At 28.8% G+C, this 55206-nt stretch carries 46 protein-coding genes, 3 pseudogenes and 1 riboswitch; of the genes and pseudogenes, 31 read left to right on the forward strand and 18 right to left on the reverse strand.

Annotated elements, in window-relative coordinates; translation table 11 throughout:
- Positions 1–276 precede the first annotated feature (276 nt).
- Genes B3W71_RS14370 through B3W71_RS14380 form a run of 3 tightly spaced genes read right to left on the reverse strand, consistent with a single transcriptional unit; the run spans position 277 to position 3487 of the window.
- On the reverse strand, positions 277–1437 hold the full coding sequence (locus tag B3W71_RS14370; RefSeq protein ID WP_346889624.1) for an ABC transporter permease: 1161 nt from the start codon (positions 1435–1437) through the stop codon (positions 277–279).
- On the reverse strand, positions 1424–2539 hold the full coding sequence (locus B3W71_RS14375) for an ABC transporter permease (RefSeq protein WP_346889625.1): 1116 nt from the start codon (positions 2537–2539) through the stop codon (positions 1424–1426). Before B3W71_RS14375 ends, B3W71_RS14370 begins: the two co-directional genes overlap by 14 nt.
- Positions 2540–2554: 15 nt before the next feature.
- The gene (locus B3W71_RS14380; protein ID WP_346889626.1) at positions 2555–3487 is read right to left on the reverse strand and encodes an ABC transporter ATP-binding protein; all 933 of its coding nucleotides are present in this window, start codon (positions 3485–3487) and stop codon (positions 2555–2557) included.
- 229 nt (positions 3488–3716) lie between these two features.
- Between B3W71_RS14380 and B3W71_RS14385 the strand changes: the two genes are divergently transcribed.
- Entirely contained in the window at positions 3717–4787 is a 1071-nt protein-coding gene (locus B3W71_RS14385) for a sensor histidine kinase (RefSeq protein WP_346889627.1), read from the forward strand.
- Positions 4784–5410 carry a response regulator transcription factor gene (locus B3W71_RS14390; RefSeq protein ID WP_346889628.1) on the forward strand — a complete coding sequence of 209 codons (627 nt, stop codon included), beginning with the start codon at positions 4784–4786 and terminating at the stop codon, positions 5408–5410. Before B3W71_RS14385 ends, B3W71_RS14390 begins: the two co-directional genes overlap by 4 nt.
- Positions 5411–5521: 111 nt before the next feature.
- On the opposite strand, the gene B3W71_RS14395 is transcribed toward B3W71_RS14390, so the two are convergent.
- Together B3W71_RS14395 and B3W71_RS14400 are read right to left on the reverse strand one after the other, a co-directional pair.
- Positions 5522–6895 carry an MATE family efflux transporter gene (locus B3W71_RS14395; protein ID WP_346889629.1) on the reverse strand — a complete coding sequence of 458 codons (1374 nt, stop codon included), beginning with the start codon at positions 6893–6895 and terminating at the stop codon, positions 5522–5524.
- A gap of 587 nt (positions 6896–7482) precedes the next feature.
- The gene (locus tag B3W71_RS14400; RefSeq protein ID WP_346889630.1) at positions 7483–9645 is read right to left on the reverse strand and encodes a helix-turn-helix domain-containing protein; all 2163 of its coding nucleotides are present in this window, start codon (positions 9643–9645) and stop codon (positions 7483–7485) included.
- A 322-nt stretch (positions 9646–9967) separates the two neighbouring features.
- Here B3W71_RS14400 and B3W71_RS14405 point away from each other — a divergent pair, with 322 nt between their 5' ends.
- The 6 genes from B3W71_RS14405 to B3W71_RS14430 all read left to right on the forward strand — a co-directional run bounded on the left by B3W71_RS14405 (position 9968) and on the right by B3W71_RS14430 (position 17091).
- Positions 9968–11296: a polysaccharide biosynthesis tyrosine autokinase gene (locus B3W71_RS14405; protein ID WP_346889631.1), complete on the forward strand. Its 1329-nt coding sequence runs from the start codon at positions 9968–9970 to the stop codon at positions 11294–11296.
- A gap of 46 nt (positions 11297–11342) precedes the next feature.
- A complete protein-coding gene (locus B3W71_RS14410) occupies positions 11343–13052 on the forward strand; it encodes an asparagine synthase-related protein (RefSeq protein WP_346889632.1) in 1710 nt (569 codons plus the stop codon).
- Positions 13045–14313: an oligosaccharide flippase family protein gene (locus B3W71_RS14415; RefSeq protein ID WP_346889633.1), complete on the forward strand. Its 1269-nt coding sequence runs from the start codon at positions 13045–13047 to the stop codon at positions 14311–14313. Before B3W71_RS14410 ends, B3W71_RS14415 begins: the two co-directional genes overlap by 8 nt.
- 35 nt (positions 14314–14348) lie before the next feature.
- Positions 14349–15518 (forward strand): glycosyltransferase, encoded by a 1170-nt coding sequence (locus tag B3W71_RS14420; RefSeq protein WP_346889634.1) that lies wholly within the window; start codon positions 14349–14351, stop codon positions 15516–15518.
- On the forward strand, positions 15496–16704 hold the full coding sequence (locus B3W71_RS14425) for an O-antigen ligase family protein (protein WP_346889635.1): 1209 nt from the start codon (positions 15496–15498) through the stop codon (positions 16702–16704). Before B3W71_RS14420 ends, B3W71_RS14425 begins: the two co-directional genes overlap by 23 nt.
- A 177-nt stretch (positions 16705–16881) precedes the next feature.
- Positions 16882–17091 (forward strand): UDP-N-acetylglucosamine 2-epimerase, encoded by a 210-nt coding sequence (locus B3W71_RS14430; RefSeq protein ID WP_414632038.1) that lies wholly within the window; start codon positions 16882–16884, stop codon positions 17089–17091.
- 268 nt (positions 17092–17359) lie between these two features.
- Here B3W71_RS14430 and B3W71_RS14435 read toward each other — a convergent pair whose 3' ends face one another.
- Positions 17360–18511: a double-cubane-cluster-containing anaerobic reductase gene (locus B3W71_RS14435; RefSeq protein ID WP_346889637.1), complete on the reverse strand. Its 1152-nt coding sequence runs from the start codon at positions 18509–18511 to the stop codon at positions 17360–17362.
- 240 nt (positions 18512–18751) lie between these two features.
- On the opposite strand from B3W71_RS14435, the gene B3W71_RS14440 reads away from it, so the two are divergent.
- Positions 18752–19927, forward strand: a complete 1176-nt coding sequence (locus B3W71_RS14440; protein WP_346889638.1) for a MalY/PatB family protein — start codon at positions 18752–18754, stop codon at positions 19925–19927.
- 293 nt (positions 19928–20220) lie between these two features.
- Here the strand turns inward: B3W71_RS14440 and B3W71_RS14445 are convergent, their stop codons facing one another.
- A complete protein-coding gene (locus tag B3W71_RS14445) occupies positions 20221–21699 on the reverse strand; it encodes a S41 family peptidase (RefSeq protein ID WP_346889639.1) in 1479 nt (492 codons plus the stop codon).
- Between the two features lie 329 nt (positions 21700–22028).
- Here B3W71_RS14445 and B3W71_RS14450 point away from each other — a divergent pair, with 329 nt between their 5' ends.
- From B3W71_RS14450 to B3W71_RS14465, 4 genes are all read left to right on the forward strand, one after another.
- Positions 22029–22703 carry a response regulator transcription factor gene (locus B3W71_RS14450; protein ID WP_346889640.1) on the forward strand — a complete coding sequence of 225 codons (675 nt, stop codon included), beginning with the start codon at positions 22029–22031 and terminating at the stop codon, positions 22701–22703.
- A gap of 387 nt (positions 22704–23090) precedes the next feature.
- On the forward strand, positions 23091–24101 hold the full coding sequence (locus B3W71_RS14455; protein WP_346889641.1) for a sensor histidine kinase: 1011 nt from the start codon (positions 23091–23093) through the stop codon (positions 24099–24101).
- Positions 24102–24396: 295 nt separating this feature from the next.
- Positions 24397–25164: an ABC transporter ATP-binding protein gene (locus tag B3W71_RS14460; RefSeq protein ID WP_346889642.1), complete on the forward strand. Its 768-nt coding sequence runs from the start codon at positions 24397–24399 to the stop codon at positions 25162–25164.
- Positions 25154–27169, forward strand: coding sequence for an ABC transporter permease (locus tag B3W71_RS14465; protein WP_346889738.1), 2016 nt, complete (start codon positions 25154–25156; stop codon positions 27167–27169). Before B3W71_RS14460 ends, B3W71_RS14465 begins: the two co-directional genes overlap by 11 nt.
- 493 nt (positions 27170–27662) lie before the next feature.
- On the opposite strand, the gene B3W71_RS14470 is transcribed toward B3W71_RS14465, so the two are convergent.
- A complete protein-coding gene (locus B3W71_RS14470) occupies positions 27663–27866 on the reverse strand; it encodes a nucleic acid-binding protein (protein ID WP_346889643.1) in 204 nt (67 codons plus the stop codon).
- A gap of 182 nt (positions 27867–28048) precedes the next feature.
- On the opposite strand from B3W71_RS14470, the gene B3W71_RS14475 reads away from it, so the two are divergent.
- From B3W71_RS14475 to B3W71_RS14505, 7 genes are all read left to right on the forward strand, one after another.
- The gene (locus B3W71_RS14475; RefSeq protein WP_346889644.1) at positions 28049–28675 is read left to right on the forward strand and encodes a non-canonical purine NTP pyrophosphatase; all 627 of its coding nucleotides are present in this window, start codon (positions 28049–28051) and stop codon (positions 28673–28675) included.
- Position 28676: 1 nt separating this feature from the next.
- Positions 28677–29645: an NAD-dependent epimerase/dehydratase family protein gene (locus B3W71_RS14480; RefSeq protein WP_346889645.1), complete on the forward strand. Its 969-nt coding sequence runs from the start codon at positions 28677–28679 to the stop codon at positions 29643–29645.
- Between the two features lie 177 nt (positions 29646–29822).
- Positions 29823–30512 (forward strand): HAD family hydrolase, encoded by a 690-nt coding sequence (locus B3W71_RS14485; RefSeq protein ID WP_346889646.1) that lies wholly within the window; start codon positions 29823–29825, stop codon positions 30510–30512.
- A gap of 223 nt (positions 30513–30735) precedes the next feature.
- Complete coding sequence (locus B3W71_RS14490; RefSeq protein ID WP_346889647.1) at positions 30736–31182, forward strand: HIT family protein; 447 nt, start codon at positions 30736–30738, stop codon at positions 31180–31182.
- Between the two features lie 158 nt (positions 31183–31340).
- Positions 31341–32135 carry a hypothetical protein gene (locus B3W71_RS14495; protein WP_346889648.1) on the forward strand — a complete coding sequence of 265 codons (795 nt, stop codon included), beginning with the start codon at positions 31341–31343 and terminating at the stop codon, positions 32133–32135.
- Between the two features lie 409 nt (positions 32136–32544).
- Complete coding sequence (locus tag B3W71_RS14500) at positions 32545–33786, forward strand: hypothetical protein (RefSeq protein ID WP_346889649.1); 1242 nt, start codon at positions 32545–32547, stop codon at positions 33784–33786.
- A gap of 810 nt (positions 33787–34596) precedes the next feature.
- The gene (locus tag B3W71_RS14505) at positions 34597–35895 is read left to right on the forward strand and encodes a hypothetical protein (protein ID WP_346889650.1); all 1299 of its coding nucleotides are present in this window, start codon (positions 34597–34599) and stop codon (positions 35893–35895) included.
- 162 nt (positions 35896–36057) lie between these two features.
- Here B3W71_RS14505 and B3W71_RS19320 read toward each other — a convergent pair.
- Positions 36058–36156, reverse strand: a pseudogene (locus B3W71_RS19320) (IS3 family transposase); the annotation flags it as partial.
- Positions 36157–36249: 93 nt separating this feature from the next.
- The gene (locus B3W71_RS14510) at positions 36250–36693 is read right to left on the reverse strand and encodes a MarR family transcriptional regulator (protein ID WP_346889651.1); all 444 of its coding nucleotides are present in this window, start codon (positions 36691–36693) and stop codon (positions 36250–36252) included.
- Between the two features lie 648 nt (positions 36694–37341).
- Here B3W71_RS14510 and B3W71_RS14515 point away from each other — a divergent pair.
- The 6 genes and pseudogenes from B3W71_RS14515 (at position 37342) to B3W71_RS14540 (ending at position 44441) form a co-directional block, all read left to right on the forward strand.
- Positions 37342–39603: an ABC transporter ATP-binding protein gene (locus B3W71_RS14515; protein ID WP_346889652.1), complete on the forward strand. Its 2262-nt coding sequence runs from the start codon at positions 37342–37344 to the stop codon at positions 39601–39603.
- A complete protein-coding gene (locus B3W71_RS14520; RefSeq protein ID WP_346889653.1) occupies positions 39596–41497 on the forward strand; it encodes an ABC transporter ATP-binding protein in 1902 nt (633 codons plus the stop codon). Before B3W71_RS14515 ends, B3W71_RS14520 begins: the two co-directional genes overlap by 8 nt.
- Positions 41498–41856: 359 nt before the next feature.
- Positions 41857–42136 (forward strand): annotated as a pseudogene (locus B3W71_RS14525) (HTH domain-containing protein); the annotation flags it as partial.
- 127 nt (positions 42137–42263) lie between these two features.
- Positions 42264–42759 (forward strand): annotated as a pseudogene (locus tag B3W71_RS14530) (hypothetical protein).
- A 428-nt stretch (positions 42760–43187) separates the two neighbouring features.
- Positions 43188–43949: a threonine/serine exporter family protein gene (locus B3W71_RS14535; protein ID WP_346889654.1), complete on the forward strand. Its 762-nt coding sequence runs from the start codon at positions 43188–43190 to the stop codon at positions 43947–43949.
- A gap of 36 nt (positions 43950–43985) precedes the next feature.
- Positions 43986–44441: a threonine/serine exporter family protein gene (locus B3W71_RS14540; RefSeq protein WP_346889655.1), complete on the forward strand. Its 456-nt coding sequence runs from the start codon at positions 43986–43988 to the stop codon at positions 44439–44441.
- A gap of 115 nt (positions 44442–44556) precedes the next feature.
- On the opposite strand, the gene B3W71_RS14545 is transcribed toward B3W71_RS14540, so the two are convergent.
- Positions 44557–45045 (reverse strand): hypothetical protein, encoded by a 489-nt coding sequence (locus tag B3W71_RS14545; RefSeq protein WP_346889656.1) that lies wholly within the window; start codon positions 45043–45045, stop codon positions 44557–44559.
- Between the two features lie 375 nt (positions 45046–45420).
- Positions 45421–45523: riboswitch (TPP riboswitch) on the forward strand.
- A gap of 197 nt (positions 45524–45720) precedes the next feature.
- Here B3W71_RS14545 and thiC point away from each other — a divergent pair.
- On the forward strand, positions 45721–47034 hold the full coding sequence (thiC, locus tag B3W71_RS14550; RefSeq protein ID WP_346889657.1) for a phosphomethylpyrimidine synthase ThiC: 1314 nt from the start codon (positions 45721–45723) through the stop codon (positions 47032–47034).
- 238 nt (positions 47035–47272) lie between these two features.
- Here the strand turns inward: thiC and B3W71_RS14555 are convergent, their stop codons facing one another.
- From B3W71_RS14555 to B3W71_RS14580, 6 genes are all read right to left on the reverse strand, one after another.
- Positions 47273–47947, reverse strand: coding sequence for a Crp/Fnr family transcriptional regulator (locus B3W71_RS14555; RefSeq protein ID WP_346889658.1), 675 nt, complete (start codon positions 47945–47947; stop codon positions 47273–47275).
- A gap of 133 nt (positions 47948–48080) precedes the next feature.
- Positions 48081–48314, reverse strand: coding sequence for a hypothetical protein (locus B3W71_RS14560; protein WP_346889659.1), 234 nt, complete (start codon positions 48312–48314; stop codon positions 48081–48083).
- A gap of 140 nt (positions 48315–48454) precedes the next feature.
- A complete protein-coding gene (locus tag B3W71_RS14565; RefSeq protein WP_346889660.1) occupies positions 48455–48892 on the reverse strand; it encodes a gamma-glutamylcyclotransferase family protein in 438 nt (145 codons plus the stop codon).
- Positions 48892–49536: a pyroglutamyl-peptidase I gene (gene pcp / locus B3W71_RS14570; RefSeq protein WP_346889661.1), complete on the reverse strand. Its 645-nt coding sequence runs from the start codon at positions 49534–49536 to the stop codon at positions 48892–48894. Before pcp ends, B3W71_RS14565 begins: the two co-directional genes overlap by 1 nt.
- A gap of 68 nt (positions 49537–49604) precedes the next feature.
- Positions 49605–50534, reverse strand: coding sequence for a DUF979 domain-containing protein (locus tag B3W71_RS14575; protein ID WP_346889662.1), 930 nt, complete (start codon positions 50532–50534; stop codon positions 49605–49607).
- A 14-nt stretch (positions 50535–50548) separates the two neighbouring features.
- The gene (locus B3W71_RS14580) at positions 50549–51220 is read right to left on the reverse strand and encodes a DUF969 domain-containing protein (RefSeq protein ID WP_346889739.1); all 672 of its coding nucleotides are present in this window, start codon (positions 51218–51220) and stop codon (positions 50549–50551) included.
- A 401-nt stretch (positions 51221–51621) separates the two neighbouring features.
- Here B3W71_RS14580 and B3W71_RS14585 point away from each other — a divergent pair, with 401 nt between their 5' ends.
- The 3 genes from B3W71_RS14585 (at position 51622) to B3W71_RS14595 (ending at position 53440) form a co-directional block, all read left to right on the forward strand.
- Positions 51622–51846, forward strand: coding sequence for a hypothetical protein (locus B3W71_RS14585; protein ID WP_346889663.1), 225 nt, complete (start codon positions 51622–51624; stop codon positions 51844–51846).
- The gene (locus tag B3W71_RS14590) at positions 51827–52141 is read left to right on the forward strand and encodes a YbjQ family protein (protein ID WP_346889664.1); all 315 of its coding nucleotides are present in this window, start codon (positions 51827–51829) and stop codon (positions 52139–52141) included. Before B3W71_RS14585 ends, B3W71_RS14590 begins: the two co-directional genes overlap by 20 nt.
- A gap of 144 nt (positions 52142–52285) precedes the next feature.
- Entirely contained in the window at positions 52286–53440 is a 1155-nt protein-coding gene (locus tag B3W71_RS14595) for a ribose-phosphate pyrophosphokinase (protein WP_346889665.1), read from the forward strand.
- 73 nt (positions 53441–53513) lie between these two features.
- Here the strand turns inward: B3W71_RS14595 and B3W71_RS14600 are convergent, their stop codons facing one another.
- Positions 53514–53978: a DUF2975 domain-containing protein gene (locus tag B3W71_RS14600; RefSeq protein WP_346889666.1), complete on the reverse strand. Its 465-nt coding sequence runs from the start codon at positions 53976–53978 to the stop codon at positions 53514–53516.
- A 390-nt stretch (positions 53979–54368) separates the two neighbouring features.
- On the opposite strand from B3W71_RS14600, the gene B3W71_RS14605 reads away from it, so the two are divergent.
- Positions 54369–55004 carry a hypothetical protein gene (locus B3W71_RS14605; RefSeq protein WP_346889667.1) on the forward strand — a complete coding sequence of 212 codons (636 nt, stop codon included), beginning with the start codon at positions 54369–54371 and terminating at the stop codon, positions 55002–55004.
- The last annotated feature ends 202 nt before the right edge of the window (positions 55005–55206 follow it).

Here is a 55206-nt window from a genome sequence, read left to right on the forward strand (position 1 = left end):
CCAGGGACGTAGCAGCTCTTTATTCCAACCTTGAAGAATGTGGAGTATTAGAGCTGGTAGTCATCGGATAAACAGAGTTCTTAGTTTCTTCGAAGCTTTAGAAATCGTTATCCAGGGACGTAGCAGCTCTTTACTCCAACCTTGAAGAAGATAGGAGTATTAGAGCTGGTAGTCATCGGATAAATAGATGGGTGCAAGGATTACGTATTTGATAAAATTTAATTTATATAAACAAATACCCAGTACTATAATGAAAGTGCTAGGTATTTGTTTGTATTAATATTTAGTTCTTTTTTGCTTCATGATAACTAAACCTATTCCTAAGAAAGCTATTGCAAAAGCTATCATTATCAACATTTCAAATAGTATTGGAGTAAGAGTATCATTATTAAATGTTGATAGGGAGTTAAGTTTATCATTTACATTAATAAACCAATATACTGGGTTAAATATAGCAGTACTTTTTACTGTTTCGCTGAGAAGTTGTTGAGGAACAAAGGCTCCCCCTAAGAAACAACAACCTAAAGATACAAGGTTTGAAATTGGACCTATGGAGTTTTTAGTGGATATATTGCTAATTAAGAAGCTAAGGCATAAACAAGTTATTGTAAATATTAGAGAATTTATACCATGTAACACTCCACTAAAAGAAAACATATCTTGAGGATACATTACTATGGCTAGTGCCATGAATATAGTCCAAATAGATAATGCTAAGACCATATCCCCTAAAAATATTTGCATGTTGAAGTTATAGGAATTAATAGGTGAGCATAAATTTCTTCTTTTTAAATCTGGTGAATTGAAAATATTTGATACTATAGATATTCCAAGTATTAACATACATAGCATAGGATAAGCTAAATAGTTAAAGTAATAGGTAACGCTACTTTTAGTATCTTCTTTATTATCCATTGCTAAAGTAACTTCTGTATCTATAGATAAATCTTTATTTACTAGCTCATTAATTTTTTCAAAGTTCAAATTACTAGTATTATCAATGTAAACTTTGGTTGTGCTAAGGTAGTTATTTATCATTGATTTTATAAAAATACTACTGGAAGAGTTAGGAATACTTTGAGTTTCTAAATTGAGTGGAATCTCTTGAAGAAAGCTATCTTCAAACCCATTTGGAATGGTGATGACAATTTCTGCTTCTCTAAAAAATAATGCATCCCTTATTCCTTCATCGGTAGTTTTAATTTTCACTAATTTAGAATTATCTTTAATATAAGTCTCTAAATTATTTGATAGAGGAGAATTGTCATTATCTATAATTGCAACTTTACATTTTTCAGTTTTAAAGGAGGCTGAATCTGTAGAACTCCCAACATTACTAAAAATAATTGTCATAAATACAAATATAGAAGCATAAAGCAGTAAGGAGGAAAGAGCACTTTTTCTAACTATTCTAAAATATTGTTTAAATACTTGCATATTTTTGCCTCCTTAAAATTAAAAAAGTAATTATTGAGAATATAATTCCATACAATATTAGAAGACCTAAATTAAGAAAATACCTATCATAGGTACTATAATAGTATAATGAGTAAAATCCATCAGTAATTAAGTTAACAGGATTTATATAGGACAAAAGGGGAAGTTTATCTTGAATGGAGTATTTAATCTGAACTGTCATCATTCCAGATAAAAAAGAACAGACCATTGTAAATGCGAGTAAAATTCCTTCCTTTATACTAGCTTTTTTATTAATCAAAGCACTTACCATGGCACCTAAAGTTATCCCATTAAAACAACCTACAAAGCAAAGTAAAATTACATAACCTATGGAGTTACCAAAATCTATTTTTAGAACTCGGGAAATATATAGTATAACTATCAGCACTGTTGAAAAATAAAATAGTAAAGTAGCACTTATAGTAGCTAAAAAGGTTTTTATTTTGTTTACAGGAGTTATATTAATTCTTGCTGCTCTTTGAGATTGGTTTCCTTGGATGTTTATAACATCAGCACAACCAGAGGTTGAAGCTAGAATACAAGTCATAGCTAAAAGGGTATAAAAATAAATTACAACTACGTTGGTAGAACTATTCAATTCTTTATCTTTTGTGTAATTATTATAAAGAGCAAGATTACTCATAAAATCATCATTCATAATACTTGGGTTTAGGGATACCACATTTGATATGGTGGAATACTTTTGACTATAACTATCTACAAAGGCTTTTATTATGGATTCGTTAATACCAGACTTTGCAACAGTTATTTCAATATTATCTTCAAAGGTTATATACCCTGAAATTTCACCTTTAGAAAGCATTTCTTCTGCTCTATTCTTATCTGTATTCTCTATAACAAATAAATCACTGTCTTCTATAGCTGTAGAAAAGCTTTCAGATATTTTGCTACTATTTACAAGAGCAATATTAACTTTCTCAAACTCTTCACCAGTGAGTATATTTGAAAAGGCTAAATTAAAAATTGTAGCTAATACAATTGGAAATAATAAAGTCCAAAAGATACTTAATTTATCTCTAAAACGACATTTAAGTTGATACTTAAAAATATGCCAAAACATTCTATATACCCCCTTTTAATCTCTAAGCTCTTTACCTGTAATTTCCAGAAATACATCATTTAAGGTAGGTTGCTCTGAGTAAATTTTTCCATAACTTATTTTATTGTCTCCAATATAGCTAACAATGTCCCCAAGACAACTATGTCCACTTTTTGTTCTAATATTTAATAAATTACTCTTATAGTCTACTGATATAATATTAGGGAGAGCATTTATATTTTTAATATGATCTTCATTTAAATTAAAGGCTTCAATAATTATTTTTTCACCTAAATCAATAATGGACTTTAGTTCTTCCTTTGTACCTTTTGCAATGACTTTACCCTTGTCCATAATGGCAATAGAAGTACAAAGCTGTTCAATTTCTTCCATGTAGTGTGAGGTATATATAATTGTGACTCCTTCGGCATTTAATTTTTTTATTCCCTCTAAAATATGATTTCTACTTTGAGGGTCAACAGCTACCGTTGGCTCATCTAAAATGATTAGTTTTGGATTATGAGCTATACCGCAAGCAATGTTTAATCTTCTAAGAAGTCCTCCACTTAACTTTTTAGGAATAAATTTTCTGTAATCAGAAAGTCCAACAAAATCAATGGCCTTTTCCACAAGTACTTTTCGTTCCTTCTTATTTGTTACATATAGTCCACAGAAATAATCAATGTTTTCATATACTGTCAATTCATCAAAGACGGCTACATTTTGCATAACAATACCAATGTCTTTTTTTACTTTATAATTTGTTGGAGTCATTTCTTCTCCTAAGATTTCAATAGTTCCTTTATCATATTTAAGTAGAGATAACATACAGTTTATAGTAGTAGTTTTACCAGAACCATTTGGACCTAAAAGACCAAATATTTCTCCTTTTTTTATATCTAAATTTAAGTGATCTAAAGCAATTAAATCTCCATATCTTTTTACTAGGTTTTCTATTTTTACAATCATAGTTATTACTCCTTACTTTATTTAGTTTATACTTATAGTTTATTAGAGAATCTCTTTGTAGGTAAGTGCTATTTGTCATGAATATTAAATTACATTTGTCACTTTAGGCATCTGAAAATGAATAATAAGTCAAAGATGNNGATAGTAGCACTATCTAAGGGTTCTTATATAAAACTTTTGTAAGAAATTTGTATATGTTATTATAGATATATAAAGTGAGGAAGTATAGATGAATAATATATTAAATAAAATTATTTTACTTATAGGTTCGGCATTATTACTTATAGAAAATTATGATATAGAAAAATCAATTTTACCAATTTTAGTTACAGTAGCAATAACTTGTTTTCTAGAATACTTTAACAAAGATAAATTAAATATAATAGTATTAATAAGTTATAGTATTGTTTGCATTTTATATCCTGAATTTCTGATGGGCATTCCTATAATATTTTATGATACTATTTTTTCAAAGTATAAATATATATGCATCTTAATTTTAATCCCATACATTATGAATATACATAAATATCCACATATGATTAGTATAATGATTCTTGGACTTCTTAGTACATCAGCAATCTTGAAATTTAATACTGTAAAATATGAAAATTTGCATGATAAATTTATAAAACAAAGAGATGATTTAACTGAGATATCTATAGTATTGGAAGATAAGGTAAAGGAGTTACAATATAAACAAGACTTTGAAGTTAATTTTGCAACATTAAAGGAGAGAAATCGTATTTCAAGAGAAATTCACGATAATGTAGGACACCTTTTAACTAGCTCTATATTGCAAATAGGTGCTATTATGGCAATTACTAAAGAAGAGCAAACTAAAGGGTTCCTAGAGGACATTAGATCTACCTTAGACCACGGTATGGATTCTATTAGGAGTAGTATTCATAATTTACATGAGGATTCTATTGACTTATATGTACAACTTTCAAAGTTGATAAATGAATTTAAGTTTTGTAAGGCTACTTTAAATTACGAGTTTTCTTCTAATCCAGATGTTAAAATTAAATATGCTATTATTGCTATTGTAAAAGAGGCGCTATCTAATATAATAAAGCATTCAAATGCAACCACAGTAACTGTAAGTTTATATGAACATCCAAAATTATATCAAGTAATTATTTTAGACGATGGAAGTAAAAAGAAGGCAAGTATGGATGGTGGAATGGGCTTACAAAGCATTGAAAAGAGAGTAAATAGCCTAAATGGTATTGTGAATTTTGATAATGCAAAAGGATTTAGAATATTTATTTCTATTATGAAGGAGGGGGAACTATGAGAATAATTATTATAGATGATGATAAGCTTATTGCAGCATCTTTAAAGACCATCATAGAGACATCAAGTAATATAGAGGTGATATCACTTGGATATAGCGGTGAAGAAGCTATTGAGCTTTATAATAGGTATACTCCAGATATATTACTTATGGATATTCGTATGGGGGGAATGTCAGGGCTGGAGGCTGCACAGAAGATTTTAAAATCTCATAATGAGGGGAGAATATTATTTTTAACCACTTTTGAGGATGATGAATATATTATAACTGCATTAAAAGTTGGTGCTAAGGGGTATATTTTAAAACAACATTTTGAAAGCATAGTACCTGCTTTAAAGGCAGTAGAACTTGGACAAAGTGTTTTTGGACAAGAAATTATATCTAAAATTCCTACTATGCTACATAATAATGAAAATAAAAAGGATATATCAAAGTACGATTTAATTGATAGAGATATTGAAATAATTACTTTAGTTTCTCAAGGTCTTTCTAATAAGGAAATATCAGCAAAATTATTTTTAAGTGAAGGTACAATAAGAAACTATATAAGCGGTGTTTTAGAAAAGTTAAATCTTAGAGATAGAACACAACTTGCAATATTTTATTTCAATAATATAAAGTGAAACCTTTATTAGAATCAAAGAGACAACTTCTCTAACTAATAATAAATAAAGCTAAAAACATGTAAAAAATTTACTCCCTAGAAATTACATTCTAAGGAGTAAATTTTTTTATTAAGCTGTTACAGTTTTAGTTTCTTCTTTTTCTTTTTTTCTCCAAGTATTATTTAGTAGATAGAATGATACTATTGCAGAAATTAAGTCTGATACGGGATATGCAATCCATGCACCTATAGTACCAAAGATATTTACAAAAACTATAGCTAAAGGAATGAATACTATTAACTGTCTAAACAAAGATAACCTAAATCCTTTTTTAGCCTCTCCAACAGCTTGATAGTAGTATATACCTACATAGTAGAGTCCAACTAGTGGAAGTAAGAAGATACATATTCTTAGGGCTTTAACAGCCTCAGGTAATAATTTTGCGTCAGTTAAAAACAAGCTTATCATTTGTGGTGCAAAATACATAATGAATACTCCAAATATTAAAGATATTACTGATACTGTTTTTATAGATGCTTTAACTGTATCTTTAACTCTATCAGAGTTTCTTGCGCCGAAGTTAAAGGCTACAATTGGTTGCATAGCAGAGCTTATACCAATTATCGCAATAAACATAAACATAGATATTTTAGTAATAACACCAACTATTATTATAGCTGCATCTCCACCTTTAGAAATTAATAGGTTATTTAAAACAACAGCTACTACTGCATCTGAAATCTCAATAACGAAGGTTGAAAATCCAACGGCGATTAATCCTTTAATTAATACTATATCTATATTTGGCACAATACTACTTAATGAAAGTTTAATTTTAAGGTGTTTAATAACATCTTTAAATTTGTATAAAACAAATAATAAACCTACAAATTGAGAAAATACAGTGGCGATGGCTGCACCAGCTATACCGATATTTAAATGAGCTACTAATATGTAGTCAATTACAATATTTAAAAGTGCACCTATACTGTTAGCATAAAGTCCTATTTTAGAGTTTCCTAAAGCTGTCATTATTTGAGAGCAAACCACAGTTAAGCCTTGGAATATTCCTCCTAAAAAGATTATGGATATATAATCTTTAGTTAATTCAAAGGTAGCTTCACTAGCACCAAGTTTATATAATAATCCATCTCTGAATAAAAATAAGAGTAGAGGAATTATTGTTAAAGATACTATAGTTAAAGATATTGAATTAATTACAGTAGATTTAATCTTTTCAGGTTGATTTTCACCGGAATATCTAGAAACGTAGGTTGAAGCTCCTACACCAATTAAGAAAGCGATTGCTATAAGAAAACGTTGAATTGGAAATGCAACTGTTAAGGCACCAATAGCGTTAGGGCCTATATATCGACCAACAAAAACTGTGTCTACCATGTTATAAAGTTCTGCTACTAGCAAAGAAAAAATTGCAGGTATAGCAAACTTAAATAATACTCTGTATGTCCTTCCATCCGAAAATACTTTTGGGTTAATTCCCATTAGTCCCACCTCATTTATTGAAAATTCTGCATATTTCTCTTAAGTTTGTTTTATAAAAAGTTCATTTTATTTTCACAGAAAAATATAATTTGTCTTGATGTTTAATTATTTTATTTTTCTTAAGCTTTAATTAATATCAAGAATGTTTATAAAAAGTATTAATTAATTTATTATAATTTAGATAATAAATTTGTTTTATGAAATAACTTAACTTATAATATTTAGCAATCTAATTACTTGTAATAACAGTTTTTATGAAAATAGTAAGTGTTGTTAATTCATTATTGAAATATTTTATATTATATTAATATTATAGTTGAAAACAATTAAATAAACATTCACTTAAGTGCCCATGAAAAAGTACTATTCCACCCATAATACAATTGGAGAAAAATAGGAAAAAGCACAAAAGCACCTTAATTAGGATGCTTTTGTACTCAAAATTAATGCATTTTATATGAAACCTATGAAATTCTGATAAAAAATATATATTGATATAAGGAATCTTCAAAAAATAAATAAGTCAGAATGCTCGTATATTTGAATTGTTATTTATTTTCATATGCCTAATATGAGGTAAAATTAATTTATCTTAAGGGTTTTTGAACTTCGTTAATTATAATTAATGTGGCACCATAGGTTTTTAGGGTAGCTAAAATATTTATAACTGTACTTTTCTTAAAGTATTTAAATCTAATATTAGGATAAGAAGCCTTATGAAGAATTCCATTCTCATCCTTATTAAGTCTTGTAGGTTTACCCATATCAACCCAATAGTTATAGGATGAGCCTATCCTTTCATTAATTTCATAAGTAGTCACATTAATGTCTGAATGAATATTAGTTATATTTAAGGATAACTTTTTAGAAGTAGCATTTTTTATACCTCTAAGCTTTGAAAAACTTGCCATAGATATTAAATCATTAATTTTATCATGGTAAGTATAAAGTAAGATTTGATATTGATTATCTGTTTTAGTAACTATATATCCATCATCCTTTGCAACTAATGTATCACCTAATTTATTTAAAAGAGAATAAGCATAAAAGGCAGGTTTCTTAATTCCTTTATCATTTATAAGTCCAGGATAGCCGAAGAATAGTTCATTAGTTATATTTACTTGCTTATCAACAACATCAAAGGCTCTTATAAAACTTAAGTCCTCTCGATGATTAACTACATTATCAATAATAAATGGAATCATGTAAGCTGTATCATAAATATTATTTACTTCATTATTTATTGTAAAAGGCTCATCCTCAAACTCTAATTTATTATCAGTTAAGATTTCTTCAATTGAAGTTCTTAGATCTTTAGGAAAGGTAGAAGAAAATTGAAATCTAAAATTCTTATAATTAAGAGTTTCTATAGCGTTAAAGTATTCCATAAAGGATAGAAGTATATTTTTAAAGTCTTCATATATGTCTATAGAATTTTTAAGGGATAAGGCATTTCTAGATATATCTTCATTGAGTCCATCATTTATTTTATCTATATGTTCCTCATAGGTACTATCTATATCTAAAACAATTATAGGTATAATATCTAAGAATTCTATAAATTCGAGGACATCCTTTGTTCTATTCCAGTTATGAAATTTAGAACCAGGAAATATGGCCATATCTGTACTAAATAGATTCAAAATTCGTCCATATTCAAAATCCATCTCCCCTTGAAGTTCTTCTAGGGTATCCTTATTATCCTCAATCAAAAGATCAAAGGCATCACCAATGGTTATAACTCTATTAAAGTTTTTATTAAACTCACTTATATAGTTTTCCATATTAATATTTAACTGATGAATTTTATCCTCATAGTTAAACCTATCATAGTCTTCTAGATAATAGATTATATCATTCAAACTTCCCTCAAGAGGATGGGTTGTATATTTAGTCAATTTTTCAAGTTCCTCAGGAGTAGATTTATATTTTTTCCTAAATTGTAGCGGTGTAAGCTTATAATGTAGCTTAAAATGTTTGTTGAAATATCTAGTGTGAGAAAAACCAATTTCCTCAGAGATTTCGGATAGTGTCATATCAGTATCTAAGATTAATTTTATAGATTCCTCTACCCTAATAAGGTTTAGAAAATCAGTAAATGAATATCCTGTTGCATATTTTATTTCTCTAGATAAATAATGAGTACTTAGATATTCATTACTAGATATATCCTTAAGAGTTATATTGTTTTGATAATTATTATAGATATATTTAGATATGCTGTGATACCTTTGAAGCTGATCTTTATTTTCTTTAAGCTCTTCTTTTTCATGAATTAAATAGTTGAAATTATTTATAAGATGATAAAGAAGCTTTACAAGAATATCCTCAATCTCCTCATCATAGTTATCTTGCTTTTGTACTGTCTCACAAAGTATTTGGCAAAGAAATACCCTTAAATCTTCGTATTCTTCTCCAAGTTGAGAATCTTCACTAGATGAATTTGTATAGAAGAACATATTCTCAATATCATTGTAGTACTTTTGGAAGAAGTACGGATCTATCTGGAATATGATCACTTTATTATCAGGGTCATCACTTTCTATGCTGTGAACTTCATCTATATTTATAATTTCTATTTGATTTTCTGTTATTACAAATTTTTCAGTATTTATATATAGATTAATTGTACCCTTTACAACATAGAGAATCTCGATGCAATAATGCCAATGGATTGGATAATTTTTAATGGTATTTAAGGAAATAGACACAGGCATATTTGCAGAATAGTTAATATATTGTCTATGCATTATAAACTCTCCTTAATAATTTCTTTAGTATTAATAGTATTATAGCATTAATTAGAAAAAACATGCTGAATACTAAGAATTATCATATAGACAATATTACTTTCTTAATAGTATAATTGTAAAGATAAACAATTAGTTAATTTAGTGGACTAGTTCTTTTAATCAATGAAATTAAATAAATTAATAGTTTATTAATATCAATATGAATTTTAATAAAGTATAGTATACTATATATAATGAATTTAATTAATAATATTATACCTATGTATTATTAGATTGAAATATTAAAGCTAAACTATTAGCAAACAATAGGAGGATTAACATGGAAGAACAAATAGTTAAATTTGAAGATATTGTAAAGGGATGTCTGAAAAAGTGGAAGATAATAATAGCTATTGCAGTTATAATAACTACAGTAACAGCAATAGTAAGTATAGCTTCAGAAAAAGCAAATACATATGAAGGTAGTGTAAAAATTCTTGTTAAAAATAATGATACAATTATTGAAAATAATGTAGAAGTTAAAAAAGATAAATACCTAGTGCAAAACTACATAGAGTTAGTTAAAACAAGAGATTTTTTAATGGACGTATTAGAAGACACTAATATAAAATTAACTCCAGAGTTATTATTAACTAAATTACAAATTTCTTATATACCAAATAGTGATTTTATTCAAATTAAGTATACTAGTGATAATAAGCTAGAGACTCTTACTATTCTTCAAGGGGTAGTAGAAAAATTTAAAGAGCTACCAAGCAAGTATAAAGCTGATACAGAAATTATTGTAGCTGAAGATATAGGTATAGTTGAACACGCAGATATAAGAAACAATGGTCTACTTATATTACTGGGTGTATTAGGAGGATTAGGTATTGGAACAGGAATAGTGTTTGTTATGGAATGTTTAAATAAAACATTTAGAACAAAGGGAGAGGTAGAAAGAGAATTGAAAATGCCTATCATTTCCATGATTCCTAAATTCAAAGAAAAAAGCACTAGAAAGCTAAAACAAGGATCTTGTGACATAGCTTGCGAAGCATACAATAACTTAGCGGTTAATATTAGATATAAAAATAATTCAAATGAAAATAGAGTTGTATTAGTAACTAGTTCTTTAATAGGTGAAGGGAGTACTACAACAGCAACTAACTTAGCAAAGGCATTATCAAATTGCGATGAAAAAGTTATACTAGTAGAAGGAAATTTGAGAAAACCATCACTTCATGAAGTGTATAATGTAGATAATAAAGTTGGTATTAGCGATGTCATATTGGGAAAAAGCGGATTAGAAGATGGAATAAAACAGATAAATAAAAACTTAGATGTATTATTAGCTGGATCAAGCATTAATAATCCCACTCAGATAATTAATTCAAATGAGTTAGATAATATATTAAAAGCGTTAAAGAAAAAATATAGCTATGTAATAATCGATTCTCCAGCAATAAAGGTAGTTACAGATGCTCTAGCTATTGCTAATAAAGTGGATTGTACTGTACTTGTGGTAAAAGCAGAAGTGGTTAAAAAAGATGTAGTAAAAGAAAGTATAGAATTAGTAAATAGTGTAGATGGAAACATTACAGGAATAATTTTCAATGGGGCAGATGCTTTTAGAAATAAGTTTTATAATTATAAAAGTAATGTATAGTAGGAGATTGAAAATAAGTTTCTATTTAAAAGTGGGGGTGTAAATTTTGATAGGTACAACACTTATAGTAACTAAGGATAAATTTGATAAGACAAAATTAATTACTGATGAATATATTGAAGGAAATCAGTACTTAGTATATAAAAACTTTAATAAAAAATTCTTGAATGATAAAGTGTTTCATGAAGATGAAGAATTACTTATAGTTTTAGATGGTGTAATTCTTAATAATCATGAGCTGCAAAATAATTATGGAGTATATGATAACTATTCGCTTATAAAAAAAATGTATAAAGAACATGGTATAAGAATGGTTGATAGTCTTAGAGGGAATTTCTATGGAATTATATATGATAAAGTAGAAAAGAAATGGGAAGTATTTACTAATCATCTGGGTTCTAAACCACTTTATTACTATTTTGATATTAAAAAAGAATGTTTTATAGTAAGTAGTGATGTTTTTGACTTAGTTAAAGTCTTAAAAGAAATAGATGTGAAATCTACACTTAATGAAATAGGAGCTTACTATTTATTGACTTTTGGATACATGATTAATGATACAACTCTTATTAAAGAGATAAATAAGGTTGACCCTGGAACAATTATTACTTATGAAAATAACACGATAAATAAAACGCAATATTTCTTTATTGATAATGAAAACTTTTTAACAGATTCAGAAGATGTAATAGTAGACAATATGTATGAGCTATTTAATAACTCTGTTAATTTGGCTTTCAAAAAGGATGAGGAATTTGGTTATAAGCATGTAACATATTTAAGTGGCGGCCTTGATTCAAGAATGATAGGAGTTGCAGCCAAAAAACTTGGTTATAATGATATAACTTCTATAACATTTTCGGAAAATTACTCTAGGGACGAAAAAATTGCTAGAGAAATTGCTGCAGATTTTAAATATGATAGTATATTTAGAAGTTTAAATAATGGAAATTACTTAATGAATGTAGATGATGCTGTTACAAGTAATTATGGTCAAAATATTTATAGTGGAGCTGTTCATCTGGTTTCAACAAATGACTTAATTAACTTTGATAAGTTTGGGTTCATCTTTAATGGCAATATAGCTGATATAATGCATGGAGACTATATAGATGCACCTGTGCACAATAAACCATCTATTGATAATTGGATGTATTCTAAAATATTAAAAGATAAAGTTAGCTTCATACAATCTGATATCGAGAAAAAATACTCTAATGAAGAGAAGTTTGCAATTTATAATAGAGGAATTAATGGAATGTATAATGGCTCAGTAAGTTCCTTTCATATATCAGAAACATGTGAACCTTTTTTAGAACAAGATTTAATTGCATATTGTACTAGAATGAAACCGGAACTTAAGTATAAGGAAGCTGCATTTTTGAAAATGATTCAAAAGTACTATCCTGAAGCAACAAATTATAAGTGGCAGAAGTGGAATTTGAGACCAACAAAATTTAATCAGAAGTTTATGGGAACTTTTGCAGGAAAGGTATTTAGAGTTATAGATGGTCAAATACAGCGATTTGGCTCACAAAGCAATAATATGAATCCTTTTGAAAAATGGTATGCTACAAATGAAGTTTTGAGGAATTTCATTAATAATTACATAAAAGAGAATTTTCACCTACTTGATGAGTATAAAGAACTAAAAAATGATTGTGAAATTCTACTTAAAAATGGTAAGTTAATTGAAAAAACACAAGTAATAACACTATTAAATTTTATAAAAAGGATAAATGATATTTATGGATAAAAGTGTTATAAAATCAGCGCTTAGCAAAGGGTTAGTAGAAATATTTAGTGCTAGCTTTATAAATAAAATAATTCAGTTTGGAACAATTGCTATATTAGGAAGAATTATTTCTGTTTCAGATTATGGAAATTTTTCTTATGCACAAAACATAATGGGTATGGCATTACTATTAGAAGGCTTAGGGATAACTTCAGGGATACTACAGTATAGTAGTATTCAAAAGGATCATAAGGAAAAATATAGATTTTTTAATTATGGGATAAAAATAGGAGTGGTAGTAAACTTTCTAATTAGCATAGGCCTTATGATTTATGCTACATGGGGACCTTTAGGAATAGAGGATAGTAGAAGGTATTTATTTATTATGTCTTTTATCCCTGTATTAAAGATTGGATATGATGCAATACAAAGTTATTTGAGGTCTTCACTTAGAAATAAGGAATATAGCAGATTGACAGTATTTAATACTATTATATACTTCTCTGCAACTACAGTATTTTCATATTTTATGGGAGCTAATGGTCTAATTCTTGGAATATACGTGGCTTATTTATTAACAGTATTACTAGGAGCATTTTTTATTAAAGATGATATATTTTCATATAGAGGTAGTACGATAAAAAATAAGGAATTAAAACTAGAATTTTTAAAGTTTTCCATTATAACTATATTGGGAAATGCTATGTCTCAAATGTTATACTTATTGGATACTCAGCTTGTAGGTATATTCACAAAGGATCCTGCACTGCTTGCTAACTATAAAATGGCTACTCATATTCCTTTTAACCTAACTTTTATATCTATATCTATTATGACATTTGCATATCCATATTTTGCTCAAAATAGAGATAATAAAGTATGGATTAAAGAAAAACTATCAGTTTTAGTAAAATCTTTAGCTGTTTTAAATTTGATAATAACAGTAGGTGGAATAGTATTTGCAAAACCTATATTTTATATATTGTTCGGTAAGAAGTATTTAAGTGCGATTCCTGTATTTAGGGTTTTAATGGTAGGTTACTTTGTATCAGGAACTTTTAGGATTCCATATGGAAATGTATTGGCTAGCTTAGGAAATGCAAAAGCTAATTTAATAAATGCCATATTTTCAGGAGTATGCAATATTATTCTTGATATAGTATTGATTATTAGATTTGGAAGTATTGGTGCGGCATATGCTACATTAATAGTATTTATAATATCATCTGTTATTTATTATATTTTTATAAGAAGACATATGAGAAAAATAGAAATTAATTAGAGATTATTTAAATAATCAGCATAAAAGGAGGAACTATGAAAATATTTTTATTGCCTTCATGGTATCCTAGCAAGGAAAAACCATTAGATGGTATATTCTTTAAAGAACAAGCAGAAGCATTAGTAAAAGAAAATATAGAAGTTGTTGTTGTAAATATAGTAATAAAAAGTATAAACGAACGTGATGCTAAAGAAGAAGTAAATAAACTTAAATTCTATGAGGAAAATGGTGTTAAAGTATATAGGTATGTGACTTATAATTATATTCCAAGACTTACAGAAATTTATTTAAGATATTATAGTTCAATATTAAATAAAGTTATTAGTAAAATTATTAGTATCGAAGGAAATCCAGAATTAATCCATATTCACTCAGCCATTGACGCTGGAATAGCATATAGTAAATCCAAGATGACTATTCCATATGTAATTACTGAGCATTCCACTAAATATGCTAGAAATATTCTTAATAATACTCAAAAAAAGTACCTTAAAGATGTATTTAGCAATGCAAAAGTTGTTATGGCAGTTGGAGTAGGATTAAAACGAGAAATATCTAAGTATATATCAGAAGAGAAAATAAGAGTTATCGCTAATCCAGTAATAATAAATGATTCAAGTACGACTATAGATAAAAATAAAAAAAAGTTTAGGTTTTTTAGCTTAGGCCTATTGACTAATAAAAAGGGAATGGATGCCTTAATAGAAGCTTATAATTCAAATAGAGATAATCTTAAAGATGTTGAATTATATATAGGTGGAAACGGAGAAGAATTTACAAAGTTACAACAGTTAATTCATAAGTATAACTTAGAGAAGGATATAATTCTTTTAGGTAGTTTGAATAGAGAAGAAGTTGCGTATCACATGAAGAACTGCGACTGCTTCATATTGGCTAGCAGATTTGAAACCTTTGGCATTGTATTTGTAGAGGCTATGTATTATGGTAAACCTGTAATAGGAACAAAAACTGGTGGTCCAGATAGTTTTGTTAATGATGAATGTGGAATCTTAGTTGAAATTGATAATGTGGAACAAATTGGGGAATCTATGATAAGAATGGTATCTAGTTACTCAAATTATAACTCTGAATATATTAAAGAGTATTGTCGAGATAATTTTTCAGAAAAAGTTATAGTAGAAAAATTAAAATCAATTTATGGTGAAGTAATAGGTGAGTCCAATGACAAAAGAAACAATTTTTAGTAATCTATTTTTAAATGTATTTATACTATTTATAAATACATCTGTAAGTGATGCATTCTTTGAGACTTTTTTTATACCAGCTAGTTTTATAAGTATAACAAGACTTATTACAAATATAATATTTATACTTATTGTATTATATTACTTATTAACTGAAAGAATAAAAGTTAGAAGATATCTAGTTGTAATAGTATTCGTGGTTTTTATTGGAATTACTGTATTATGGGGACCAAAGAAGTTTGAGGCAATTAAAGTGTATATAAACTTTTTAGGACCGTGTTCCTATTTTATTTTGTTATTTTGTATTTCAACTAAAAATAGAATAATTAAGATATTAAAAACATATTGTGATGTTATAGTTTTTACAAATATAATTGCACTAGTATTTCTATCTAAAGTAGGCTATATGGGAAGTCTTCCATCAGAACATGTAGTAAGAGGAATTCATTTAAGTAGAAGTACAATGATTATTTATTTAAACTTTTGTATATTTATTTACTTATACTATATTAGAACTTCACTTGTTTCTTACAAAGATAAAATCAACGTTACAATAATGTTAATTTTAAATATAATTTTAATATTATTATCAAAAAGTTCCACTGGTATAGTTACAATAGTATTATTTATTCCATTACTAGCTATTGCAAAATATAAATCCCTATCTAAGTTTTTAATTAGAGCATCAATTATAATTGGAATTTCACTACCAGTGATAAAATTAACATCACCATTTCTAGATAGGATAATCAAAACTTTTTTTGGGAAGACATTGACCTTTAGTGGGAGGACATATATTTGGAATTATGCTTTAGATAAATTAGTTTCAAATCCATTATTAGGAAATGGGTTTAACTCTACGCACTATTTATTAGAAAATAAAATTATACCTAGCTATGAAAGAGTAGCAGCGCATACCCATAATGGTTTTTTAGAATTATTCTTACAGAGTGGTTTTATAGGACTATTATTAGGTGTAATTATAATTTTAATAGCATTTAGATATACTTTTAAAATTAATAAAAGAGAAGGAGATATTATACGGATCTACTTTATTGTATTTATGATTTTTAACTTTATGGAACCGTATATTTTAGGTAATGTATCAGTGATTACGCTTTGGTTACCTGTGATTTATGTAATTACCCTTGCTAATAACAAAATTAGGGTGAATATCAATGGATAAGAATATTATACATAACCTTTATGGACTTCACAGAACAGAAAATTGAATCTTCGGTGAGACCTAAAAAAATTATGATGCATCTCTAGAAGAAGAATATAAAGTAACTTTACTAACTTGACTGCAAAACAGAAGATTGGAAAGATACCTATGGAGCTTTTTTATAGAGAAGCTTATTTTATGGATAAACCATGTATTACAATGAGAAATGAAACAGATTGGGTAGAGACTGTTGAATCTGGATGGAATGTAATTGTTGGTACAGGTAAGTTTAAAGTTAAAGAACAAGTTAAAAATTTCAATCCTACATATAAGCAACAACAAATATTTGGTGATGGACGTGCATCTAAAAAGATTTGTGGGTTAATTAAGAATACAATATGTGATTAGTAGATATTATAAATGTAAAATAAAGATATATACCATATATCATATATTAATAAAAGGGTAAAACCTCAANNTTGAGGTTTTACCCTTTTATTATTAAATGAAACTTAGTTTCAGAGGGAGCCTATCTTACAATAAAGTTTAATTGAACTTATCTAGAGTCGTGCCACTGTAGATGCCATATTATAGAAGGGGGCGAGTAGGTAGCAGTAGCTAAATATCAGATAAGTTTGCTTGAATGATCTTTAGACCAAGTAATGTCAGTGTTGAATTATAGCATTTCTATGAAAGCAGCTATTCTAGTGTTAAGTTGTCCAATATCAGCAGTAGAGTAATCTGTTTCTATGCTGATGTAAGGAATATTTTTGGTGTTATTAGCAAACCGTTTAATTAGTAATGTTTCTACATTATAAGTATGGCAAGCATGAAGAACTACATCTACGACTCCATCTACTTTGTATTCATCTATAATTCTATTAAGTAAATCTATACGATTAGGGTTAGGAGTCATACATGAACAGCCAATATTTAAGTATTTACGAGCAATAGCTTCATATATATCAGGATTATTTTCATCTACTAGTTCATCGATAGCTTTAGCGCCACTACAGTTTTCAAAAGCCACTACATGAGCGCCATTATCTTCTATGGCTTTTATAACTTTTTCTGTAGCACCACCAATAGGACATCCAGTTATAAGGATACGCGGTTTCTTTTCATATTTTTTATCCACTTCATATTCAGCTTTAATTCTCTCAGTTAGAGCATATATTTCCTTTGGGATCTCTGATTTATCAAATTTAAAGGTAGCTCCATAAAGCACTTTAAACATATCTTTTCCTAAAAGTGCTGGAGGGTCTAGTTTTCCAAGGCTATAAAAGGTTTTAAGAGCTTTCCTTTCTTCATTTTTTAGTTTAATGGCTTCCTTAACCTTTTCATCGCTTATAGTAGTTTCAAATTGTTTTTCTAAAACCTCTTTAAACTTAAATACTTCTTTCTTCCAAAGTTTTAAACCTTCTTCACTTTGAGAGTTTGGTAATTCCATAACGTGAACAGGTTTAAATTCACTTAAGTATTCATACATTTTTTTCTTTCCATCACAAGTAGTTTCACCTACAACTAAATCAGAAAAGTAAAAGAATGGACATTTATCTGTTTTAGCAAAACCATAGCTTGATTTGATAAGAGGACATAGGTTACGTGGTAAATCTTTTTCAGCTTCTGAAATTGTTTCATCAGAAGTAGAGCAAAGAGAAACAACACTAGCACCCATAGCAAGTGGCAATTCTTGAGGCATATAAGTGCAGAATACTCCTACTAAAGGTATATTTTGATCCTTAAGTTTCTTAGCTGCAATAAAGGAATTTCTTCTAGCTTCTGCAAAATCATCAAAGATTTCGGGTAGTTCTTTTCTTATTTTCATTTTAATTCTCCTATTCCTTTTATATGTTTATTTTGTAACAATATTTATAATATGATTATACATAGAAATTAAGAAATAGTATGAATTATAGTATTATTTTATACACTTAAGTACATCTATAGAAGATTGCAATACTATATTTATGAAAATAGTGATAGAATTATATTGCACAGAAAAATTTAAAGATTAAGAATGGTTTTGTTAGCTTTATTTAACATTTCAAGATGGGGGATAGGAGATATGAAATATGACTTTAACGAAAAGGTAGAAAGACTGGGTAGTAATTGCATAAAATGGGATTTAATAAATAGAACTTATAATGATAGTGAAATCATTCCACTATGGGTAGCTGATATGGACTTTAAAGTACCAGAAGAAATAGGGGATGCTATAAGAGAGAGACTAGAACATCCTATCTTCGGATATTCACTTACACCTTCATCATATTATAAAGCTGCTATAAATTGGTTTTATAAGAGGTTTGGCTGGAGGATTGAAAAACCATGGATGAAGTTTGCACCAGGAGTTGTACCAGGATTAAAAACTATAGTTGCAGCCTATACAAAACCAGGAGATGAAATTATAATTCAAACACCAGTATACCATCCTTTTTATAACATTATAAAAAATAATGGATGTCAGGTTGTAGAAAATCCCTTAATCTGTAAAGATGGCAGATATGAGATGGATTTTGATAACTTGGAAAAGGTAATTAGTAAAAAGACTAAGATGATAATTCTTTGTAGTCCTCACAATCCGGTAGGAAGAGTATGGACTAAAGAGGAACTAAAAAGAGTTGGAGAAGTATGTATAAAAAATAATGTGTTAGTAGTAGCAGATGAAATTCATGCAGATATAGTTTATGAGCCCAACGTACACACTGTATTTGCATCTATAAGTGAAGAGTTTGCTGATAACTCTATAATTTGCACAGCACCAAATAAGACCTTCAATATTGCAGGGCTTAAAACTGCTAACATAATAATTAAAAATGAAAAATTAAGAGAGCAATATGTACTTCAAATGGAGAAAGACTGCATAGAAGGTCCAACTACCTTAGGATCAGTAGCACAGGAAGCAGCTTATACAAGTGGCGAAGAATGGTATCAAGATCTTATGAAGTATTTAACAGAAAATATAGATTTTACTTTAGACTTCTTTAAAAAAAGAATTCCTAGGATTAAGGTTAGAAGACCAGAGGGAACCTACTTATTATGGATTGATTGTTCAGGGCTAAATAAGAAGCCTGAGGAGTTAAGTGATTTCTTCCTTAAAAAGTGTAAAGTATGGTTAAATGATGGTAGTATGTTTGGACATGCAGGAGCTATGTTTCAAAGAATGAATATAGGAACTAGTAGAGTTGTTCTTGAAGAAGCTTTAGAGAGAATAGAGAGAGAAGTAAATAAGTTGAGCTAAAAATATTGATCTTTGTGTTGTAGAGTGGAATGAGAAAGCAAGAAGATTATATGAAGGCTTGGGTTTTAAGGTAATTCAAACTTTCCATAATTATAAAAGGACTTTGATGTAAGATAAATTATTTTTATGAGTACATGTTATTCAATATATCATAAAGCATCCTATTAATTAGAGTTTATGGTAGATAAATTCTAGTTAATAGGATGTTTTATTATTGAAAATAATTTCATAAGATAAATTTAAGATTTAACTTAGTTTAAGATGCATTCGTATAACTATAATTTAAACGCTAATTACTTTAACTTATAATTACGTATAAGTTTCAAAGTTAAATCTAAGGCCTCTTCTCCATCTACCCATAGGTCAGGTTTAATGCCCTCACCTTCTTTAAAAAAATTGTCATCATATAACCTCAGCCAGTTTCCATAGGCAAATTCTATGTGAGAATTGGGCAGATATCCAAGTTCTATATTAGAGCTTTCAAGAGTACCATGGGTGTTAGTACCAACAACTACAATGTTTTCAAAATCCTTTAGATGTTCTATAAAAAATTCAGCAGCAGAAGAGGTTTCTTTATCTGTAAGGACAAAGATAGTGTTGGAATTTTTATTAAGCTGCTCTTTAGGTTTTGGTATATGCTCATAATAGTAGGTATCAATCTTTTCAAGCTGTAAAGTTTCTAGATCCTTATCAAAGGTATTAAAGTCATAGTAGGATGGATCAGCCTTTGATCTTCTATAAAGTAATAAGAAAAGTCCTTTTCCATCAGATGAAACTCCAAAATATTCATTTACCCAGTTCAAAGCAGTAAGTATATCACCACCATGATTTCCACGTAAATCTATTATGCTTACAGGGTACTCCTTTATTTCAGAAGCAGTTTTTATAAACTCAATTCCATCTAAGCTTATACTATAAGGTATATCTCTTGATGATATTATAGGAATGTCATCTATAGTTGTATATTCTAAAGATGAGTCAGTTGCATCTGAAAAAGTATTTAATAATTTAAGTTCAATATTTTTAGTATATTCTGATTCACCTCTATAAAATACTACGGTTATTGTACTAGAGGCTTGTCCGTCATATTTCTGTAGAAGACCTAGATTATACACTAAATTTCCATCAGTATTTATAGAAAGCTTCAAATACTTTTCAATATCTTTATCTTCATTTATGGATTTAATATAGTAATATACGTCATCGTACTCTAAATAGTAGCCTACACTATTTTTCAAAACTTTTAATGTTGTATTTGAATAATATCTGTAGGTATTCTCTAAATTAAAATCATATTCTCCTATATAAAAATGTTCATCTGGTATAAAGGAAAGATTATCTTTTAGACATTGAGTTAATTCATCTACTTGAATTAGATCATTATTTCCGATAAAATTTAAAACTGATTCTTTAGCCTTTAAAAATTGTTCATCACCACCATAATAGTTGTATGGAGCATAGCTAGATTTTAAGGCCTTGAAATAAAGGGTTACATCAGAAAGGGCTTCTCTTTTAGTTATAGCTGTAGGAGATATCATTTGAGGTGATGAAAATAACATAGTATGTTCTTCAGCAGTTAGTAGTTCTTCATCAGGCAGTTCAGATATAAAATCTCTGATGTTTAATTCAGATATAGGAATATTTAGATTTTCATAATTAATCTTTTCTAAAGTTTCTTTAAAAGAAATTTCTTTCTTATAATAAGATAGATAAGTCAAAGTCAAAATTAAAGTTATAACTATTATAAAAAAAGCTATAATAACCTTTTTCAAATCAAAATCCACCTCCATAAAAATCATTAAATAAGGATATTATACCATAAAATGTAAAAACGTAAAGGGGTTATATAGATTTAAAGTAAAATAATTATTAATTTTCTTCTAGCTCAATTATGTTTTAGTTATAATATTCTTAATAATGAAGTAAAAAAATTTTGTATTAATCTTTAAAATTAAAAATTTAACATAAGGCTTTAGTGTTATGCTTATACTAAAATTATTAAATAATAGTTAGTTTATTATATATTACAATGAGGATTATTGAATACATATATTGACTTAAATTAAATGTTTAATATAAAGATGAGATAGGAAGTGATAAAGTGGCAAAAATTATTATAATAGAGGATACAGAAATTATTAGACAGGAACTTGAAACATTTTTAACTAGATATGGATATGAGGTTGTAGCTCCTACTGATTTCAAAAATATAATGTCTATTATTGAGAAAGAAGAACCAAACCTTATACTCTTGGATATAAATTTACCTGTGTTTGATGGATTCTATATTTGTAGAGAAGTGAGGAAAACTTCGCAGGTGCCTATAATTGTAGTTACTAGTAGAGATAGTGATATGGATGAACTGATGAGTATGAATTTAGGAGCAGATGATTTTGTAACTAAGCCTTATAATACTCAAATACTTTTAGCTAGAATAAATTCTGTGCTAAAGAGAGTAAATCAAGGAAATGAAGGGAATCAAGAAGTTTTAATATACAATGATTTAAAGTTAAATTTATCTAATGGTACTATAAGCTGTGGGGATGAGACTCTAGAAATTACTAAAAATGAATTAAGAATTCTGTATTACCTTATAAAAAACCAAGGAAATATTGTGTCTAGAGAGGATTTGATGGATTATCTGTGGAGATCCAATCTATTTGTAGATGATAATACCTTATCAGTAAATGTGACAAGGCTTAGGAAGAAGCTAGAGGAGATAGGAGTTAAGGATGCTATAGAAACAAGAAGAGGTCTTGGGTATATAATGCCTTAGGAAAATTGATTTTAATAAAATATAGTTAAATATATAAGGGGCTTTCATAAAATATATTACCAATCTTAAGTAAATCAATACTCCGAAACGGATGAGCGTTAATAATATAAGTGCTTATTCAATATTTATTTAGATTAGCTATTTTTGTGAAAGCCTCATGAAACTATTTAAATAGTTTCATAGGAAACTTTTTAACTTTTTAAATAGTTGCTAAATTCATAGAGGGTTAAAGGAGTTAATCCTTAAATAGTGACATTAGGATTATAATAATTAATGAACCATAATTGGATTACTAACATTTTAACCCATATAACAAGTTAAAGTAATCTATATTTAGGGTTTAATTAGAAGCTAAATAAAAATAGTTAGAGGAAGGAGTAGATAAAAATGAGGGTTATGGAATACCTAAAGTCAAGAAGTGGTTTTTTAATAATTAATGGAGTTCTATTTATAATTCTTGTAGCTATTTTAGTATTTTTAAAGGTTGGAAGTGGATTAATATTTTTAGCCTTTATATTATGGTTTACTCCATTAAGTACATATATAATATTAGAAACTATTAAGTATAAACACTTTTTAGATAATATTACAGGAACTGTAGATAATCTTGATAAAAAGTATTTGCTTCCAGAGGTTATGGAAAAGCCAGACTTTCTAGAGGGAGAAATAGTTTATGAAGTCCTTAAAGAATGTAATAAGACCATGCATGAGCATGTAAAAAAGTATGAATATACTCAAAAGGAATACAGAGAATACATAGAAATGTGGGTTCATGAAGTAAAAACGCCCATTGCCTCTGCAAGACTTATTATAGACAATAATGAAAGTACAGTGACAAATAAAATTGGATATGAACTGAAGAAGATAGAAGACTTTATAGAACAAGTCCTTTATTACTCAAAGAGTAATGATGTAAGTAAAGATTATATAATAAGAGAATTTAGCCTAGAAGAAGCTGTCATGGAAGTTCTAAGAAAAAATTCTAGAGATTTTATAAATAAAAAAATCTCCTTAGATATAGGTGAAATAGAAGGAAAAATCTTTAGTGATATAAAATGGGTGGAGTTCATTTTAAATCAGATTATAGGAAATGCAATAAAGTACTCTAAGGAATCCAAAGGCATAGTTAGGATATATTCAGCTTTAGGGGAGAATAGGGTAACTTTAACTATAGAGGACAATGGGGTTGGAATTCCAGAAAGAGATATTGCTAGAGTTTTTGAGAAAGGCTTTACTGGAGATAATGGAAGAAAATTTGGAAAATCTACAGGAATGGGATTATATCTGTGTAAAAAGCTTTGCGACAGATTAGAGTTGGGAATAAGTATTGAATCAAAGTTAGAGTTTGGAACTAAGGCTCATATAATCTTTCCTTTAGGAAGACTTACAAATTTTTAATAGGAGCTTTCGCAAAATGAGTTGGCTTGATTGCAATGTTGAGAGCTAAAATTGGCTCATAAGTTAAGTTCTAGCTATAAGTTAAAATATATTGCTAATCTAAATAAATATTGAAGTGCTTATTCAATATTTATTTAGATTAGCTTTTTTTGTGAAAGCCCCATTTTATACAACCGTATCTTACAAAAATGAAAGATTAATGACATGAAATTAAATATAAGATAATTAAAGAAAAATATATAATAAGCTCATGAAGTTAAGACAAAACTAAAAATAGATTTTGGGAGGATGAATTATGGAAAACGTCTTAAAGGTTGAAAATATAGAAAAATATTATGGAGGAAAGGGGAATGTTACTAAAGCCATAGACAATATAAGCTTTCAAGTAGAAAAGGGTGAGTTCCTTGGAATAATGGGACCTTCGGGCAGTGGTAAGACTACTCTTTTAAATTGTATATCTACCATTGATACTGTGACTACGGGAAACATAATTATAAATAATAAAGATATAACTACTCTTAAGAATAGAGATATTGAAAAGTTTAGGAGAGATGAGCTTGGATTTATATTTCAGGATTTTAATCTTTTAGATACATTAACAGCTTATGAAAATATTGCATTGGCACTTACTATACAAGAGGCAAAACCTAAAAGCATAGATGGAAGAGTTAAAGATGTGGCAAGTAAATTAGGTATATGTGAGATTTTAAATAAATATCCTTATGAAATGTCTGGTGGACAAAAGCAAAGAGTTGCTTCAGCTAGAGCTATTGTTACAAATCCATCACTGATTTTAGCAGATGAGCCTACTGGCGCATTAGATTCTAAGTCATCTAGATTATTACTAGATTCCTTTGAAAAGTTAAATGAAGAATTGGAGGCTACCATCCTTATGGTTACTCACGATGCCTTCACAGCTAGTTATGCTCATAGAATTTTATTTATTAAAGATGGAAAGGTCTTTAATGAATTAATTAGAGGAAATGATAGTAGAAAAGAATTCTTTAATAGAATTATAGAAGTAGTGACATTACTTGGAGGTGACAGTGGAGATGTATTCTAAGATTGCAATAAATAATGTGAAGAAGAGTTTTAAAGATTACACTATATATTTTTTAACGTTAACCTTTGCTGTGTGTATATTCTATAGTTTTAACTCCATAGAATCGCAAAAGGCAATGTTTGAGATAAGTAAAAGTGAAGCTGGCTACATAGATATACTAACTACCGTTATTTCATGGGTATCTGTATTTGTGTCTGCAATTTTGGGTGGATTAATTATTTATGCAAATAACTTTATGATAAAGCGAAGAAAAAAAGAGCTTGGCGTATATATGACATTGGGGATGAGTAAAAGAAAAATCTCAAAAATTTTAGTATCAGAATCTTTTTTCATAGGCCTTATATCTCTGGGGGCAGGGCTAATACTTGGCATAGTTTTATCACAAGGACTTTCTCTTTTTACAGCTAAGCTATTTCAAGTAGGGATGAGCGAATATAAGTTTATATTCTCAGCAGGTGCTGCTGTAAAGACTATAGTTTACTTTGGAATAATGTTTTTACTTATAATGATATTTAATACCTTTGTAATTTCAAAGTATAAGCTTATTGATATGATAAATGCTAGTAAGAAAAGTGAAAATATAAAGATAAAAAATCCTATAGTTTCAATTATAGTTTTTGTTTTAGGAGTAGGAGCTCTTATATTGGCATATAAGCTTGTAATGGAAGTAGGATTAAAAGTAGAGGATTATAGATTCCCTATTTCAATAATACTTGGAATTATGGGTACTGCTTTCTTTTATTATGGATTAGCAGGATTTATATTGTATGTAGTTAAAAATAATAAAAATATATATCTTAAAAAGCTAAATATTTTTGTTACTAGACAGATAAGTAGTAAAATTAACACCAATTTTATATCTATAACAGCTATATGTTTAATGCTTTTTATAACTATTTCTATATTATCTACAGGATTAAGTTTAAAAAACTCTTTAGAGAGTAGTCTTAAGGATACAGTACCCTTTGATGCTTCAGCTAGAATTATAAACTTTGATGAAAATTCTACTAGAACGGTGGATGAAGCCTTTAAGGAATATGGATTTAATTTCGCAAATAAAGAAGAATATGTAGTACTAGAAGAGTATAGGCTAGAAGAAAGTTATGGTGATGTATTAAGAGGATATGGAGATGGTAAAGGAGATAAATTTCTAGATAATAGGTATAATAAAATGTCAGCACTAAAAATAAGTGATTATAATAAATTAAGGGAGTTAAATAGACAAAGTTCTATAGACTTAAAAGAAGATGAATTATTAATAACCTCTAACTTCAGTAAGTTAGTGCCTTTAGTTAAGAAATACATGAAGGAAAATAAGACACTTAAAATAAATAATATAGACTATAATATAAAAAATCAAGAACTTATTACAGAAGCTTATGAAAGCACAGGTTTTGCTAATAATTTCTTTACAGTAATACTTCCAGACAAAGCTCTAGAAAACCTTAAGCCTGATGAGACTATATTAAATGCTAACTTTGTAGGTGAAGATAGAGAAAAACGAGAATCAGAAATAGGAGAAGTATTTAAAAATAGTAGAGATGAAGGGGGTTCAGGTAAAGACTTTATAATATTAGGTTATACAAAAACAGACATATACAGTATGACAAAAGGAATGACCACTACAATTTTATATGTAGGAATATATATAGGAATTGTATTCCTAATATCTAGTGCTGCGGTTCTTGCGCTTCAACAGTTATCTGAAGCTAGTGATAGCATTGACAGATATAAATCCCTTAGAAGAATTGGAGCTTCAAGAAAGATGATAAATAAAACTATATTTATTCAAACTTTAATATATTTTGTAATGCCACTAGCCTTAGCTGTAATTCACTCAATTGTTGGAATTAATGTAGCTAATGATTTCATAGCCCTCTATGGTAATGCAGATATAGGAGCTTCAGCTATGATAACAGCACTACTTATAATAGCTGTCTATGGTGGATATTTCTATGCCACTTATATAGGCTACAAGAATGTAACTAACACTCCAAATCTATGATTTGGNNAATGAAATGAGTCGGAGTTTCACTGTTTCCACTCCAAATCTATGATTTGGCTAAGTATTAGTTGGGGCTTTTGCAAAATATATTACTAATCTTATATAAAATATTGAAAATGCACTCTAATATTATTGTTAGCAAATACCATTTAGATAAGTTCGAATAACTAAATCTTTGATTTAGTTATTCGAACTTAATTCTTCTAATTTATTAGAAGAANNTGAATATTTTATTACTTAGTATAAATCGTAAGCAACACAATTTGTTTGGGTGTATAGGAATTGTTGTGTTGTAGATTTTATCTTGAATAAATGCTTTAGTAAATCAATATTCCGAAACGGCTGAACGTTAATAATATAAGTGCTTATTCAATATTTATTTAGATTAGATTATTTTGCGAAAGCTTCTTCATTTTATAAATCTATGATTTAGTTAAGCATTAGTTATCTTAGAAGATTATATATGAGACAATCTATATATTTATATTAAAAATCATTTTAAGAGGTCTTCATAGTTTTCTATATAGAATACTACAGCACCACAATTAGGGCACACAGCAGCCTTAGGTACTGCAGATACACTATTAAAAAGACCTTTTCCTCTTCTCTTAATTCTAATTCCATAGAGAGCACCTTCCACACTAACACTACAGTTATCTACCATTTCTGAATTGCATTGATTGCATATCTTCTTCACTTTTAAACTCACCCCATTCTTAAAATCTATTTTTATATCAATATATTTTAATTTATATAGAAGGTTGCACATATTAAAGCAATGTTACATTAATTATATACTTATACATATTAATCCTGTAAAATAATATTATAACATAGATAATTAAGAAATATAAAAATTTACATAAAGAGAAGGTTGATATGATGAAATTACTTTATGGCACATCAAATCCTGCTAAGCTAAAGTATATGAAAGAAATGCTACAGGGATTAGATGTAGAAATAGTTGGATTAAATGAAATCAAGATAGAAGCAGAAGAAATAGATGAAAGTGGTAATGATCCTTTAGAAAATGCAAGGATTAAAGCCTTAGCTTATTATAAGTTAGTAAAGATGCCTGTTTTCTCTTGTGATTCAGGCTTGTATATAGAGGGTATTGAAGAAGAAAGACAACCAGGGGTACATGTAAGAAGAGTTAATGGAAATCAGCTTAAGGATGAAGAAATGATAGAGTATTACAGTAATATTGCAAAGGAACTAGGAGGAAGGGTTAAAGCAAAGTACAAAAACGCTATATGCTTCATTCAAGATGAAGGAAGAATTTTTGAGTCTATGGGCGATGAGTTAGGCTCAGAGGAATTTATTTTAACATCTGTACCTCATGGAAATAGAAATAAAGGTTTTCCTTTAGATTCCATATCTATTGATGAAAAGTCAGGAAAGTATTATATGGATATTGGAGATGAAGAAAGTTATGAAGGAAAGGTTGGATATGGCCTTAGAAAGTTTTTTATAAAAGCTTTAAATTTATATAGAAGAGGTGAATAAAATGAAAAAAATCTTAATACTTGGTGGAACATATTTTATAGGGAAAGCCATTGTGGAAGCTTTATTAAGTTCTCAGAAAGATTATGAAATTTACACCTTAAATAGAGGAAGCAGAAAAACCGAAAATAATAGAATTACTAATATACTTTGTGACAGAGAAAATTTAAGTGAAATGAAAAAATGCCTTAGTGGGTATGAATTTAATTATATAATTGATGTATCTGGTCTTAATGTAAAACAGTTAGAAGTTCTTCATGAAGCTTTAAATTATGAAGAGCTAGAGAAATTTGTTTTTATTAGTTCTAGTGCTGTGTATGATGTAGAAAATTACAAAATACCTTTCAAAGAATCAGCTATGTTAGGAGAAAATAAATATTGGGGCGATTATGGAACAAATAAAATAGAGTGTGAAGAGTTCCTAGAGGATAAGTATAACTACAGTAATGTTCAGCTTATACTATTACGACCTCCTTATGTATATGGAGAAAATAATTATGCAGCTAGAGAGGGATTCATATTCCATCATATTATCAATGATAAAACTATCCTAATTCCTAATGATGGAGAAACTAAAATCCAATTTATTTATGCTAAAGATTTAGGGAATATGGTAGCAGGAATTCTAGAGACAAAGCAGGATAATCTATCCATTTACAATGTTGGAAATATTGAAGCTGTAACTTTTAATACATGGATAGAGCTCTGTGAGAAAGCTGCTGGCAAAAAGGCAATAAAGCGTCACTTTTATTATGAAAAGAATGGATATAAGGAGAGAGACTTTTTTCCATTCTTTGATTATGACAATGTGCTAGATGTGAAAAAAATTCATAGAATATTTGGAAAAGAAACATCTATGGAGGAAGGCTTAAAGAATTCTTATCAATGGTATCTTCATAATGAATCCGTGGTTAATATGAAAAAACAGGTAGAAGAAAAGGAAGAAGAAATTTATAAATCAATAGAGAAATAATTAGTAATTAATTTTAAATGGGCTATATGATAAAGTTAATTACTTTAGAATAATTTAAATAAATGGTATAAGAAGATGAAAGTTTTGTATTGTAGAAAGTGTAGAAGATACAATTAAAAGGGTGATAGATTAATTTAAGCAGTTTAAGAATATATAAAATACAAGATGGAGATTAAAATGAGTAAGTTAATATTTTGGGATTTTCAAGGCACATTAGCTCATAATGAGTGGATGATTAGTAAAGCCTTATATAAGGTTTTATGCAAGTATGAGCCTTATACAGAAGTAAGTATTGAAGATTTTAAAAAAATATCATTAGTAGGATTTCCTTGGCAACAGCCTGAAAAAGAGTATATGCATCTTACTTCTAGTGATGCTTGGTGGAAACATGCTGAAGATATATTAATAAGAGGATATAAGGAACTAAATGTATCTGAAGAAAAAGCAATAATCTATTCAAAAAAGATAAGATCAGTAATTTCTAGAGGCGAAAGTTTTCAACTATATGGAGATACAATTGAAGTATTACAATATTTTATGGAAAAAGGTTATTCTAACGTCATACTCTCAAATCATATTCCTGAACTATCAAAGATAGTAGATGAGCTAGGATTATCTCCACATATAATAGATTGTATATCATCTGCTAATGTTGGCTATGAAAAGCCTAATCCTAAAATATATTATTATGCCTTAAAAAAACATTGTGGTTATAAGGATATATGGATGGTGGGAGATAACATTTTAGCAGATGTAAGAGGTCCAGAATATGTTGGAATTAAAGCCGTGTTAGTAAGATCTAATATAGAAGAGAATGTTAGGTATTATTCTAAGGATTTATTAGGAGTGAAAGAAATAATAGTATAGTTGCTACACCTAAAGATAATAAAATAAAGCAACTTTATAATGAAATAAAAAAACTTAAAGAAGATAAAGAAAAACTAATTATTCAATTAGTAGAAATGGAAGAACTTAAAGATGAGAATAAAAATTGAGAGAACAATTAGATAAATTAAAAAGTATGAAGTAAGTCGCAATCGTATAATAGTGAGAAGCAGAAAATTTATATTTTATTCGGGGGGGGTATAATATGAAATGCAAGATGTGTGAACAACAAAAGAATATTACAAATGATCCATATTTTATTATGGAACTTGAAACTGGATATGTTATCTTAGGATGGTATCAGAGGTTCAAGGGATATACTGTTTTTAACTGCAAAGAACATGGCCCAGAATTATATAATTTAGAACATGATTTTAAAATTAAACACCTAGAAGAAATGTCGATAGTTGCAGAAGCTGTTTCTAATGTGTTTAAGCCAGATAAAATGAATTATGAGCTGCTTGGAAATGGATGCCCCCATATTCATTGGCATTTATACCCGAGGGTGAAGGGAGATACTCCTATCGTAAGCTCGGTTTATCAACTGCCGAATAGCGTATTGTTTGATGAATCCACAAGACCAAGCGATGAAGTAAGAAAAGATTATATAAATAAAATTAAGAATGAAATTGAAAGATTACTCGCATTATAAGCATAATCTACAATTGAGTAATTTCACATCCTTCTTATATGACGAATTATCAACAAAGTTATTAATATGTTATACACTTAAAAGTATATAAAATGAAAGGGGGATATATTTAGTGAGAGTTTAGTACATATAATACACACCCTCACTAAAGATAAATTATGAATAAAGAGGAAAAGAATCAATTTATAGTAGATACCGTAGCTAAGGTAAATAAGATATTTTCTATTCATGAAAAAATAAAGGATATAGATTTATCTTTATTAAAACTCTACACGGTGGCTGTAGTAGAAGAAGGGTACTTCTTTATCTTTGATTTAAGTGAAGATGGCAAGAGCTATGAATTTAAAGGTGAATATAAAGCACCTATGATTATACCAGAAAAAGTATTGGCCTCCTTTCCGCTAGATTTTTATGATATGAAGCCTGCTGCGGTAGTATCTAAGGATGCCTTTAATACCTTGGAGGGATATATATTTATGTTTCATGAATTTGTTCATTGCTATCAATGGGAGCAAGGAGATAATGAAATTAGGGAAACATTAGAAATTGTTAAAATAGCCAAAGAGAAGAATGATTTTATGTGGGAGATAAATCATCTATTTCCTTATGAGGATAAAGTGTTCATAGATGAAACTTCTAAATTGGAATTTGTGGATAGAAAACTACAATATAAGGAAATAGTAGATTATCATAAGACTATGAAGAATCATTTAAATCATATAGATTTTGAATATATGATATGGCAAGAATTTAAAGAAGGATTTGCTAGATACATTGAAAATCTTATTAGAGAAAGATTACAAGTAAATTTAAATTCTAATAAATTAGAAGAACCTTTTAGTAGGGTAAGCTTTTATGAGTTAGGTAATAAATATATTAATTTTATATTAAGAGAAAATCCAGAGCTTAAAGGACATATAAAGGAGATTTATAATAAAATTAACGTAGTATAGAGAAGATTTAGATAGAGAAGAAATGCTATTAAAGATGATAAAACGCATTATAGTCAGTTAATTGCTATAGAGGTTTATGGCGAAAGTCATGAGATAGATGAAAAAACAATTATACGTGATGCATTTAAAATCAATTATTTTTTATAATGATATAAAGTTAATAAAATTTCTAATGAGGAGCGATATAGAAAAAGTCATTCAATAAGGAGTAAGGAATTTGACTCCAATTTGCAAAAAGAGTGGAGCTAAATTAATACATAAAGTTAATAGAGAAACAGGATAAGCATTTTGAAGGTATCCAAACTATACGAAAATGGGATGTGACTTTTCAAAAGGTTTAAAATAAGAAATAAATAGTATTAAGTTTATTTAATGTATAAGAATATAGTTAATTATAAGGGAGAAATAGATGATTAGGATTTTTTTATTTAAGGAAAAATTAACACAAACAGACTATAAGGTTACAGAATATATTAATGAAAATTTAAAAAGTATGGTAGAGGTATATATTGATTATTTAAGAGAAAATGACGGATTTGAATTAATAGAAAAGTTAGAACCAATATTTCCAAGAGACTATTTAAAAAGAAAACCACAAGAATGTGAAAATATAGTAGAAGAGTTGTATGAAATTATAATTAAACATAATATTCGTGATTATATAAAACCTAAATATGAGTATGCATTATATCATATAATTCATTGGTGGATAGATATACAAGATAATGAAGAGGATTATATACCTAGAAAAGTTGATGTAAAGCTTAGAGAAGAAATTGAAAATAATGAAGACTATTGGGATGAAGAAAATAATGTAATATTAATGGCGATAGGAAATGTTAAAAATTATTTAGATTTCTGTTTTGAAGACCAGGATTTTTTACCAGAATTTTTAGATAACGCTGTGTCATTGTATCTAACATCACCAGAAGTTGTTAATATCATGTTTCAGTATGAAGATTTAGATGATTATATAGATTTAATGTCAGTTGATATAAGGGAGCTATATCTTGAGAAACGTGGAGAAATGAAAAGAAATATAGAGAAAGAACCCCAATACACAGAGGAAAAGATAATAAAAGAGTTATATAATATAATAACGCAAATCAATAATCAGGCTACTGAAATGCAAAATAAAGATGAAGTGGAGTTAAGTAATGAAATATTTAGAATGAGTAAGAGGTTATTTAAATGTATGTTTGACTTAGAAGTTGAGAGAGAGTCCACGATAGGATGTTCTATGAAGAAGCTGGGGGAAAATGACATATATATATATATGAATAATGATAAGTTTATTAATGTTGCAATAGGAGAGAATAAGGTAATAGAAAAGTTTTCTGATGCGATTGGACAAGTTTTAGGATATTTAAATCCAACATTTAATTTTGGGTTTACAATATCTATAAATAGAAAAAAGTTGATTAGGGATGCATATACATTTATTTATGATAAATTAGGAAAAGAACGATATAAGGATTTTCCCGTAAAAGAGTTAGTTAAAGAGCCATTTGGAGAAGAATATAGATATATCATAAAAAGTGTACATGATATTCCAGAAGACAGTACAAGAACTATGAATTTATATCATTTAATTTTAGATTTAAACATTGAGTATAGAAGAAAAGTGGCGATTGAATCGAGGAGTAGATAGAGAATAAAAACTTCAAACGATATTTGAAGAATGTATGAATAAATAAATTATTAGAGTATAAAATGTAATTTTTATATTAATTTCTACATTGCTTTATATTTTTTATAATAGGAACACTTTTTTGAAGTAAATAATGATTTACTTAAAGAGCAAATTAAAACACAGAGATTCATATTTTATAGTACAGATGAAGATGCGATATGTGTTGAGGATTTATCTAAAGAAAAGTCGCTACATGAAGCAGTGGGATTGACTGATGCTAATGATAGTGTTGTTGGATCGGGATGGGGGAAGGAAATAAAAATTGTTTCACTATTAAATCCAGGAACAGTTCATAATTATAATTCAGTAAAACAAGTGTTGGGACGGTAGTACTGCTTTCACACAAAAGTCCAGACAGTCATATTAACGTAAAGGTTGAATTGGGTGAGAGCGAAGGTAAAGTACCGCTAAAGGCGATTGCGGATAAAGCTGAAGCGTATAAGCCAAAATAGTGAGTTACCTACAAGATGATAAATGAGTAAATAAAAGAAAAGTATGGCTTCAAAGTACATACTGCATACATCTCAGATGTAAAGGAGGATTTAGACTTGTCGATGTATGATGATGAAAATGCGATAGAGGAATTGAAATATACGAAGAAACACATAACAGCAGAGAAGGTAGAAACAATCAAAGACGTCTTAAAACACTTTGAAATTATCTAAAGCGATAAGCGTATCATTATAAATAGCGGTACGCTTTTCTTGCATACAGTCTTTCAACGTGGTAGCATGAAATTATTCAGATATACTTTGAGGAGGAAATGAAGTGAACCGTATTACGGAGATAACAAAGCGTGATATTCTAGATTTATTCCGAAATGGATTAGAGATATATGAATTATTTGAAACAAAAACAGCTATTTACCATTATTTTGGACGACTTGAAGAAATAAATTTTCTTAAAAGATTATATGATCTAGACAAAATGAAAAGTTATGACTCAAGATTTGAAAATGCAGAAAGAGATATTTGGCAACATACAGTAAATAATGATGATTATCCATATTGTTGGGTATTTGAAGATGAGAGATTTGATTTACAATATGGTAGCGATGAGATATATTTAAAATTTATGTGCGAAATATTTCATCCAGCAGTTAGATATGATAAGGGGTATTGGAGAGAGTTTTTGATGGAAGTCAATAAATTATTGCAAAATGATGGATATGAACTTTATCCTGCTGAAAAAATATCTAATCGTGAAGTTTATGGATGGAGAGTGTTCGAACTAGAGGAAGAAGGATTATTTATTCCATATTCCCAACGTAATTTAAGGGCGATAAAAGCAAAAGAGATACCATTATCAATCAATCGAAAGGCAAGAAATCAAATTTATCAACTTTTGGAGAAGTATAATATTGTATATCAAAAGACTGATGAAACGGGATGGAATAATAATATTACGGTAGCTGAAGATGTTTTTAATGATATAAAGCAATTTTATATACCAAAATGCTATGATGACAAAGGGAAATATGTTGAAACTGAGAGCTTAAAGGATTTTGTACTTTTTAGTTCTCCGTTTAATGTGATAGACACAATGGAATTTTTTGAAAAATATAGTTATTCTAATGATTTTGAAATGCAAATAAACGCCCTTCTAAAATTGAATGATATTTCATTGAAACTCGACAACGGAAGAATGGTTAATACATTTGATAACCAGATAAATAGAAACTCATTGACTGCCATTCAAGAAGTCGGATTGAAAGAATTATTGCAAGATGCCACTAAATATTATGATGAAGGCAATCTTCAAATTGCAGTAGAAAAATTATGGGATGCTTTTGAAAGATTAAAAACCTATTATTCTCCAACCTTAGATAAAAAGAAATCGGTAAATAAGATTGTTGAAGATATGAGTGGTAAGCGGCAACCATTTCAAGATCTATTTGAAAAAGAATTTCATGAACTTACGATCCTAGGCAATAATTTTAGAATTCGGCATCATGAGGTAACAAAGATTGATATTCAAGATGAGAAACATCATGAATACTTCTACAAACGTTGCTTATCACTAATTTCTACAGCAATTCAGTATTTAGATGATATAATAGCAGTATGAGGGTGAGATTGCATAGAAGTGGAATAAGGTTTCAAGGTACATAATATTTATTTAGCAGAGGTAAAGCATGATTTGGGTTTACAGATGTATGATGCTTTTAATGCGGTAAAAGAATTGAAGTAGGCCTATGTCAATAACTTGGACACAAAAGGTCATACAATATTAAGATAATCTTTTAAAACTTTCAAACTCTACAGGTGGCATGTAGTTTAATGCACTGTGAATTCGCTCTCTGTTATACCAAGACTCTATATACTCAAAGCCAATATATTTATGTACATAAACTTTTTAAAAGATAATTACTAATAAAAAGAAGGTATAAAGCAAGTCTTATGACAAGCTTTATACCTTTTATTAATCTAGTTTAGATATTATTCTTTTAAATTCAGATATTGTGTTATCAAGTGAAATTAAATCTTCATCTGGTAGAACAGATAATTTATCTTTAAGAATTCCTTTTATTAATTCCTTTTTTATTTTAAAGACTTCACGAGCCTTCTCTGTTACTTCAATTCTAATAACTCTTCTATCCTTTGGATCCTCATATCTAGTTACATAACCACATTCAAGGAGTTTATCTATTATTGGAGTCATATTTGGTTTAGAAATACAAAGATCTCTAGCTATGCTAGATACAGAGGAAGGTCCATTGTGGGCTAGATAAAAAACAACCTTCACATGAGAGGGTGGCATAGCCATACTCTTCATAAAATCTTCCAATTTTATAATTTTTTTATGAAGTAACATCATCAGCACAAAAAAGTCCTCAGATATTTTAGTTAAGTTTTTTTCATCCATAATAATTCTCCTTTGGTCTTAGTATCATACTTTATTAATTATCAGTTAAATCACTTTATAAAAATTCTAGTGTTAAATTTCAAATTTTATTTATCTATAGTTTAACCATATTTTAAACATTACGTATATTAAGTATTAATTAGTAATTTTACATAGCATAAAATAACATAACATATATTGAAGTTACTAGCAAGAATAGTGCTTATAAATGTAGTTTTTTACTATTAATCATAGAATATTTATAAAAATAACTAATTTTGTTTTAAATTTATTAATTAAAAATTAAAAGATATACCATAAAATAGTTATTGACTTATAATAGTTATAAATTTATAATCAATATATATTCATAAATAGTATAATATAATAATTTATATGAATTAATAAGTATTTTATAAGAATATTATAATTAATTATTTAAATAATTGCAAATATCCTAAAAATTATAAGTGCTACTGTTATCTATAACTATAGTTCATGGATGGTAAGGGTAGTCTATTTTTTTGGTTTATTTAGGCATCTTCAAAANNTTCCTTGTCTAACTCAAAATATACTTCTCATCTTTGACTTATTATTTATTTTCAGATGCCTTAAGAGGTTATATTTAAATTTTTAGTAATTTATTATCGTAAAAGGGAGTGGAGGAACATGTTCAAGTTAATTAAATACTTAAAGAACTCTATAGTACCAATTATCATGATAGTTGGATTATTAATTGTTCAAGCTGTGTGTGACCTTTCTTTACCTGACTATACTTCTAACATAGTAAATGTTGGAATTCAGCAAGGTGGAGTAGAAAATGTTACACCAGAAGTAATTAGAAAAGGTGAGTTAGAAAAATTGGAACTATTTATTAGTGAAGAGGATCAGATAGAAATTAAGAGTAATTATATACTATTAGATAAAGATTCTCTTACTAATGATGAATATAATAAATATGTAAAAAAATATCCAGCTTTAGAAAATGAAGTTATATATAAACTTACAACTAAGAAAAGTGATAAAGAAACTATTGAAAAGCTAAATAGCATTTTTGGTAAACCTATGTTAATAGTTCAAGGATTTGAAAGTAACAATGAGGAAGCTAAGGCAATGAAAGCTGCAATTATAGCACAGTTTCCTCCGAATATGGGTATAAATGAAAATACAGATATTCTAGAAGTATTTTCACAGCTACCTAAGGAACAACTTGATGCTATAATGAAGGATTTTGATAAAAAGTTTGAAGACCTACCTAATACTATGATAGATCAGGCAGCAATCAGCTATGTTAAAGATGAATACAACAGTATTGGTATGGATATCGAGAGAATGCAAACTAATTATTTGCTTTACACAGGCGGATTAATGGTACTTATAGCTCTTTTAAGTATGGTAGCTACAGTAGCTGTTGGCTTCATTGGAGCTAGAATAGCAGCATCCCTTGGTAGAAATCTTAGAAGTCAAGTATTTTCTAAAGTTATAGGTTTTTCTAATACAGAGCTAGATAAGTTTTCTACAGCTTCACTTATAACTCGTAGTACAAATGATATTCAGCAAATTCAGACGTTAATGGTAATGCTTCTAAGAGTTGTATTCTATGCACCTATTTTAGGAATTGGTGGAATCATAAAGGTTCTAAATACAGATACTTCAATGGCTTGGATTATTGTTGTAGCAGTAGTAGCTATATCAGCTGTAGTAATTGTACTATTTACAGTAGTTATGCCAAGATTTAAGAGAGTTCAAAAATTAGTAGATAGAGTTAACCTTGTAACTCGTGAAGTTTTAACTGGTATGATGGTAATTCGTGCTTTTAGTACAGAAAGACATGAAGAAAAAAGATTCGATAAAGCCAATAGCGATTTAACTAAAAACAATTTATTTGTAAATAGAACAATGGCTTTAATGATGCCAACAATGATGTTAATCATGAATGCAATTACTATTTTAGTAGTATGGAATGGATCTCAGAGTATCGATGCAGGAACTATGCAAGTTGGAGATATGATGGCATTTATTCAATATACAATGCAAATTATCATGGCCTTCTTAATGATATCTATGGTTTCGGTAATGTTACCTCGTGCTGCAGTTTCAGCTGGACGTATTGATGAAGTATTATCTACTGAATATGTAGTTAATGACCCAGAAGAGCCAGTGAAATTTGTAGAAGATAAAAAGGGAAATCTTAAGTTTAATAATGTTTCCTTTAAGTATCCAAATGCTGAGGAAAATGTTTTAAGTAATATAACCTTTACTGCAAGGCCTGGAGAAACCACTGCATTTATTGGTAGTACAGGAAGTGGTAAGTCAACACTTATTAATCTAATACCAAGATTTTATGATGTAACTGAGGGTGAAATACTTCTAGATGGAATTGATATTAGAAAGGCAAATCAACATAAGTTAAGAGAAAAAATAGGTTATGTGCCTCAAAAGGGTGTATTATTCTCTGGTACTATTGAAAGTAACTTAAAATATGCAGGTGATAATATCGCTGATAAGAATATGATTAAGGCAGCAGAAATTGCACAAGCTACTGATTTCATTACAGCTACAAAGGATAGCTATAATACTGAGATATCACAAGGTGGTACTAATGTTTCTGGAGGTCAAAAGCAAAGACTTTCTATTGCAAGGGCTATTGCTAAAAATCCAGATGTATATATATTTGATGATAGTTTCTCAGCTTTAGACTTTAAGACTGATGCTGCATTACGTAAAGCACTTAAAAAAGAAACGTTGGAGAGTACAGTTTTAATTGTAGCTCAAAGAATTAGCACAATTCTACATGCAGAACAAATAATAGTTCTAGATGAAGGTAGGATTGCAGGTATAGGAACTCACAAAGAACTAATGAAAACTTGTGATGTATATAAGCAAATAGCACTGTCTCAACTTTCAAAGGAGGAGTTAGCCAATGAGTAAGAATGAAACTATGAAAAAAGGTTCTACTGGTGGTAGAGGACCCATGGGACGTGGACCAATGGCTGGTGCTGGAGAAAAGGCTAAAAACTTTAAGGGAACCATGAAAAAGCTTATTAGTTATCTTAAACCTTTCACTGCATCTATAATAGTTGTTATAATATTTGCTATTGGAAGTGCTGCCTTTTCTATTATTGGACCTAAGATTTTAGGTAAAGTTACTACTAATATTTTTGAAGGCCTTGTAGCAAAGATAACAGGATCAGGAGTAGGTATAGACTTTGAATATATAGGAAGAATTTTATTAATACTACTAGGTTTATATGTAATCAGTACATTATTCTCTTTTGTGCAAGGATTTATAATGTCAGGTGTTACTCAAAAGGTTTCATATAACCTTAGAAAAGAAATTTCTGAAAAAATTAATAGAATGCCACTTAAATACTTTGATAATAAGACTCATGGTGAAGTTCTATCAAGAGTAACTAATGACGTAGATACTGTAAGCCAAAACTTAAACCAGAGTATGACTCAAGTTATAACTTCAATTACCACATTAATTGGAGTACTAATAATGATGATTTCAATAAGTGGGATTATGACATTAGCAACCCTACTTATATTACCAATATCTATGCTCTTGATATCTATAGTAGTTAAGAAATCTCAAAAACATTTTAGAAATCAACAGAGATATTTAGGTAATGTAAATGGTCAAGTAGAAGAGATTTACGGAGGCCATAATATAGTAAAAGCCTTCAATGGAGAAGAAGAAGCAATTAGAGAATTTAATAAATTAAATGATAAGTTGTATGATTCAGCATGGAAATCTCAATTCCTATCTGGAATGATGATGCCGATTATGACATTTATAGGAAACTTAGGTTATGTGGTAGTATCTATTCTAGGTGGATGGCTTGCTATTAAGAATGTTATTAAAGTCGGAGATATTCAATCTTTCATTCAATATGTAAGATCATTTAACCAACCAATTGCTCAAGCAGCTCAAATAGCAAACCTAATGCAATCTACAGCAGCTGCGGCAGAAAGAGTATTCGAATTTTTAGATGAAGAGGAAGAAGTACAATTTGCAGAAAATCCTGTTAAGATAAAAAGTTATTTAGTAGCAGAAGATGAAGGAGAAGAGATTCAAGGTGAAGTAAACTTTGAAAATGTTCGTTTTGGATATAAGGAAGATAAGATTATCATTAATGACTTCTCAGCTCATGTAAAACCAGGACAAAAGGTTGCTATAGTTGGACCTACTGGAGCAGGAAAAACTACTATGGTTAAATTACTTATGAGATTTTATGATGTAAATAGTGGAGCTATATTAATTGATGGCCATAACATTCAAGATTTTAACCGTCAAGATTTACGTAGTGTCTTTGGTATGGTACTTCAAGATACTTGGTTATTTAATGGATCTATTAAAGAAAATATTAGATATGGTAGACTAGATGCTACAGATGAACAAGTTATTGCTGCAGCAAAAGCTGCTAACGTAAATCATTTTGTAAAAACATTACCTGATGGATATGATATGATTTTAAATGAAGAAGCTAATAACGTATCTTCAGGTCAAAAGCAACTGTTAACTATAGCTCGTGCAATTCTTGCAGATCCTAAAATTCTAATCCTAGACGAAGCTACTAGTTCAGTAGATACTCGTACAGAGGTTTTAATACAGAAGGCTATGGATAACTTGATGAAAAATAGAACTAGCTTTGTAATTGCCCACAGATTATCTACTATAAGAGATGCAGATTTAATCCTTGTAATGAAGGATGGAGATATAGTTGAACAAGGAACTCATAATGAGCTTCTAGCAGCTAAAGGCTTCTACGCAAATCTATATAATAGCCAATTTGAAGATTCAAAGGAAGAAGTAGGTTAAGGCACTATCAAATAAATAATAGATCAGTTTTCTTGCCTATTTGCCATGAATACTGCGTCGTTAAAATCCTGTCATAGGACCACTATGACAGGATTTTAACTCCTTGTCTCGTGACAAATATACTTCGAATCTTTGGTCTATTATTTATTTTCATGTGCCTAATAGTAAATAAAAAATAAATAGAGTTTTTAGTTTAGAATACAGTTTTGCTCCACCTAAAGCTTATTAAAATAGTTTTAAGAACTAATTCAAATTAAGTTGTAAAATGTACCCTATAGAATAGACAGTTTTAAAAAAGTCTATTTTGTAGGGTATTTTATATATAATATAATGAACACATGACTTTTAGAGATGATAATATGAGCAATAAAATATTTACTGATTTAGAGGCTAAAATTTTATATTCAAATAAATATGTAAAAAAATGTACCTTATAAATCAATTACATATACGGATGAGTTTAAGCGATATTTTATTTAGCAGAATAGTACTGGTAAGTTTCCAAGAGAAATATTCGAAGAGTTGGGATTTGATATAAATACTTTGGGAGCTAAAAGAGTTAAATCATCTGCTATAAGATGGTGTAGTAATTACAGAAATGGTGGAGTCGAAAGGCTTCAAGATACACGTAAACTTAATAAATGTATGATTATAGGTTATTCCATTATAAAGAGAGCCAATATTTGTTTATAAATATACATATTATTGAAATTAATGTTATAATTAACATGATATATCTATATTTTAGAAATGAGGAATTAGAAAAATGAAAAAAAGAAGTAATTTAATTATCATTTGCTTAATAGTCATAATAGTTGCAGGAGTAGGGACAGTGTTATATAAAGATTATTTTTCTAATATTGATTCAAATAATTATTTATCAAGCAGTAATGAATCTGAAAGAAGTTTTTACTATCTTGAAAATGAGAAAAGTGATGAAAATAGTGAAAGTTTTGACTTTAAAAAATTTGATGGTAAATGGTCTTTAATGCAGTTCACATCTAATAAAGGTAATAAGATAAGTATTAATGACAATACAAAAATTAGTGAAGGTAAATTTTACATTGTGATTTTAGACTCAGAATATAATATTATAGCAAAAAAAAAATGAGTTAGAAGACAATGGAAATATAAATTTTACAACACCTAAAGATGGAAAATATAATGTTAGAATTATCGGAGCAAATGCGAGTGGTAATTTTAATATAAGCATAAGTGCTAATGATAATATAACTGTTTCTCATATAGATTTGTTTAATTAGATAATAAAGATACGTAAATAATATTTATTTCCAAAATTCACAACTTCTTAAAAAGCGAATTAAAGGGACTATTGCATTTTATTTAGTGCAACAGTCCCTTTTTGTATTAACATATCATACATATATGACATGTTAAGGATTAGTATTATCAAAACTTTTATAAGTTAGGCCTTGATAATTTAAAGTCATCCTCTATATTTATGCAGAAATTTATAAATAAGAATCATATTAGTAGATTAATATTGGGAATAATTTAATTATATATTAAATATAAATTCATCTAATATATAATTAACTAATAGACAAATATAAAAAAGATGATATAATTACCATTGCAAATATTTAATATTAAAAATATGAGAAGAAATTATAGTTAATGGATAGAATTCACATTCATAAGGCATATGAAAAAATAAGAGGTGTTTATAATGAAAGCAAAACAGGTTTTAGATATAGCTCTTTCAGCAGGGGAACTACTTATAATTAATGGATCAGAATCCTATAGAGTAGAGGAAACTATTGAAAGGATATGTAAAGCTTATAATTACAAAAGCGAATGTATTACTACAGGAAAGGGGATTTTTATATCTATTTTAGATGAGGAGCAAGAAAAGGTTACATCATTAAAAAAGGTTAGAAGTAAGAGCGTTGATTTATATAGTATAGAGCTAATAAATAGCTTTTCTCGAAGTATTGAAGTAGAAAAGATTTCCTACGACGAAGCAATGGAGAGATTAAATGCCATAAGGAAAACCCCTACTTTTACCTTGCCTGTTAGGGTATTAGCTGGTGGAATGACTTGTTTTATTTATTCTTTATTCTTTAATGGAACAATTTTTGATGCCTTTATTTCTACTATTCTAGGTATGATAATTTACTATATGGTAGATAAAGTATCTAACATAGGATTTTTTCAGTTCTTTATTTTCTTTTTTTCAGGATTCCTTATAGGAGGTATAAGTATTCTATTTGAAAGTATTATACCAATAATAAAAAAGGATAATGTTATTTTAGGTTCAATAATGGTGCTACTACCTGGAGTAGCACTTACCAATGGAATAAAAGATATAATCTATGGAGATTTTACATCTGGTATTTCAAAGGTCGGAGAGGCTGTTCTGATTGTAACAGCCATGGGCTCAGGTATTGGTACTGCTTTAGCCTTTAGAAATTTTGTAGGAATGTTTTAAAGAAAATATGTTTGAGCGAAGATGGGAGGCTATAGTATGATAAAACAAATTATTCTGGCGTTTTTGGGAAGTGTATTTCCAGCCATATTATTTAATATAGATAGAAAAAAACTAATTTGGGCAGGGGTTTCAGGTACACTTGCCTGGACGACATATCTAATAGTGTTCAATTATGGAGGAAGTATAACTATTTCTACTTTTATGGGAGCATTTGTAGTAGGAGTTTATAGTGAAGTAATGGCAAGGAAATTAAAGTCTCCAAGTATGCAATTTTCTATACCGGGTATATTTCCTCTAGTGCCAGGAGTTATGGCATATAATACAGTTATATATATAGTTGATCAAAACTATGATCTCGCTTATAGCAATGCAATGAAGACTATTATAGGTGGAGGAGCTATTGCTTTTGGAATGATGTTATCTTTAACTACCTATAAGTTCTTTAGCAAAATTCAAAGAGATATAGAAGCAAAGAAAGTATCACAGAAGTAAAATTTATAAAGGAGTTGAACTAGAATGAGTTCAACTCCTTTATTTATATAGAAGTAATATAAATGTTAAAACATAACCTATATTAAAATTAAGTTTAAATAAAATTTATACTTAATTATTGAGCTTTCTTTTCTTTAGTTTTATTCTCTGGTTTTTTCATATGTTTACCAGGAGCGTTTTCCTCCTGCTTAGGAGCGTTTTCCTCGTGTTTAGGAGCGTTTTCCTCCTGCTTAGGAGCGTTTTCTTCGTGTTTGGGAGCTTTTTCCTCCTGCTTAGGAGCGTTTTCCTCGTGTTTAGGAGCTTTTTTCTCCTGCTTAGGAGCATTTTCCTCGTGTTTAGGAGCTTTTTCCTCCTGCTTAGGAGCATTTTCCTCTGGAGAGTTAGTTTGCTTATTTTCGTTAGATTTTTTTGTCTTATCTTCCTCAGTCATAGTTGGTTTCTTTTCCTCAGTCGGTTTTGCTTCCTTAGATTTTTCTGCTGGAGTCTCTATAGTAGTTATGGTTTCTGAAGTAGGGTCTACTGTTACATTATCATATCCAAAGGCTACAGTAGAAGAAGCCATGATGGTACCAACTAGTGTTAGCATAATTAAAGATTTTTTCATTGTAATACACCGTCCTTTTAAAGTATTTAATTAATAATTTTTAAGTATTAATTAAGTGAAACTTAGTTTCAGAATAAGTTAAATCTCCAACTAAAGTTTAGCCTAATTTATCTCGAATCCGCTTTACTGATATATCGCATCTTGAAAAAGGATGCGGATATTACAGTGGATAGACATCAGATAAATTTAATGAGAAAAACAGGAATAAGGATAACCTATTGAAAAATAAAGACTTAAGAAAACTCGACCTTAGTTTATCCTTAGAAATAAGAAAATATGTTACTAAAAATTTGCCATTTAAAACATGTAAAACTATGAAAGAAAAGTAAATTTTAAAATTATAGTTTTTATGTTATAATAAAGTTAATTTAATAATTGTTTAGCTAGGGGTGCCTAAATGCTGAGAGAAGCAATAATTGCTTTAACCCTTGAACCTGATGTGGATAATGCCATCGAAGGAAAGCTTTAAGAAGATTTTAATAGTATATTGTTTATAAAAATTTTTATAAATATTTATTTTTTAAATTCGATGAAAGGGCTTACTTGATGTAAGCCTTTATTTTTTTGCAAGTCTAAATAAAAGCTTCTATAAGTAAAAACATAAGCAATTATTTTCCTAATGAAAGGCACTAAATTATTAAATTAAATAATTATTGTACTAAGGGAGGAAAAAACATGAGTTTTACAACACAAATGGATGCTGCTAAGAAGGGCATCATAACAAGAGAGATGGAGATAGTAGCTAAGGCTGAAAATATGGATATTCAGGCATTAAGAGCTTTGGTGGCAGAAGGAAAGGTAGCTATACCAGCTAATAAAAACCATAAATCTCTTGTACCACAGGGAGTAGGACAAGGCCTTAAGACTAAAATAAATGTAAATTTAGGTATATCTAAGGATTGTGATGACCTTGAAAGGGAAATGGAAAAGGTGAGAGTTGCTTTAGATATGAAGGCAGAAGCTATAATGGACCTTTCTAACTATGGAAAAACTGCAAAATTTAGAGAAAATCTACTAGAGATCTCTACAGCTATGATTGGAACAGTTCCAATGTATGATGTAGTTGGATTTTATGATAAGGAGCTAAAGGATATATCTGTAGATGAATTTTTTAGAGTAGTAGAAAAACATGCACAGGATGGAGTAGACTTTGTAACTATCCATGCTGGGTTAAATAGAGAAACTATAAATACTTTTAAAAGAAATAAAAGGCTTACTAACATAGTTTCAAGAGGTGGCTCTCTCTTATTTGCATGGATGGAGCTAAATCAAAGAGAAAATCCATTTTACGAGTATTTTGATAGACTTTTAGATATATGTGAAAAGTACGATTTAACTTTAAGTTTAGGAGATGCATGTAGACCAGGCTGTATAGATGATGCTACGGATGCTTCACAAATTAAGGAACTTATGGTGATTGGAGAGCTTACTAAAAGAGCATGGGATAGAAATGTACAAGTTATAATTGAAGGACCAGGACACATGGCTATAAATGAAATTGAAGCCAATATGTTACTTCAAAAAAGACTTTGCCACGGAGCACCATTCTACGTTTTAGGGCCTCTAGTTACAGACGTAGCACCAGGTTATGATCATATAACCTCTGCCATTGGTGGAGCTATCGCAGCAACCTATGGAGCAGATTTCTTATGTTATGTAACTCCAGCAGAGCATTTAAGGCTTCCTAATCTGGATGACATGAAGGAAGGTATAGTAGCAACTAAGATAGCAGCTCATGCAGCGGATATTGCAAAAGGAATTAAAGGTGCAAGACAGTGGGATAATGAAATGAGTAAAGCAAGACAAGAGCTTAACTGGGAAAAAATGTTCACCTTAGCGTTAGATGATGAAAAACCAAGAAGATATAGAAAAGAATCTACACCCCATCACGAAGATAGCTGCACTATGTGTGGAAAGATGTGCTCAATGAGAAATATGAATAAGATTTTAAGTGGAAAAGATATTAATCTTTTAAGAGAAGATAACTAATAAAAAAGAACAGTCTTAAAATATTTAAGCCTTAAATAATAGTTATAAAGTTAACGACTTTAAGACTGTTCTTTTATTTGATACATTAATTGGAAATTTAATCTGCTAGCATAAGCCAAAGGTTACTTATTCAATTGAGTTTTTACTAAATTTCTTATCTAAAGTATTTACTTTATTATAAAAGCAAAATAGGCCATAGCTGATTCACTGTTTAAACCTTTAGCAATATTACTATAAATTAGTCGCAATACTTTTTTAATCTTTCAAAATCTAAAATAATAATCTTTTTATTAGTACTAGATAATATACCTTTTGACTTTAATTCATTGATAACCCTGGTAACAGTAACTCTAGAGCATCCAATTAAGTTTCCTAGTGATTCATGGGTAAGAGGAAAAGATAATTCAATTGGGTTATTAGAATTTGAGGATTCTTCCATGTTTTGAATAGCTATTCTACAAAGAGCAGAGCAGATTTGGGCTCTTGGTGAGCGTTTTAAAAGGTCGCTCATTTGAAATAAAGAAATTTGATATTTTCTTAAAATACTTTGAAGAAAATACTCATAATCCTTGGGATTATCTTTCAAATAATTTTCCAAAGTTTCATTATCTATAAATGAAACTGTCGTATCTTCTAGAGTAACTGGAGTAATATCTATATGAGAGTAAAATAGGCTTTCCTCACCATATATTTCTCCTGGACTTAAAAAAAATAAAATTTTTTCAAGTCCCTTTTTAGTGTAGATACAAACTTTTACTTTTCCTTCAGTGACTATGGAAAGCTTAGAGCCAGGAAAGTAATCTATATGTTCATTTTTTTTATAGTGCTTTACAATTCCAAGAGGGGCAAGTTTCTCTAAAAAAAAGTTTCTCATTTTCTCTTGTGAAATGTGATTAAAGTATTCTTCATACATATATTAAATCATCCTTTGCAATATAATATAATAGCTAATATTTTATACCAAATTACAATAAAATAAACTAGGATAAGGCCTAAAATAACTATTTATATTATTATGTTATTAGAAATTATTTTGAAGTGAAATTTTATTCACTATCATTATTTCCAGGGTTAGTGGTAGATTCACTGTTATTATTTCCAGAGTTAGTGGTAGATTCGCTTTGTGGATTAGCAGCAGCAACGATTAAGAGGTTTGTACCTATACCTACCAAAAGATTTCCTAAAACATTAAGTTCATCAGTGGTTCTATCTTTAGCTATATATATGGATAGTATAGCAGCAGCTAAAACTAATTCTTCGGGACTTAGGCCACAACACATAAACTCACCTTAATATAATTAATTACTATTTTATATATTATGGTTATTGAAGATGTTATGTTAATAAAATTAAATATACTTTTAGTTTATCATAATAAAAAAATCTATCAAATAAATGATAGATTTTTTTATTTAAATTATTATAAGCTATTCATATATTTTTTCCAATCACCATGAGGAATACGAACTGCATGGTGATTAAAGTCTTTATCATTAAACTCTACATATTTGTATACATAGCAGCTTTCCATAGTATTGGTATGAAGGTTTTTAACATCCATAATAGTTCTTATATACTCATTATTTGATGCATCTTCAAAGGATAAATATCCTTCCATTTCATCTAAAGAAACTATATTTTCATAGAAATCCTTTATTTCCATAATTTCTCCAATAATAGTATCTTCTCCTTCGAGTAGAGCAGGATATCCTTTATGTGAAAGATGAAAGAGCTTTCCTTTTACTTCTCCAAGAGAAGCAGGTGATACTTTATTTTTTAAGTATTTATCATAGTTAAAGAAGCCTTCTCTTAAGCTACCATATACAAATACTTTTTTCTCTTCCGTTGGGTGTATCATTAGCAGATTGTACCTCCTATAGTTTTAATATCTTCATCAGCATTATTAACTAATGCTTCTATACAAAGTTCAAGACATTTCGAAATATCCTTAAGATTCATATAAGGTGTATTTGGTTTTGCAATCACTTGGTTTGGTATATATGGAACGTGAATAAATCCACCCTTCATATTAGAATACTTTTTATCTATAAGATAAAGTAGTCCATACATTATGTGATTACAAACAAAGGTTCCAGCAGTATTAGAAACTGCAGCCGGGAAGCCATTGTCTATCATGTTTTTAACCATAGCCTTTATAGGTAAGTTAGAGAAATAAGCATTTTTACCATCCTCTTTAATTCTTATATCTATTGGCTGATTTCCTTCGTTATCTTTAATTCTTGCGTCATCTATATTAATAGCAACCCTCTCTGGCATTACTGAAAATCTTCCACCAGCTTGGCCGATACAGATAACTGCATCTGGTTTATGCTCTTCAATAGACTTTTCAAGAGCTACTATAGATTTATTAAACACAGTAGGAATTTCTACTTTTATAACTTCTGCTCCAGAAATATTATCTGGAAGTAATTTAACTGCTTCTAAAGCTGGATTTATAGGTTCTCCACCAAATGGATCAAAACCAGTTATTAAAACTTTCATCTATATCTTTAATGAAGCTACAGCTCCATTAAAGTTCACCTCCTTTAATTATAACCTCATACTAAATTCTAAAATGCTAAGAAATACATTAAAGCTATGTGAACTATTAATAATGTCATAGCCACAGGAAATTGACGTTTAATTATTGCATTTTTATCCTCTATTTCTAAAAGAGCTGCAGGCATTATATTAAAGTTAGCACCCATTGGTGACATTAATGTTCCACAATATCCCGCAGTAAGAGCTAGTGCTCCTGCCATTACTGGATTAGCACCTTGTGCGAATACAAAAGGTATACCAATACCAGCAGTAATAACAGCAAAGGCAGCGAAGGCATTTCCCATAATCATTGTGAAGATAGCCATACCTATGCAGTAAGCAGCTACTCCGATTAATATATTTCCTTCAGGTATAAAGCTTGAGATACCATTAGAAATAACAGTTCCAACTCCAGCAGCTGTAAATAGAGAACCTAGAGCTGTTAGAAGCTGAGGTAATATACTTACAGCTCCAACGGAATCAAGCATTCTAACTCCATCTTCTACAATAAACTTTGGACTAGCTTTTGTGATCATTAAAGTTACTATAGTAGCTACAATAGCAGAGATACCAATAGCAGCTGTTCCACTGATAGGAGTAAATTGAGCTATCACTAAAGCTACAATTGCAATTACTAGAGGTGGTAAGAAAACTTTATTCTTAAGCTTTTCGGATTGTTTTTTAGCAAATTCCCCATCAAGAGGCTTTGCAGGTAGCATTTTAACTTGCTTAGAGACAGTTAAACAACCTAAAACTATAATTAAAGCACCAACTATATTGGCTGGAATATATGGCCCAGCTATGAAGATAATACCTAGAATTGACCAGAATATTGAAGTTCCAATTCTAGCTTTGTGCTCTTTATTTGTAAATGCATAAACTGCTAGGGAAATCATCAGGAAGCCCACTAAGGCATAAAAGATTTCCAATAAAAAATTTGATAGTGTTGCAATATCCATAAACGATTCCTCCTTTAGTTATTTTTTTTAGAATATTTTTTAATTAATGATTTATCTAACATATGATTTTGTACTACTACCATTATAAACAGTATTACAGCTATTGGGATGGAAGCTTTAGCTACATCAAGGGCATCTACTATATAGCCTTGCTCTTGAAGAGTACTAGTTATTAAAAGAACTCCGGAACTAGCCATGAATAAGTTTTGCCCAAAGAAGTTACCAAAGTTGTCCATAGCAGCAGCAGAAGCTTTGATTTTATCTTCATCTTCCTTATCAATTTTTCCAAAGTTACTAGCTGCAGCACCTTGTGCCATAGGATTAACTAGTGGTCTAACAAATTGAGGATGTCCACTCATTCTAATAGAAAGGGCAGCTGCAACTTGTCTAACTAGAGCGTATACACTGAGAAGCCTTCCAGCAGAAAGAGACTTAGCGTTACTTATAAGCGTTGCGGCTCTTTCCTTAAGTCCATATCTTTCACATATACCAATTACAGGTAAAGTTAATATGAATAATGTAATAGCTCTTTGAGATACAAAAGTTTTTCCTATAATAGTTAATATTTCATTAATACTTAAATTAGCAACAAGTCCTGTTAAAACTCCCGCAGAAAGAACTACAGCAATAGTATCCAGTTTTAACGAAAACCCTATGATGACGATTATAATACCAATTAGTTTAATCATTATTATCCTTCCTCCATAAAATTATATTAATTTTTTAAATTATACACTTATATTAAAAATAAATCTGTATACAGGTATACAGACAAAGTGAAGATATTAAATATATGTAAAGTGAAATTAATAAGAAATAATGGACACTAAAATCAATATATCTGTTTTAAAATCTAATATAACTATGTATTTATAGGCATTACTATTAAAATGATATGCATTATATTTATTAACATTGTATTAATAAATACAGTATGATAATATAAATAAAATGAAATAATTAATATATAGGTTCTGATAAGTAAAATTTATTCGTACTCCCTAGTTAATCTAGGATTGTAAACAAATTTAATGTATAAACTTTATTAAAACTTATATATAGAATATTTTTAGGGAGATGATAAAAAATGGGCAAAATTATACTTACTATATTAATAACAGTATTAATGCTCCTTTTTGCAGTTTTTTATTTTGGAACCGCAATATTCTTTACTTCAGCAGATGGCATAAGAATATTGCCAATTATTTTGCTTTTAATTGCATTAGGCATAGGAGGAGCAATTATTTATAATATGATAGAAAGAATAAAGGAAATAAAAGGAGGAGATGAAAATGATATTAGTAAATACTAATTACATTACAGGAAAAGAATTAGAAATGTTAGGGATGGTTAAAGGGTCAGTAGTATGGTCTAAAAATATAGGTAAGGATATTCTTAGTGGACTTAAAACCGTTGTAGGTGGAGAAATAAAAGGATATACAGAAATGATGAATGAAGCTAGAGCAATATCTACAAAGCGTATGGCTGACGAAGCGGAGGCTATGGGTGCTGATGCAGTAGTAAATATAAGATATGCAACAAGCTCTATAATGAATGGGACTTCAGAGGTTATATGTTATGGGACAGCAGTAAAGTTTAAAGCATAATAGAATATAATATATTAATAAAGGATATTTAGCTATAAAATAAGGTAAGTATCCTTTATTTTTCTATTGAATAATCCATACTATAATATGAAAGAATAAATTATGGAAATATAATGATAGATTTAAGGTAAAGGAGGTATTCTTTTGGAAACAGTAGAGCCAAATAGTATTGCCTATGGTCAGCTTGGTATTATAGCTTTAAAAGGTTGTAAAGATTTAGGCGAAAAAATTGTTAATCATATTCTAACAAGAAGATCAAACTGTAACCATAATGATGATATATTAAATTTAAAGAATGTTCCCTCATTTTTTATTCCTATTGAAGAGATAAGATTTGCTAATGGAGAGGGAAAAGTAAAAATTACAGAGAGTGTAAGGGGAAAGGATATCTATATACTAGCTGATGTAGGAAACCATAGTTGCACTTATGAAATGTTCGGCTTTGAAAATCATATGGGTCCAGATGAACATTTTCAAGATATAAAAAGGGTTGTCTCTGCCATTGCAGGGGGAGCCAGAAGAGTTACCTTAGTTATGCCGCTACTTTATTCAGCAAGGCAACATAGAAGAAATGGAAGGGAATCTTTAGATTGTGCAATTGCATTACAGGAGCTACAACGTTTAGGTGTACAAGAAATACTAACCTTTGATGCTCATGACCCTACAATACAAAATGCGATACCTTTAATATCTTTTACAAATCTCTATCCAACCTATGAAATAGTAAAAAATTTCATTAAAAAAGAGAAGGACTTACTTATTGATAGGTCTAAAATGTTAGTTATTAGCCCAGACACTGGGGCTATGAATAGGGCAATTTATTATTCAAATGTGTTAGGTTTAGATATCGGGCTTTTTTATAAGAGAAGAGATCACTCAAGAATTGTTAATGGTAAAAATCCTATTGTTCAACATGAATACCTAGGACGTTCTATCGAAAATCAAAACATTTTAATTGTGGATGATATGATAGCCTCAGGAGAATCTATTATTGAAATTGCGATGGAGTTAAAAAAGAAAAAGGCTAAGAATATTTATTTAGCTATTACATTTTCACTTTTCACAGAAGGAGCGGCGAAATTTCAAAAGCTCTATGAAGATGGAATAATTAATAAGGTATACTCCACTAATTTAACCTATGTACCAGAAGAAATTAAAGAGAAGCCATGGTTCATAGAGGTGGATATGTCAGAATTCCTTGCCAGAATCATTGATTATTTAAATTATGATAAATCAATTTCACCACTGTTAGATGCCACTGAAGGTATTAAAAATCTACTTAAAAAGTATGAATTGTAAGAATAGATTTAGTGATAAAAATACACCTTTATATTTTATTAAGGTGTATTTTTAGAATTATACCATTTTAACTTTAGCTATTTGTAGTTTGTTCTAAGAAATGTGCAGAAACTAAGGCTAAAAATCCTATAACTAAAGAAATAAATGTTACTATTATCATTGGGGCAATAGATAGTGCATATAAAAACATATCATGAACATATATAAGATAAGCTGAACACCCGTTAAATAGGATTATTTCACTAAAAGCACATATAGAAATTGTTCTTAATGATTTAGTGGCATCTATTGAGAACAAATCATTTTCTCCAATTAATTTGCAAAGTTTTTTAAGTTTTAGTAAGGCTATTACATAAGGAATTGCACATAAATATATACAACTTACAATAACTATTATTAAAGGACTATCTGGTTGTGAAAATGCACTTTTAAAAAAAGCTGTTGTTATTAAAGGAGTACCTAAAAGACCTAAAAGAGTAAGTGAAATTCCTAAGACTACAAGTATATTTAGTATTTTTGATCCAATAGTTTTTTCCATTTTTATTGACCTCTACTTTCTTTTTTGTTTTAACTTTATTATAGAAGAAGCTTTATTGTTTGTCAATAAATATATTACCCTAAACATTATTTATTATATTTTAAACAATATTAAATTTATGATAAACGATACGAAGATGTAAATAGTGTCATGAATTAAATGAGTAGGTATGATATTAGAAAAGCATAATACTCTAGATACTCTAGCTTTTTAGTATAAATTAACGCATGCAAATAAAGAATAGTTCTTATGATATAGATGTTAGGCTTTAGAACATAATTAAGATTAGATTATATAGCAATTAGCTTAATGAGATTTTAAAATATTTTAATGATTTAATAGATAAAATGAGTCAATAAAAAGTAATTTGATAAATAAGGAGGTCTAGTTATGAAAAAAGCTAAATTAAAATCTTTATGTGGTATTTTGATTTTTGTCATAGCCTTAGCTTTTTTAGGATGCAATAATGCAAATGACAATGAAAATGGTAAAGAAGATACTACTGGAGTAATAGATTCAAGTAATCAGGATAATGAAGAGAATTTATTAAATTCAGAAGAAAAAACTAAAGATAAAATTGTTAAAAATCCAAGTGTTTTTGCAAGGGAACTAGAATTTAAAGCTAGTTATGAAAGATCACCATACTATAATTCTAGTAAAGAATATCCTATTATTACTATTTGTAAGTCTAAAGAAGATTTAAAGGAACATGAAGCAAAGGTAAAAGGACTTACTGTTAGTAAGCTATGTTATGTAAGTGAAAATAATGATGTAAAGTTAAGTAAGTATAATGATGAGTTTTTTACTAAGAAAGCTTTAATAGTTATCACATTAGATGAGTCTAGTGGCTCTGTGAGACATAAGGTAAAAAAGGTGGTTAAGGATAGCGATGAAATCACCATAGTCATTGAAAGAAAGGTTCCTGAACTTGGTACTACAGACATGGCAGAATGGAATATTTATGTAGAGTTAAATGCTGAAGATGTAGATAAGAATGATATAGTAAATCTTGGCTTTAATGAATGAGTAAATAGGTAATATATAACTTTTTATATATTTAAAAAGATAACTATATAATCATAGAAAAAGTTAACTATGTAAAATTTTAAAATGTTAACTTTTTAAAATTTTATATAGTTATACAGGGAAAATGTCTATAGATTAGCACTGTCAAAGGAATACTCTCAAGGAAAAACTATATACTTAAGGCACATGAAAATAAATAATA

The organism is Clostridium sp. UBA1056, assembly GCA_002316385.1.
Lineage (GTDB): Bacteria > Bacillota > Clostridia > Clostridiales > Clostridiaceae > Clostridium_J.

Bases quoted from the DNA above. Each gene is read 5' to 3' on its own strand.
- B3W71_RS14565 (WP_346889660.1), bottom strand. From the start codon at position 48,892: ATGATACACCCAACGGAAGAGAAAAAAGTATTTGTATATGGTAGCTTA.
- B3W71_RS14585 (WP_346889663.1), top strand. From the start codon at position 51,622: ATGGGCAAAATTATACTTACTATATTAATAACAGTATTAATGCTCCTT.
- B3W71_RS14465 (WP_346889738.1), top strand. From the start codon at position 25,154: ATGTATTCTAAGATTGCAATAAATAATGTGAAGAAGAGTTTTAAAGAT.
- B3W71_RS14415 (WP_346889633.1), top strand. From the start codon at position 13,045: ATGGATAAAAGTGTTATAAAATCAGCGCTTAGCAAAGGGTTAGTAGAA.
- B3W71_RS14555 (WP_346889658.1), bottom strand. From the start codon at position 47,947: ATGTATGAAGAATACTTTAATCACATTTCACAAGAGAAAATGAGAAAC.
- B3W71_RS14460 (WP_346889642.1), top strand. From the start codon at position 24,397: ATGGAAAACGTCTTAAAGGTTGAAAATATAGAAAAATATTATGGAGGA.
- thiC (WP_346889657.1), top strand. From the start codon at position 45,721: ATGAGTTTTACAACACAAATGGATGCTGCTAAGAAGGGCATCATAACA.
- B3W71_RS14375 (WP_346889625.1), bottom strand. From the start codon at position 2,539: ATGTTTTGGCATATTTTTAAGTATCAACTTAAATGTCGTTTTAGAGAT.
- B3W71_RS14420 (WP_346889634.1), top strand. From the start codon at position 14,349: ATGAAAATATTTTTATTGCCTTCATGGTATCCTAGCAAGGAAAAACCA.
- B3W71_RS14495 (WP_346889648.1), top strand. From the start codon at position 31,341: ATGAATAAAGAGGAAAAGAATCAATTTATAGTAGATACCGTAGCTAAG.
- B3W71_RS14590 (WP_346889664.1), top strand. From the start codon at position 51,827: ATGATATTAGTAAATACTAATTACATTACAGGAAAAGAATTAGAAATG.
- B3W71_RS14540 (WP_346889655.1), top strand. From the start codon at position 43,986: ATGATAAAACAAATTATTCTGGCGTTTTTGGGAAGTGTATTTCCAGCC.
- B3W71_RS14430 (WP_414632038.1), top strand. From the start codon at position 16,882: ATGGATAAACCATGTATTACAATGAGAAATGAAACAGATTGGGTAGAG.
- B3W71_RS14390 (WP_346889628.1), top strand. From the start codon at position 4,784: ATGAGAATAATTATTATAGATGATGATAAGCTTATTGCAGCATCTTTA.
- B3W71_RS14510 (WP_346889651.1), bottom strand. From the start codon at position 36,693: ATGGATGAAAAAAACTTAACTAAAATATCTGAGGACTTTTTTGTGCTG.
- B3W71_RS14560 (WP_346889659.1), bottom strand. From the start codon at position 48,314: ATGTGTTGTGGCCTAAGTCCCGAAGAATTAGTTTTAGCTGCTGCTATA.
- B3W71_RS14600 (WP_346889666.1), bottom strand. From the start codon at position 53,978: ATGGAAAAAACTATTGGATCAAAAATACTAAATATACTTGTAGTCTTA.
- B3W71_RS14500 (WP_346889649.1), top strand. From the start codon at position 32,545: ATGATTAGGATTTTTTTATTTAAGGAAAAATTAACACAAACAGACTAT.
- B3W71_RS14515 (WP_346889652.1), top strand. From the start codon at position 37,342: ATGTTCAAGTTAATTAAATACTTAAAGAACTCTATAGTACCAATTATC.
- B3W71_RS14370 (WP_346889624.1), bottom strand. From the start codon at position 1,437: ATGCAAGTATTTAAACAATATTTTAGAATAGTTAGAAAAAGTGCTCTT.
- B3W71_RS14425 (WP_346889635.1), top strand. From the start codon at position 15,496: ATGACAAAAGAAACAATTTTTAGTAATCTATTTTTAAATGTATTTATA.
- B3W71_RS14535 (WP_346889654.1), top strand. From the start codon at position 43,188: ATGAAAGCAAAACAGGTTTTAGATATAGCTCTTTCAGCAGGGGAACTA.
- B3W71_RS14405 (WP_346889631.1), top strand. From the start codon at position 9,968: ATGGAAGAACAAATAGTTAAATTTGAAGATATTGTAAAGGGATGTCTG.
- B3W71_RS14490 (WP_346889647.1), top strand. From the start codon at position 30,736: ATGAAATGCAAGATGTGTGAACAACAAAAGAATATTACAAATGATCCA.
- B3W71_RS14480 (WP_346889645.1), top strand. From the start codon at position 28,677: ATGAAAAAAATCTTAATACTTGGTGGAACATATTTTATAGGGAAAGCC.
- B3W71_RS14380 (WP_346889626.1), bottom strand. From the start codon at position 3,487: ATGATTGTAAAAATAGAAAACCTAGTAAAAAGATATGGAGATTTAATT.
- B3W71_RS14435 (WP_346889637.1), bottom strand. From the start codon at position 18,511: ATGAAAATAAGAAAAGAACTACCCGAAATCTTTGATGATTTTGCAGAA.
- pcp (WP_346889661.1), bottom strand. From the start codon at position 49,536: ATGAAAGTTTTAATAACTGGTTTTGATCCATTTGGTGGAGAACCTATA.
- B3W71_RS14545 (WP_346889656.1), bottom strand. From the start codon at position 45,045: ATGAAAAAATCTTTAATTATGCTAACACTAGTTGGTACCATCATGGCT.
- B3W71_RS14520 (WP_346889653.1), top strand. From the start codon at position 39,596: ATGAGTAAGAATGAAACTATGAAAAAAGGTTCTACTGGTGGTAGAGGA.
- B3W71_RS14400 (WP_346889630.1), bottom strand. From the start codon at position 9,645: ATGCATAGACAATATATTAACTATTCTGCAAATATGCCTGTGTCTATT.
- B3W71_RS14395 (WP_346889629.1), bottom strand. From the start codon at position 6,895: ATGGGAATTAACCCAAAAGTATTTTCGGATGGAAGGACATACAGAGTA.
- B3W71_RS14485 (WP_346889646.1), top strand. From the start codon at position 29,823: ATGAGTAAGTTAATATTTTGGGATTTTCAAGGCACATTAGCTCATAAT.
- B3W71_RS14385 (WP_346889627.1), top strand. From the start codon at position 3,717: ATGAATAATATATTAAATAAAATTATTTTACTTATAGGTTCGGCATTA.
- B3W71_RS14605 (WP_346889667.1), top strand. From the start codon at position 54,369: ATGAAAAAAGCTAAATTAAAATCTTTATGTGGTATTTTGATTTTTGTC.
- B3W71_RS14455 (WP_346889641.1), top strand. From the start codon at position 23,091: ATGAGGGTTATGGAATACCTAAAGTCAAGAAGTGGTTTTTTAATAATT.
- B3W71_RS14575 (WP_346889662.1), bottom strand. From the start codon at position 50,534: ATGGATATTGCAACACTATCAAATTTTTTATTGGAAATCTTTTATGCC.
- B3W71_RS14475 (WP_346889644.1), top strand. From the start codon at position 28,049: ATGATGAAATTACTTTATGGCACATCAAATCCTGCTAAGCTAAAGTAT.
- B3W71_RS14440 (WP_346889638.1), top strand. From the start codon at position 18,752: ATGAAATATGACTTTAACGAAAAGGTAGAAAGACTGGGTAGTAATTGC.